Below are 57,671 nucleotides of genomic sequence, written 5' to 3'. Positions count from 1 at the left end.
TATCCTATTATTTCCATAGAAGATGGTTTAGCTGAAGAAGATTGGAATGGCTGGAAATTAATGACTGAAAGATTGGGAGATAAGATTCAAATAGTTGGAGATGACTTATTTGTAACTAATACTGAAAGATTGGAAAAGGGTATTGATTTAGGAGTATCTAATTCAGTACTTGTTAAATTAAATCAAATAGGAACTCTAACTGAAACATTAAATACTATAGAAATGGCAAAAGTTCATGGATATACTGCTGTAGTATCCCATAGGTCTGGAGAAACAGAAGATACAACTATAGCGGATTTAGTTGTAGGAACTAACGCAGGACAAATTAAAACTGGAGCTCCATCAAGAACTGATAGAGTTGCAAAATATAATCAATTATTAAGAATAGAAGATATGCTAAATGGTATTGGTGAATATAGAGGATTAGAAGCTTTCTATAATTTAAAAAAATAAGAAACAATAATAGAATAATTCATAAATAAATAGTAAGGTTAACCTTACTATTTATTTATGAGTGCTAACTCGGTATCTTTTACTATTGATTTTATACAATCCCTATGGTAAAATATTGTTGTTTACCAAGTGTGAAGGCTATGCTTTCAACAGAGGAAACAGGAGGTGGAAGTGTGAAGATTTTGTTTTCCATTACTATTATTGCTTCTAGTTTATTTTTAATAGCTACTATTTTGTTGCAGCCTGGGAAATCTCAAGGTCTTGGAACAATAAGTGGCGGTGCAGAAAGTATCTGGGGTAAGAATAAAGGACAAAGCTTTGAAGATACATTAAGTAAGCTGACTACTATATCAGCCATTTTATTTATAATATCTGCATTAGTACTTGCATCTATACAATAAGAAGGAGGTAAAATTAAATATGGATAAAGCTATTATAATGGCACCTGTTGTAGGTATATTAGCTCTTTTATTTGCTATATATAAAGCAAATACAGTTAATAAAGTAAATCCTGGCAACGATAGGATGAAGGAAATTGCATCCTATATTCAAGAAGGTGCAATGGCATTTTTAAAGAGAGAATATCGTTCTCTAGCAATATTCGTAATTGTACTATTTGTTATTTTAGCAATAATAAATATTAAAACAGCAGTATCTTTTTTATTAGGATCACTATTTTCAATACTTGCAGGTTATTTTGGTATGAGAGTAGCTACAAAAGCCAATGTTAGAACTGCAAATTCTGCTAAAGAAGGTGGCATGAATAAGGCATTAGAAGTTGCATTCTCTGGTGGAGCAGTTATGGGAATGTGTGTAGTAGGACTTGGGATATTTGGTGTAGGACTATTATACATATTATTTGGCGATCCAGATATAATAACAGGTTTTGCTCTAGGAGCTTCATCAATAGCATTATTTGCTCGTGTTGGTGGAGGAATATATACAAAGGCAGCTGATGTTGGAGCAGATTTAGTTGGAAAGGTAGAAGCAGGAATTCCTGAAGATGATCCAAGAAACCCAGCTACAATAGCAGACAATGTTGGAGATAATGTTGGAGATGTTGCTGGTATGGGTGCTGATTTATTTGAATCCTATGTAGGAGCTATAATATCAGCAATAACTCTTGGATTGGCATCCTATGGAGATTCTGGAGTTGAATACGCACTAGCCCTTGCATCTGTTGGGGTAATTGCTTCAATTATAGGAGTATTTTTTGTAAGAGGAGATAAGGATCCACAAAAAGCATTAAATACAGGAACATTAGTAAGTTCAGTTATAACTATAATATTAGCATTTGTATTAAGTAAACCAATATTAGGTTCTAACAGACCTTTCATATCAATAGTTGCAGGTCTTTTGGTAGGACTTATAATTGCAAAAATCACTGAATACTATACATCTGCTGATTATAGCCCAGTAAAAAGAATTGCAAATGAATCAGAAACTGGTTCTTCAACAAATATTATAGGTGGACTTTCAGTAGGTATGGCATCTACAGCAGGACCTATAATAATTATAGCTATAGGTATACTAGTAGCTTTCTATGCTTCAAATGGAGCAAACGACATAGCAGAGGGACTATATGGAATTGCATTAGCAGCAGTAGGAATGCTTTCAACAGCAGGAATGACAATAGCAGTTGATGCTTATGGACCTATAGCAGATAATGCTGGTGGTATAGCAGAAATGTGTGAATTGCCAGAAGAAGTACGTGAGATCACAGATACATTAGATTCAGTAGGAAATACTACTGCAGCAGTAGGAAAGGGATTTGCAATAGGTTCAGCTGCACTTACAGCACTAGCACTATTTGCTTCTTATACTCAAGCAGTTAACTTAGAAGGAATAGATCTAACAAGTCCAACAGTTATAGCAGGACTTTTCATCGGTGGAATGCTTCCATTTTTGTTCTCAGCTATAACTATGGAAGCTGTTGGAAAAGCTGCATTTAGTATGATAGAAGAAGTTAGAAGACAATTTAAAGAAATTCCAGGAATTATGGAAGGAACAGCAACACCAGAATATAGTACTTGCGTAGATATAAGTACTCAAGCAGCATTAAAAGAAATGATTATTCCAGGGTTGCTTGCAGTAGTAGTACCAGTAGTTGTAGGGATTATTTTAGGAACAGAAGCTTTAGGAGGATTACTTGCTGGGGCTTTAGTCACTGGTGTTTTAATGGCTATATTTATGGCCAATGCTGGAGGAGCATGGGATAATGCTAAAAAGCATATAGAAGATGGAAACAATGGTGGAAAGGGAAGTGAAGCACACAAGGCAGCTGTAGTTGGTGACACAGTAGGAGATCCATTTAAAGACACTTCCGGTCCATCAATAAATATATTAATCAAACTTATGACTATAGTATCATTAGTCTTTGCACAACTATTTGTAAATTATGGTGGAGTACTATTTAAATAATATGAGTAAAAAGCCCCTCAATATTGAGGGGCTTTTTATTAGCATTATATGGTATAATAGAAGTACTAATTCATAATTGATTTATGAATATAGAAATAAAAAGTAGATCACTATTATAATAATATAGAATAAGCTAATAGTATTAAAGAGGAAAAATAGTGAGGAAGATAAATATGAAAGTCAAAATAGAAGGTTTAAACATATATTATATTGTGGAAGGCAAAGGGAGAAATGTTTTACTTCTACATGGCTGGGGAGCAAATATTGATACTATGATGCCCATATTTAATTTATTAAAGAATAATTTTAAGGTATATGCTATGGATTTTCCTGGATTTGGCAAAAGTGAAGAGCCAAAAGAAACTTACGGTGTATATGATTATGGAAGAATAACTAAAAAATTTATAGATGAAATGGGGATGGATGAAGTTATTTTAATAGGACATTCTTTTGGTGGAAGAGTTTCCATAGTTCTTAGTAGTCGATATAAGGATTTAGTAAGCAAAATGGTATTAATAGATAGTGCAGGAATTATTCCAAGAAGAAGTTTTAAATATCATTTAAAAGTTTATAGCTTTAAGGTGTTAAAATGTTTATATAAATTTTTCTTTTTCTGGACAGATGAAAAGAAAAAAATGGAAAAGTTTTATAAAAAGTTTGGTTCTGCAGACTATCAAAACGCTTCAGGTATTATGAGAAGAATTTTAGTAAAAGTGGTAAATGAAGACTTAGAACCACATTTAAAAGATATCGAGGCTTCCACATTACTTATCTGGGGAGAAAATGATACAGCAACTCCTGTATATATGGGTGAAATAATGGAGGAAAAAATAAAAGATAGTGGACTTGTAATTCTTAAAGAAGCAGGTCATTATTCTTATCTAGATGACTTTGGAAGATTTTCTATCATACTCAAAACTTTCTTATTAGATAACTAATATCTATGTAGTCCAAAGCTTTTTCTTAGCTAAGTTTTATTTTTTAGGAGGTTTAGGAAATGAGATTAGAGAAAATATTTTATATTTCTATTTTATTTTGGATAGTAACAATTATTTTTAAGTCAAGATTTTTTCTACATATGATTCAATTACAGGGGTATAGGAATGAGGAGTATAGAAAATGGATCAAAACTTCAACAAAAGCTTATCCCAAAAGGATGAAGATTTCTCTTATAGTACTTACTATTATTTTAGTTTTTCAAATGATATATACTGGATATAATAAAAACAATATTGTATTATTTTTATTTAATTTATTGTGGATAGTATCAATTTTTTATACCTTTAATTTTAAAAGAGAAGAGTCTAAAAAAGAATTGGTATTTACACCAAGGGCTAAAAGATTATATGTTTCAAATTTTTTAGTTAATTTTTTAGAATTATTAATATTATTTATGATAGTGAAAAAATTAGCATCAGATATAATAATATATATGCCTGTAATATTGTATGGATTATTTATAATTTATTTTTTACAAAGCGGAAATATAATTTTAGCTAATATTATAGTAACTCCAGTTGAGAGAAGAATAAATGAATACTATTATACAATGGCTCAAGAGAAAATAAAATCTATGGAAGATTTAAATACTGTAGGTATCACTGGCAGTTTTGGAAAAACTAGTACTAAATTTATTGTAGATACTATATTAAAAGAAAAGTATAGAGTGTTAAAGACTCCAGAAAGCTATAATACTCCTATGGGAATTAGCAAAGTAATAAATAGTGAATTAACAAAAGACTATGAAATATTTATAGCAGAAATGGGTGCTAGATATATTGGAGATATAAAAGAACTTTCCAAACTAACCAATCCTAAAATAGGTATTATCACATCTATAGGTCCAACACATTTAGAGACTTTTAAAAATATTGAGAATATAATGAAGACAAAATATGAACTTATAGAAGAATTACCAAGTGATGGAATAGCTATTTTTAACTATGACAATGAATATGTAAAAAAACTTGCTGATAAAACATTTAAAGAAAAAATATTATATGGATTAGAAAATACTGAAAAACTAGATATTTATGCTACAGATATAGAAGTATCGGAACTAGGATCTACTTTTATGTTAAAAGATAAAAGTGGAGAGGAAATAAAATGTACAACTAAACTTTTAGGAAAGCATAATATATATAATATATTAGCTGGAGCTAGTGTAGCAAAAGCATTAGGACTTACATTTAAAGAAATAAAAAGAGGAATATCTAAAGTGGAACCTATACCTCATAGACTAAATATTATTAACCCAGGAACTGGTGTTATAGTAATAGATGATGCCTTTAACTCAAATCCTGATGGAGCAGAAGCAGCTTTGGAAGTGTTGAGTCAGTTTAAAGAAGGTAGAAAGATAATAATTACCCCTGGGATGGTAGAATTAGGAGATAAAGAAGAAGAAGCTAATAGAGAGTTTGGAATTAGTATAGGGAATGTATGCGATTATGTAATATTAGTTGGAGAAAAAAGAACTAGACCTATTTATGATGGGTTAAAAAACTCAGGTTATGATGAGGAAAATATTTTTGTTGTAAAAAATTTAGATGAAGCCACATCTAAACTTCAAGAAATTGTTAAATCTAAGGATATTGTATTATTTGAAAACGACCTACCTGATAATTATGAAGAATAATTTTGAGGAGTGATAGAATGAAAAAGGTTGTTGGAGTAGTATTTGGAGGAAGAAGTGTAGAACACGAAGTTTCAGTAATTACTGGTCTTCAAATAATGGAAAATATAGATAAAAATAAATATGATGTAGTCCCAATATATATCAATAAAGAAGGTAAATGGCTTACTGGAAAAAGTTTATTTGATTTTGAAAATTTTAGAGATAATAAATTAGAAGACACACAGGAAATAATATTTGCACCAACTCACAATGATTTTAATATGTATACTTATCCAAATAGTTTAAGTCTTTTTAGCAAGAAAATTTTAGGGAAAGTAGATATAATTTTCCCAGCTATTCATGGGACAAATGGTGAAGATGGTACTATTCAAGGTTTATTTGAACTTATGAATATTCCATATGTAGGTTCTAATGTATTAGCTTCCAGTGTAGGAATGGATAAGATTTTAATGAAGGATGTTTTTAAGGCTAACAATCTCCCGGTGGTTGACTATACTTGGTTTTATAGATCAAACTGGATAGAAAATAGAGAATATGTTATTAAGAAAGTAGAAAAAGAATTATCATACCCATTATTTATTAAACCAGCTAATTTAGGTTCTAGCGTTGGAATATCTAAGGCTATAGATAGGAATACTTTAATTAGTGGAGTAGAAATTGCTATTAGATATGATAGAAAAATAATTATAGAAAAGGCTGTTGAAAATCCAAGAGAAATAAATTGTGCTGTAATGGGTTTTGATGAAAATTTAGAAACTTCTTTATGTGAAGAACCTTTAGGATGGCAAGAGCTCCTATCTTATGATGATAAATATGTAAAAAGTAATATGAAAAATGGAGGGGAAGAAAGAAGGAGAATACCAGCAGATATAAAAGATGATTTAAGAGAAGAAATTGAAAATATTGCTAAAAAATCTTTTCAAGTAATAGATGGAAGAGGAAACGCTAGAATAGATTTTTTATTAGATGAAGAAAATAAAATTTATGTTAACGAAATAAATACTATGCCAGGGTCTATTGCATACTATCTTTGGGAAGGAAAAGATATTTATTTTAAAGAATTAGTAAATAAAATGATAGATATTGGACTTAGGATTCAAGAAGAAAAAGATAAGAATATGTACTCCTATGATGTGGATTTATTTAATAAAATAGAATTTGGAAGTAAAAACGGAAAAATATAAGGAATATCTTTTAATTTATTTTTGTCAAATAGATTAAAACTAATTTATACGGGTAAAATATTTGAATTAGATGGAAAACTAATATCTCTAATGGAGAGTGAAAATATGAATATAAAAAGAAACATTGTAAATTTTATGGATGAAAAACTGTATAAACCTATGACTAGGGAAGAACTTGCAAAATCATTTGAAATAGGAAAAGGAGAAGAAAAAACCTTCTATAATGTATTAGAAGATATGGAAAAAGAAGGAACTATAATAAAAACTAGAAATGAAAGATATGGTTTGCCTGAAAAGATGAATTTAGTTGTAGGTAAACTTGAAGGAAATGAAAAAGGATATGGCTTTCTTGTACCTGAAAAAAAGGATAGGGAAGATATTTATATATCAGCAGAAAATATAAATGGAGCATTGCATGGAGATAAAGTTGTTGTAAGAGTAATTAAAAAAGGAGAAGAAGGTAGAAGAGAAGAGGGGGAGATTCTTCGCATATTAGATAGGGCCAATAATACTATCGTAGGAACTTTCGAAAGTAGTAAAAATTTTGGGTTTGTTTTACCTGATGATAATAGAATAAGTATGGATATATTTATTCCAAAAGCTCATATGAACAATGCGTTGCCAAATCAAAAAGTTATTGTAGAAATAACTAGATGGCCTGAAAAAAGAAGAAATCCTGAAGGAAAGATAATAGAAGTTTTAGGATATATTGACGAAAAAGGCACTGATATTTTATCAGTAATTAGGCAATTTAATTTGTCTGAAGAATTTCCTAATAAAGTAATAAATCAAGTGAATAGTATTGAACAAAGTGTTTCTCAAGAGGAAATAGGTAGGAGAGTAGATCTAAGGGATTTAAATACTTTTACTATAGATGGAGAAGATGCAAAGGATTTTGATGATGCTGTATCTATAGAAAAACTAGAAAATGGAAACTATAAATTAGGAGTACATATTGCTGATGTGTCTCATTATGTCAAGGAAAATAGCCCTTTAGACAAGGAAGCCCTAAATAGAGGAAATAGTATTTATTTAGTAGATAGAGTTATTCCAATGCTTCCGAAGGAATTATCAAATGGTATTTGTAGCTTGAATCCTAAAGAACCAAGACTTACTCTTTCTGTTTTTATGGAAATAGATAAGAAAGGTAATGTAAAAGAGCATAAAGTAATTGAAACCGTTATAGAAAGCAAAGAAAGACTTATATATGATGATGTATCTGATCTGTTAGAAAAAGATGATGAAGAACTTAAAGATAGATATAGTCATATATATGAAGATCTTGTATATATGAAAGAATTATGTCATATTTTAAATAAAAAAAGACAGAGAAGAGGTAGTTTAGACTTTGATTTTCCTGAAACTGAAATAATTTTAGACAATGAGGGAAACCCAATTGATATAAGAAAAGAAGAAAGACGAATTGCCAATAGGATGATAGAAGAATTTATGCTTGTATGTAATGAAACTATAGCAGAAAATATGTATTGGAGCCAAATGCCGCTTATATACAGGGTTCATGAAGACCCTGATGCAGATGAAATAGAGGAGTTTAATAAATTTATACACAATTTTGGCTATAATTTAAAAGGAACAAAAGAAATCCATCCTAAAGAATTGAAAAATCTTATGGTTGAAGTAAAAGGTAAAAAAGAGGAAGAACTTCTTAATAAGTTATTATTGAGATCACTTAAAAAAGCAAAATATAGTAGTGAAGTAGGCAGCCACTTTGGATTGGCAGCTAAATACTATTGTCACTTTACTTCTCCTATAAGAAGGTATCCAGACTTAGAAATTCATAGGATAATAAAAGAATATATAAATGGAAGACTAAAGCCCAACAAAGTAGAAAATTTAGAATCTAAACTTCCACAAATAGCTGAACAATCTTCTACTATGGAAAGAATAGCAGAAGAAGCTGAAAGAGAAGTAGAAGATTTGAAAAAAGCTCAATATATGAAAGAAAGAATAGGTAATGAATACAAAGGCATAATTTCATCTTTAACCCATTTTGGTATATTTGTTCAACTTGAAAATACTATTGAAGGACTTGTACATTTTAGCAATATGGTAGATGACTATTATTACTATGATGAAGAAAAATATTATATAATAGGAGAATTAACTAAAAAGAAGTTTAGAATAGGAGATGAAGTAAAGATAAAAGTTATAGGTGCAGATGTGCTTAGAGGAAATGTTGATTTTATGTTGGTTGAATAGGCTATTGACATGTCTCTAGAAATTTGGTACACTATTTAATAGACTCTTAAAAATAAATATGGTGATTATAATGGGAAAAAGTGATTTGAAGATTGTAGCAAGAAACAGAAAAGCAAGGCATGACTTTTTTATAGAAGAAGTAATAGAAGCTGGGATAGTCTTAAAGGGAACAGAAGTAAAATCTATAAGACAGGGTAGATGCAACATAAAAGATGCTCATGCAATAATAGAAAATAGTGAAGTGTTTCTTTATAATATGCATATAAGTCCTTATGAACAAGGCAATAGATATAATGAAGATCCTCTTAGAAAAAGAAAACTTCTTTTAAATAGGAGAGAAATTAATAAACTAATAGGATATACAGCTCAAAAGGGATATACACTAGTTCCTATAAATGTATATATAAAAAATGGACTTGTAAAAATAGAATTAGCTATTGCAAAAGGTAAGAAGCTTTATGATAAAAGAGATACTATAGTAAAAAAAGAAGTAGAAAGAAAATTGCAAAGAGAATTCAAAGAAAGATATTAATAATTGGGGGCGAATTAGGTTTCGACGGGGATATGGAGTAAGGAGTAGCGAGCCGTTGTCGCCAAACAACGTAAAAAGTGGCACTTAAATTTAAACGCAGACGATAATTTAGCATTAGCAGCGTAATTTAAACGTTGTCGCTCTACCTAGTAGTCCCACCTATTAGGATAGAGTGTCATTGTAGTGGGGAACTACTATAGGCTTTCTCCAACCTATAGTGGAATATGGAGATAGCTAAGTATAAAGCTTGCTATTGGGCGTTATACAAAGCGAATACTAAATCAGTAGCTGCGCTCGGAGAAGCTCTTTATAAAGTATTTTCGGACGTGGGTTCGATTCGCAAAGGAGTCGCCCTATAGAGCAATCTATAGGTGATAATCTGGCTTAATCGGTGAAAGCTAAGGCTATGAGCTATGCCAATACCGAGGGGTATGAGAAGAAATTCTACAGCTCTGTATCGACTTATAGGCTGCTAAGTTCTATTTTAGAATATGCAGTACTAGGATGGAAAATTTAAATTATATTATATTTCCATAATACGCCAGAGGAGTTAAGGGCAGTTACTTAACTTCAAGATATAGTCAGTGCCATTAGGAAACTATGGATAACATGTCCCACCGCCTCCACCATACATATAAAAACTTGATTAGAAAAATCTAATCAAGTTTTTTTAATGTGAAACTTGTTTTACAGATAGATCTATTAATTCAGACATGGTTACAAATTCATATCCTCTATTTTTTAATTCTGGTATTATATATTCTAATGCTTCTATAGTGTTATTTGTATCATAATAGACATAATCGTGAAATAAAATAATATCACCATTTTCTACTTTGGAAATTGTAGTATCAATAATTTTTTCTACCTCAGGATGGCTCCAATCTTTAGAATCCTGATGAGGAGACCAAAGTACTATGGAACAATTATTTTCATTAGCAATATTTACTACAGTATTGTCATATATACCATAGGGAGGACGAAATACCTTAGGTTTTATCTCTGTTGAAGAATGAATTACTTCTTGAGTCCTATAGAACTCTTCTTTTATTTTTTCTGCAGGCGTTTTTTTTATATTTATATGAGTATAGGTATGATTCCCAATCTCATGACCTTCATTTATTTGTCTTTTCAGTATATCTGGATACATTTCACCATGTTGACCAAGTACAAAAAAAGTTGCTTTAACATTGTACTCCTCTAGTATGTCTAATATTTGAGGGGTAAACTCAGGATGAGGACCATCATCAAATGTTAGAGCTATAACTTTTTCTTCTTTTGAACCATGCTTTATTACTTGAGCATAATTATGTCCAAAAGTATATTTACTTTTACCTTGTATATGTCTTGTAGTTAAAAGACCAAAGATTATAAAGAGCATAATTATTAAGAATATTTTTTTATTCATTCCCTTCCCCTTTCTAAATGTATTTTATTGTTATATAATAGCCTATTATACTAGAATTAAATATATTCAAAATAAAGATATTTGGTTTAGGAGGTCAGAAATGATTTGCTATAAAGAGTTAAATAAAAAAATTAATAGTATAGAAGATTTTATAATATCTGTAAGAAGAGATTTTCACATGTATCCAGAACTAGGTATGGAAGAGTATAGAACTAGGGATAAGATAGTAGAATACTTAGAGGAAATGGGTATTGAATACATGAAGGATATTGCTAATACAGGTGTAGTAGGAATTATTAGAGGAAGAAAAGATGGAAAAACTGTAGGACTTAGGGCAGATATAGATGCTCTTCCTATACAAGATAAAAAAAAGGTAAATTATAAATCCAAAGTAGCAGGACAAATGCACGCCTGCGGTCATGATGCACATACAGCTATACTTCTTGGTACAGCTAAAGTTCTCAACGATTACAAAGACAAATTTAAGGGAAATATAAAACTTATTTTTCAGCCAGCGGAAGAAACTGTAGGTGGTGCAAAACCAATGATAGAAGAAGGTGTTTTAGAAAATCCTAAAGTTGATGGAATATTTGGTCTTCATGTATCAAATGCAATAGAAATAGGGAAGATAGGTATAAGATATGGGAAAATGAATGCTGCTTCTGATATGATTAAAATAATTATTCATGGTCAAAAAAGTCATGGAGCCTACCCTGACTTAGGAATAGATGCTATATCTATTGCTGCACAAGTAATAACTGCTATACAAACTATTGTAAGTAGGAGAGTGGATCCAAGAAGTTCAGCAGTAATAACTATTGGAACTATTCATGGAGGAGATGCTAGAAATGTAATATCAGATAAAGTTGAAATGGAAGGAATAGTGAGAACTTTGGACCCAATTACAAGAGAAGAAGTTATGAAAGAATTAATAGATATAGTTGAAAATATAGCTTCATCAATGGGAGGAAAAGGTGAAGTTTTAAGAGAAAAAAGTTATAATTCCCTTATTAATAATGACAGAATGGTAGATATTGTATATAATAATGGAGAGGAATTACTTGGCACTGAGAATATTATAGATATAAAATATCCTAGTTTTGGAGTAGAAGATTTTTCATATTTTGCAGAGATGGTTCCAGGGGCATTCTTTAATTTAGGTTCAAGAAATGGAGAAAAAGGGATAGTTCATGAGGCACATACTTCTCTATTTGATATTGATGAAAGCTGTCTTAAAACTGGGGTACTTATTCAATGCAAGAATGTATTAAGTTTCTTAGCTAAAGATTAAAGATTTAAGGAGGTATAAAATGGAATATATTAAAAAGTATGAAGGGTGGCTAAATAATCCATATTTCGATGAAGAAACTAAAAATGAGCTCTTATCTATAAAAAATGACCCTAAGGAAATAGAAGATAGGTTTTATACTGATTTATCTTTTGGAACAGCTGGTTTAAGAGGAAAAATTGGAGCAGGAACTAATAGGATGAATAAATATACTGTTTCTCTTGCAACTCAAGGACTTGCTGATACAATTAAATCTTTTGGGCAAGAGGCTATGGATAGAGGAGTAGTTATAGGATATGATGTAAGACATTATTCAAAAGAATTTGCAGAAATAGCTTCATTGGTATTGGCTGCAAACGGTATTAAAGTATATCTATTTGACGACTTAAGACCTACTCCAGAACTTTCTTATGCTACAAGAAGATTAAATACTATTTCTGGAATAGTAATAACTGCTAGCCACAATCCCAAAGATTATAATGGATATAAAGTATATTGGGAAGAAGGTTCTCAAATACTTGATGATATTGCAGAAAAGATTTTAAATAATATTAGAAATATAAAAGGTTATTCAGATATACAAATTATAGAAAGAAAAGAAGCAGAAGATAGTGGGTTATTAAATATAATTGGAAAAGATATAGAGGATGAATATATAGAAAAAGTGAAAGGGCTTTCCTTAAATGATGATATAGATAAAGAAATAAAAATTGTATATACTCCTCTAAATGGAACAGGCAATAAGCCAGTTAGAAGAGTTTTAAAAGAAAGAGGATTTAAAAATATTGCAGTAGTGCCAGAACAAGAAAATCCAGACCCAGATTTTACTACAGTAGGATATCCAAATCCAGAAGATATTAAGGCATTTAAATATGCAGAAGAATTAGGTAAAAATATAGATGCAGATCTTTTAATAGCTACAGATCCAGATTGTGATAGGGTATCTTGCGTTGTAAAAGATAATGAGGGAAAATATATTTCTTTAAATGGAAATCAGATAGGAGCATTATTAGTTGAATACATTCTTATGTCTAGAAATAAAAAGGATGATATACCTGAAAATGGAGTTATAGTTAAATCTATAGTAACTGGAGATTTAAGTAGATCTATTGCTAAAAAATATGGCGTAGAGACTATAGAAACTTTAACAGGATTTAAACATATATGTAATAAAGCTAATGAGTTCGATAAGACTAAAGAACGTACTTTTATTTTTGGATACGAAGAGAGCATTGGCTATGTATATGGTACAATAGTAAGGGATAAAGATGCAGTTATATCTAGTATGCTTATTGCTGAAATGGCTGCTTATTATAAAAAGAGGGGGAAAACTCTTTTAGATGTACTAGAAGGATTATATAAAGAGCATGGTTATTATAAAGAAAAGCTAGTATCCATAGTTTTGGAAGGTGTAGAGGGACAGGAAAGAATAGGTAGAATAATGGATTCATTTAGGAAAGAGTCTATTAAAAGTATAGGAGAAAGTAAACTTGTAAAGACTATAGACTATTTAAAGGGGGATACAGATACCCCACCTTCAAATGTACTTAAATATATATTTGATACTGAATCTTGGTATGCTATAAGGCCATCAGGAACAGAGCCAAAGATTAAAATTTATATTTATTCTAAGGCAGATGATGAAAAGGACTCTTTAGAGCAAATAAAAGATATTGAAGAAACTGTTATTGGAAGAATAGATTCTATAAAATAGAATTTTAAATTATAAAAAGCCAAAGTTTTAGACTAGAAATAGTTGAAAACTTTGGCTTTTTATTTTTAATAAAGTTTAAAGATATTTATTTTTAATCCTGAAACTCTCACGACTAAAATTAGGTCATTCATTCCGCAACTAGGACAATGGGATTTTTGTTTTTTTTCATAAAAAAACTAGGGTTTTATGAATATATTTCCTTCTTATATCAAAGAATAAATAAATGACAAAAGAAATTAAGGAGTGATTAAAATTAAGGCAGTAATAATGTCTGGAGGACAAGGAAGTAGATTGAGACCTCTTACTTGTCATATTCCAAAGCCAATGGTACCTATATTAAATAAACCAGTTATGGAATATACGGTAGAGCTTTTAAAATATCACAATATAAAAGACATAGCTGTAACCTTACACTATCTTCCAACAATGATAACAGAATACTTTGGTAACGGAGAAGATTTTGGTGTAGATATGGATTATTATATAGAAGAAACTCCATTAGGCACTGGAGGAAGTGTTAAAAATGCAGAAGACTTCCTTGATAGTACTTTTATTGTTGTAAGTGGAGATGCTTTTACTAATATAGATTTAAATAAAGCTTTAGATTTTCATAGAAATAAAAATTCTAAGGCAACTCTTATATTGAAAAAGGAGCCTATACCATTAGAATACGGAGTTGTAATAACAGATGAAGATGGGAGAATAACCAGATTTTTAGAGAAACCGAGTTGGGGTGAAGTTTTTAGCGATACTATAAATACTGGAATATATATATTAGAACCAGAGGTATTAAATTATTATAAAAAAGGAGAAAAATTCGATTTTAGCAAAGATTTATTTCCAAGACTTTTAGGAGATGATATACCTATATACGGTTATATAACCGATGAATACTGGTGTGATATAGGAGATTTAAATTCATATATAAAAACCCATGAAGACTTGTTAAATAAAGAAATAAATATGAAATTTAAATCAAGGGAAATAAAGGATGGAATATGGATTGGAGAAGGCACTTCTATAGGAAGTGGAGTGAATCTAATTCCACCAATATATATTGGTGAAAATTCTATTGTAGAAGAAAATACTACTATAGAGCCTTATAGCGTTATTGGCGATAACTGTCATATAGGAAAAAATTCATCTATAAAAAGGAGTATTTTATGGAATAAGGTTTTTGTATCAGCTAATAGTCAGATTAGAAAAGGAGTTATATGTGACTCTGTAAAAATAAAAGATGGAGTAAAAGTTTATGAAGAAGCAGTAATAGGCACTAATTCAAAGGTTTCATCAAGAGCTACTATAAACCCTAATGTAAAAATATGGCCTCATAAAATAATAGAACAAGGATCCATAGTTAAAGAGAACTTGGTATGGGGTTCAAAAGTATCGAAAAATATATTTGGATATAGAGATATATCAGGAGATGCTAATATAGATATTACACCTGAATTTTCATCTAGGTTGGGAACAGCTTTTGCTTCAGTAGTTAAAGAAGATGGGTTATTTATAATAAGTTCTGATGAACATAATTCTTCTAGTTTAATTAAAAATTGTTTAATTTCTGGGATACTTTCTACAGGTTCCAAGATAATAGATATAGATAAAGCTTCATTACCTATGTGTAGATTTGCAGTAAAACATTTTCAAGCAAATGGAGGTATTCAAGTTAGAGTGGATTCTTTAGATGAAAATAAGATTCATATAGAGTTACTTAATAGCAATGGAGGGAATATAAGTAGGAATCTGGAAAGAAAAATTGAAAATGCTTTTACAATTGAAGATTTCAAAAGGTGTAGTGGTGAAAGGGTTAAAGATATAGTTAAAATATATAACTTTTCTTCTATATATATAGAAGAAGGCAGAAAGATATTGAAAAATATTTCTAAAATAAAAAGAAAATCCCCTAATATTTTAATTAGCTCAAAATCAGATAATGTAAAATATTTAGCAAAAGAATTTTTAGAAAGCATTGGTTGTAGTGTAGAAATGAAAGACTACTCTTATGTAAAAGACTTAATAAAAATCATGTCTAAAGAAGTAAAAAAAGAAAAGTTTGATTTGGGAATAATAATCAGTGAAGACGGGGAAAATTTAGTTTTAATAGATAGTAGTGGAAAAGTTCTAAGGGAAGAGGAATTTTCACTATTAAGCTTTCTAATAGGATTTAAATCCAAAGAGATTGAGGAAGTTGTTATACCTTATAATTTTCCAAGAGTTATAGAAGATATGGCAGAAAAATTTAATGGAAAAGTTCATATGACAAAGACAAATATTTCAGATATGATGGCTGAAATAATAAATAGAGATTGCCTATATCAATATATATTAAATTTTGATGGAATATGGGCAATTGGTAAAATATTAGATTTTTTAATTGGCGAGAATATTTCTTTAAATAATTTAATAGAAGAATTGCCTAAATACTATTATTTAGAAAAACAGATTCCCTGTAGATGGGAAGATAAGGGAGAAGTACTTAGAAAACTTATTGAAGAAAATAGTGAAAGTATAGAAACATTTGAAGGGGCAAGGATTATAGATGACAGAGGATGGGTTTTAGTTCTACCAGATAATGAAAAACCAATTTTTAATTTATATGTAGAAGGTTTTTCAGAAGAATATGCAGAAGAGTTATCCAATTTTTATAATGAGAAGATACAAAAAATATTGGAACATTCTACATAGATTAGTAGCTGAAAGGAATGAGTAATATGTGGTTAATATTTATCTCTATTCTATTAGTTTCTATATTATTGATTATATATATTTCTATGTATATAAAGGAAGAGAAAATTAGAGATATAGAAATTGAAGATATATTGTTGTCAAGAGAAATGTTAATACAACATGGGGAAGAACTAGGGAGAACTTTTAAGATAGGGAAAAAGATAGATGTTAAGAATTTTCTTTTACTTAATCTAGATAAAAATTTTAAACAGATAGAAAAAATATATCTAGATCTAAATAGAGTAGCAAATAGAGATTTACCTAAAGCTTCTGAATGGTTATTGGATAATTTCTATATAATAGAACTCCAATATAAAGAAATAAGGGAGAATTTAGAAAAAGAAAAAGAATTAAATTTAAACACATTAGAAAGTGGACTATTGAAAGGATATCCAAGAGTATATATATTAGCAATAGAGCTTATATCTCATACAGAAGGAGTTTTAAATGAAGAAACATTAGTAGATTTTATAAAAGCCTATCAGAAAGAATCAATACTCTCTATTAAAGAGATTTCCATATTGCCATTGATGCTAACACTAGCTTTAATGGAGTATATTAAAAATATTTGTGTAGAAATTAAAGCTACTAATCAACAATGGAAAAAAGCTGATGAAATAGATCTATCTCAGGTTGAAGATATAGAAAGGTATATTGAAGAAATAGATGATATAGATTCATCATATTTAGCTAGATTAGTTCTGAGAATGAAAAAGAGTGATATAGAAACAAGCATATTTTCTCTTGAAAAAAGACTTAATTATCTTGGAACTAGTATTGAAAGTACAATAGAAAAAGAGCATATAAATCAAGCTAATATGAAGGTTAAAATGGGCAATTGTATAATTAGTTTGAAGAATATTTCTGATTTTAAATGGGTTAGTATATTTGATAAATTATGTATTGTAGAGATGATATTGAAAAAAGATCCTTTGAAAGTATATGAAAACATGGACTTAGAGTCAAAAAATTATTATAGATATCATGTGCAAAAACTAGCTAAAAATTTAAATGTTAAAGAAATATTTATAGCTAAAAAAGCATTAGAACTAGCTAAATATGAATATGATAAGGGAGATAAAGGAAAGAAAAGCCATATCGGATATTATATTATAGATAGTGGAAGAGAAGAAATATTTAGTAGTTTAAGCAGAACAGATGGAATGAAAGGACTATATTTAAATACAGAGAAATATTATACTTTTCCTATAACTTTATTAACATTATCTATTGCGTTTTTACTTGCAAGATATGCTTATATAAGGAGTAATGTAGTTATAGGATTATTAGTTGGTTTTGTAACTTTTATACCTATCTCTAATATAATCATTGCAATATTTAATACAATTTTTTCTAAAAGATTTATACCTACACATCTACCAAAATTAGAATTAAAAGATGAGATACCAGATGTATTTAAGACCTTTGTAGTTATTCCCACTCTTTTGACAGATGAAAAAAGAGTTAAAGAATTAGTAGAGCAATTAGAAATTCATTATTTATCTAATAGGGAAAAAAATATATATTTTGGTTTAATTGGAGATTTTAAAGATGGTAAATTTGAAAAAGAAGAAAATGATGAAAAGATAATTAAAAAAGCTTTGAAGTGTATTAATAGGCTAAATGAAAAATATAGTGAAGATGAAAATATTTTTTATTATTTTCATAGAGATAGAGTATATTCTCAGAGTGAAGAGAAATGGATGGGCTGGGAAAAGAAAAGAGGTGCTTTAGTAGAGTTTAATGAATTAATACTAGGCAGTAAAGATACCACTTATTCAGTAGTATCTAGCAATATCTCTTCATTGCAAAACAAAATTAAATATATAATTACATTAGATGCAGATACAAAAATGCCGTTAGAATCAGCAAGAAAACTTATAGGAACAATTGGTCATCCTTTAAATGCTGCAGTAGTTGACAGAGAAAGAAATATTGTAATAGAAGGATACGGAATAATCCAACCTAGGATAGATGTAGATATTGAAAGTTCAAATAAGTCTATATTTACTAGAATATATGCAGGACAAGGTGGAATAGACCCTTATACTACAGCAGTATCTGACATATATCAAGACTTATTTGGAGAAGGGATATTTACAGGTAAAGGAATATACGATTTGGAAGTTTTTCAAATATGTTTAAAAGATGCTATACCAGAAAATACAGTATTAAGTCATGATCTTTTAGAAAGTTGTTATATTAGAGCTGGCTTGGCAACAGATATACAATTAATAGATGGATATCCAGAAAAATATAACTCATATATAATGAGGCTCCATAGGTGGACACGAGGAGATTGGCAATTAATTAGATGGCTAAAAAATCATAAAAAAAATCCTATATCATCTCTTTCTAAATGGAAGATAAGGGATAATATGAGAAGAAGTCTGATACCTGTAAGTATATTATTTACAATAGTACTTGGATTAACTATTTTCCCAGGAAATATATATTTATGGTTAGGTATAAGTTTATTAGCTATATTTACACCTTTTATACTCACACTAGTTGAAAATATCTTATATAGAAATAAAAGTATAAATAAAATAAAATTGAATGGAAATTTAATTACAGGTGTGAAAGGTAGTTTCTATCAAGGAATTCTTTCTTTCATATTTCTACCATATGAAGCTTATATGATGATGGATGCTATTTTAAGAACTATTTATAGGGTGATATTTTCAAATAAAAACTTGCTTCAATGGACTACTGCTTTTGATATGGAAAAGAAATTAAAAAATGATTCTAGAAGTTTCTTTTTAAGGATGAGAAGTAGTGTCTTAATAGGTATTGGTGCTATTGTATTAACCTATTTAATAAATATTGAGAAGATATATATTTCAATATTTATTAGTACACTTTGGATTATATCTCCTATAATAGCTTATATCATTAGTAAAGAAGATATAGAGGAAAAGGTTGAAGTAGATAGTACGTATCTAAGGGAAATAGCAAGAAAAACTTGGGACTATTATGAAACATTTACAAATAAAGAAAACAACTTTCTACCTCCAGATAATTATCAAGAATATCCCTATAATGGAGTGGCTTATAGAACATCTCCAACGAATATAGGATTTTTATGGGTATCAATTCTATCTGCTAGGGATTTAGGCTATATAACTACTTCGAAAATGGTAAATTTACTTGATAAAGCTATTTCTTCAGTAGAGAAGATGGAAAAATGGGAAGGTCATTTATATAATTGGTACAGTACAACAAATTTAGAACCTTTGCGTCCTTATTTTGTTTCCACAGTAGATAGTGGAAATTTCATTTCCTATCTTTATGTATTGAGAGAAGGGCTTAAAGAATATCTAAGAAAGCCAATAATGGATAAGGAATATTTACAAGGTTTAAAAGATACTATAGGATTAGTAGAAGATGAAGATATAAGTAAAGAAGTCCTTCATAGACTTGAAAAAATAGAGAATGAAGAAATTGACCAATTGAAGGAATTGAAAAACTATTTACATGGTATAGATTACAAGAAAGACAAATGGATATATAATAGTTTTAAAATGATAGAGGCTTTAATAAAAGAATACGAACACTATATATTAGATAAAAACAGTAGATATTCTCTTTTAGATTTAAAACAATACTATGAGAAAACATTAGACAATAGAAAAGATAAAAAAATAGAAGCATTATATGAAAATGTAAAAAATATTATATTTAATATTGAAAATCTGATAGACAGAATAGAAAATTTAATTGATAAAGCAGATTTTAGACCTTTGTATAATTATGATAAAGATTTATTTTCTATAGGTTATATTGTTGATGAAAAAGAACTATTAGATTCTTATTATGATCTATTAGCTTCAGAAGCAAGAACTACTAGCTATATTGCCATATGTAGAGGTGAAGTTCCTAAGAAACATTGGTTTAAATTAGGTAGATCTTTAATTTCTAAAAATGGATATAGAAGTTTAGCTTCTTGGACTGGAACTATGTTTGAATATTTAATGCCCACATTAATTATGAAAAACTATAGAAACACTCTATTAGATGAAACTTATAATACGGCTATAAATATTCAAAAAGATTATTGTACCAATAAAAATATACCTTGGGGAATTTCTGAGTCAGGATTTTTTGCGTTTGATGTAAATCTAAATTATCAGTACAGAGCTTTTGGAGTTCCAATATTAGGTTTTAAAAGAGGATTGGAAGAAGATTTGGTAGTATCTCCTTATTCATCTATACTTGCTTTAAATTTTAAACCTAGAGAAGTTATAACAAATATAAATAATTTATTTAGAGAAAAAATGGTTGGAAAATACGGTTTTTATGAAGCTATAGATTTTACTACCAGAAGACTTCCAGCAAACATGAATAGTGGAATTGTAAAAAGTTATATGACTCATCATCAAGGGATGATACTTCTATCTATAAATAATTATTTGAATGGAAGAATTTTAATAGAAAGATTTCACAGAAATGTAGAGATGAAAACTGGTGAAATATTGCTTCAGGAAAAAATCCCCATGGAATTAATAGTAGCTAAAGAAAGAGAAAATTTAATAGATTTAGAATATGAAGAAGAAAGAAATGATTTAATTTTAGCAAGAACTTATGATAAAAATAGTTTGCAGGATATAGAGTGTCATATACTATCTTCTGGAGACTACTCTATGTTAATTACTAATATGGGATTAGGTTATTCAAAGAAGAATGATATATTTATAAATAGATGGAGAAAAGATAGAATAGCAAATCAATATGGAAGTTTTATTTATATAAATAATTTAACTGAAAACAAATATTGGTCTACAACTTATGAGCCTACTAAAGTTGAACCAGATGAATATAAAGTTCAATTTTCCAATGATAAAGTAAGTTTTTACAGAAAAGATGGTGATATAGACACTAAAATGGATATTGTGTTGCTTTCAGAAGAAGATGGAGAAATTAGGAAAGTAACACTAACAAATAATGGAGATGAAGATGTTCTAATAGAAGTATGTAGTTATTTTGAATTAGTTGGAGATTTTTTAGAATCTGATATATCCCATCCTGTATTCAATAATTTGTTCATAAGAACAAAGGAAGTAAAAGAATATGAGGGACTTATAACTAATAGGAGAAAGAGGGGAGAAGAACAGGATTCAGTATATATAGTTCATAGTATAAAAAGTGAAGATAAAGATGAAATATCATTTGAATATGAAACAAATAGACTTAAGTTTATTGGTAGAGGAAATAAACTTTCGAATCCTCAAGGATTATTCAAAGGGCTTTCTAATACAGTAGGTGCCGTTTTAGATCCAATAATGAGTCTTAAAAAAAGAATTAAAATTAATAGTGGAGAAAGTAAGGAAGTTTATTTTATAACAGGAATAGGAAATACTGAAGAAGAGGCTTTTAATATTTTAGAAAAATATAATGATGAAATTAGTTTTTCTAAGGCTTTTGAATTAGCCTATACTAGAAGTCAAACGGAAATTGGATACTTAAACTATAAAGAGGAAGATATAAGATTATATGATAGATTAGTTTCAGATATAATATTTTTAGATTATAGAGTTGATGATAGATATAAAGATATTATAAAAGAAAGTATTAAAGGACAAGAAGGTTTATGGGCCTATGGAATTTCTGGAGATATACCTATCTTACTTGTAACAATAAAATCTGTAGAAAATCTGGAAAATTTAAAAGAGATACTTAAAGCTTATGGCTATTGGTCTTTCAAAGGTCTAGCAGTTGATTTAATTATACTGTGTGAAGATGAAAGTTCCTACTACGAGCCGTTATATGAAAGTATTCAAGAAGCAGTATTTGAATGTAGTGGAAATGTAGTAGGTGCTAGTGGCAGTATTTATATTAGGAAAGCTAATAATATGCCTTATGAAGATAGGGCGTTGTTATTTAAATGGGCTTCTTTAGTAATTGATGCTGAAGAAGGATTTATAAAGAAAGAAGAAAGCAAAGATTATATACCCAATAAAATTTTTAATGAGGTAAAAAAAGATTATCCTGCTGTTCAAAAGGATTTAGACCTTGAATATTTTAATGGTTATGGAGGATTTTCAAAAGATGGAAATGAATATATTATAAAACTTGAAAACAGACTTAATACACCTCTTCCTTGGATAAATATTATAGCCAATAGAAATTTTGGATTTACAGTATCTGAAATTGGTGCAGGTTTTAGTTGGTCACATAATAGTAGAGAAAATAAATTAACTCCTTGGTATAATGATTCTTTGATAAATTCACCAGGGGAAATTATATATTTAAGAGATGACGATACAGGTAATATATGGAATATAACGCCATCTCCTATTAGGGAAGAAGAAGAATATATTATCACTCATGGTCAAGGATATTCAAATTTTAATCACTATAGTCAGGGAATTGAACAAGATTTAACAATGTATGTAGCACTAAATCATAATATTAAGATGAATTTAATTAAACTAAAAAATAAATCTGCTTTTGAGAGAAAAATTACCTTAGTATACTTTATGAGACCTGTATTAGGTGTTACAGATGAAGTTACGGATAAATTTATTGAAACTTATATGGATGAAAAAGAGGGAATATTTTTAGCAAAGAATTCAACAAATGTAGATTTCAAAAATAGCACTATGTTTATTGGATGCTCAGAGAAGGTAAGAAGCTATACAGGAAATAGAAGGGAATTTATAGGTTCTCTAGGTTCATTAGAAGAACCTGAAGCATTAGAAAAGGAAAGACTTTCCAATACAGTAGGTATAGGATATGATCCTTGCTGTGCTATTGAAATGGAAATTAGTATTCCAAGTGGAAGTGAAAAAGAATTAGTTATAGTATTGGCTGAAAGTGATGATATAGAAAATGGATACTCCATTGTAAATAAATATAGTCAGTTAAATGGTGCTAAAGAGGAGTTAGATAATGTCAAAAAATATTGGGAAGAAAAGCTAAAAAAGATTCAAATTAATACTCCAGAACCTTCTATGAATTTAATGATGAATAGTTGGTTAATGTATCAAACAATAGTTTCAAGACTTTGGGCTAGAACAGGATTTTATCAAGTAGGAGGAGCCTTTGGTGGAAGGGATCAAATTCAAGATGCAATGAACTCGCTATATATTGCATCAGAAGAATGTAAAAAACAAATTTTAAATAATTGCAGTCATCAATTTGTAGAGGGAGATATCCAGCATTGGTGGCATCCTAATCCAAAAAAAAATGTGCATAAAGGAATTAGGAGTAAATATTCAGACGATTTATTGTGGTTGCCTTTAGCTGTAGCAAAATATTTAATGGTTACTGAAGATTATTCTATATTGGAAGTAGAAGTTCCCTATATTGAAAGTGTAGTGCTCAGCGATGAAGAACAAGAAAGATATGAGGTGCCTAATATTTCTGAAAAAACTGGTACAGTATATGAACATTGTATAAAAGCTATTGAAAAATCACTTAAATTTGGAGAAAGAGGTATTCCTCTTATGGGTTCAGGAGATTGGAATGATGGGATGAATAAAGTAGGATATAAAGGAAAAGGTGAAAGTATATGGCTTGGGTGGTTCTTAGGAACTGTATTGAAAAACTTTCTGCCTATATGTAAAAAAATTGGAGATTTTAATAGAGCCGAAAGGTATGAGAAAATAATAGAAAATATAAAAGAGGCTATAGAGAAAAATGGATGGGATGGAGATTGGTATCTAAGGGCTTATTTTGATGATGGAAGAGTTCTAGGTTCTAAAGAAAATGAAGAATGTCGGATAGATTCTATTGCTCAATCTTGGGGAGTGTTATCTGGTCTTGGTAATAAGGAAAGAACTAAAAAAGCTATGGAAGCAGTAGACAGATATCTTATAAATGAAGAAGAAGGAATGATACTCCTCTTAAGTCCACCTTTTGATAAGGGAGATCTAGATCCAGGATATATAAAAAGCTATGTTCCTGGGGTAAGAGAAAATGGAGGACAATATACTCATGCAGCAGCTTGGGTTATAGGAGCCTTTGCACTTATGGGAGATGGAGAAAAGGCGTTAAATCTTTTCAATATTATAAATCCTATTAACCATACAAGAACATTAATTGAATGTGAGAAATATAAGACTGAACCCTATGTAATGGCTGCTGATATATATGGAATAGATCCTCATATGGGAAGAGGAGGCTGGACCTGGTATACTGGTTCTTCTGGATGGATTTATAAGGTAGGATTAGAGTATATATTAGGATTTAGAGTAGAAGGAGAAAAATTATATATAAATCCTTGTATTCCTAAAGAGTGGAGTAGATATAGCATTGAGTATAAATATCTTCAAACTACCTACAGTATTGAAGTAAGAAATCCCTGCAAATTGAACAATGGAGTAAAATATATAAAATTAGATGGAAAATTAGTAAATGAAGAATATATAAAATTGATAAATGATAATAAAAATCATTATGTGGAAGTAGTTCTTAATAATTAAAAGATAGAGTCAAGTATCTGACTCTATCTTTTCTTAACTAAAATTGTTATAATATAGATAGATGGAGTAATAGTCAAGGAGGATATGAAGAAGTGGAATTATTAAAAGAAAAAATATTAAAAGAAGGAAGAGTAGAAGAAGGAAATATATTAAAGGTAGATAGTTTCTTAAATCATCAATTAGATATTGAATTATTAAATGAAATTGGAAAGGAATTTAAAAAAAGATTTAAAAATGAAAATATAACTAAAATATTAACTATTGAAACATCTGGAATAGCAATTGGTGCAATTACTGCTCAATATTTTAATGTACCTGTTTTATTTGCTAGAAAAACAGAATCAAAAAATTTAGATAATGAAACTTATGAAAGCAATGTATATTCCTATACAAAGGAAAAGAACTATAAAATAAGAGTAGCAGAAAGATATTTAAATGAAAACGATAGAGTTCTTTTAATAGATGATTTTTTAGCTAATGGAAAGGCTTTATTAGGTTTAATAGATATAACTAAACAGGCGAAAGCTACTCTTGTAGGTGCAGGAATAGTTATAGAAAAGGGATTTCAACATGGAGGAGATAATTTAAGAAATAATGGGATTAGAGTAGATTCATTAGCAATAATAGACAGTTTAGAAGATGGAAAAATAGTATTTAGATAAATTGTAGAAGAAATATTAGTAAATAAATATTAAAAAGTTTGAATAGTAAAATGTATTGTGATATTATTAACATATGAGATTTAAACGTTAGAATGGAAAAGGTTTTCCTTATTTTATTCTTCATATAGTCAACTTGAATTAAATATTATGATATTGTTATTCTACCTTTTCATTATATAGTTGTTTAAAAATTATTAGGAGTGTATAATGTATAATTAGAATGACAATTTCAATGAGGGAGGAATTGCAATTGTTCAAAATTGTAGAAAAGAAAAATCTAGCTCCAAATATCTTTTCCATGGATATTTTGGCTCCAAGAGTAGCTGAATCAGCTATGCCAGGGCAATTTGTAATAGTAATAGCTGATGAGGAAGGAGAGAGAGTTCCTTTAACTATATGTGATTATGACAAAGAAAAAGGAACAGTTACTATAGTGGTTCAATCTATGGGCTGCTCTACAAAGAAAATGGCTAAATTTAATGAGGGGGATTATTTTAAGGACTTTGTAGGTCCTCTTGGACAACCATCTGAATATGTGAATGAAGATATTGATAAATTAAGGAATGAGAAATATTTATTTGTAGCTGGAGGAGTAGGTGCAGCACCTGTATTTCCTCAAGTCAGATGGTTCCATGAGAATGGCATTGATGTAGATGTAATAGTTGGTGCAAAAAATAAAGAAATGATAATTCTAGAAGATAAAATAAAGGGAGTATCAGGAAACCTTTATATTGCAACTGATGATGGAAGTTATGGATTTAATGGCATGGTAACTGGTCTAATTGAAGAACTAGTAAAAAAAGAAGGAAAACATTATGATAAGGTAGTAGCTATTGGGCCTATGATAATGATGAAGTTTGTATCTAAACTTACAGAAGAACTTGGTATAGATACAATTGTCAGTCTTAACCCTATAATGGTAGATGGTACAGGCATGTGTGGTGCATGTAGAGTAACAGTAGGAGATGAAACAAAATTTGCCTGTGTAGATGGACCAGAGTTTGATGGACATTTAGTAGATTTTGATGAAGCATTGAAAAGACAAGCTCAATATAAGAATGAAGAATGTAAAAAAAATGAAGATTATGAATGTAAGTGTAAACAGAGAAAAGGAGGTGTTAACTAATGGATAGATTTACGAGGGTGCCAATTTCAGTGCAACCTCCTGAAGAGAGAATTAAAAACTTTGATGAAGTATGTCTTGGATATACAGAAGAAGAAGCAATGAAAGAAGCAAAGAGATGTTTAAACTGTAAAAAACCTGCTTGTAGAGTAAATTGTCCAGTATCTATAGATATACCAGCTTTTATTAAAGAAATTGCAGAAGGTAATTTTGAAAAGGCAGCTCATATTCTTGCTAAATATAGTGCTCTTCCTGCAGTATGCGGAAGAGTTTGTCCACAGGAAGAACAATGTGAAAAGACTTGCGTTCTTGGACATAAAGGAGATCCAGTATCTATTGGAAAATTAGAAAGGTTTGCTGCAGACTGGGCAAGGGAACATGGTATTGAAGTAGGAGAAGTTAAAGAGAAAAATGGACATAAGGTAGCAGTTATCGGATCTGGACCAGCTGGAGTAACTTGTGCAGGAGATTTAGTTAAGGAAGGATATGATGTAACTATATTTGAATCCCTCCATGAAACTGGTGGAGTATTAGTATACGGTATACCTGAATTTAGACTTCCAAAAGAAAGAGTTGTTAAAAAAGAAATAGAAAACTTAAAGAAACTTGGAGTAAAAATAGAGACTAATGTTGTTGTAGGTAGAACCGTAACTATAGCTGAACTTATGGAAAAAGAAGGATTTGATGCAGTATTTGTAGGTTCAGGTGCAGGGTTACCTAAATTTATGGGTATACCTGGTGAAAATCTTAATGGAGTATTTTCAGCAAATGAATTTTTAACAAGAAATAATCTTATGAAGGCTTTTAGAAAAAATTATGATACACCTATAAAAGTAGGAGATAAGGTAGCAGTAGTAGGTGGAGGAAATGTTGCAATGGATGCAGCTAGAACTGCTAAAAGATTAGGTGCAGAAGTTTGGATAGTTTATAGAAGATCTGAAGATGAACTTCCTGCAAGGGTAGAAGAAGTTCATCATGCTAAAGAAGAAGGTATAAATTTTGAACTTTTAACTAATCCTATAGAAATACTTGGAAATGAAAATGGATGGGTAAAAGGTATTAAATGTATAAGAATGGAACTTGGAGAACCAGATGAATCAGGAAGAAGAAGGCCAAGACCTATTGAAGGTACAGAATTTGAATTTGAAGTAGATACTGTGATTATGTCCCTTGGAACATCACCAAATCCACTTATTCCATCAACTACAAAGGGACTTGAAGTTGATAAAAGAAGATGTATAGTAACTGATGAAAATGGACAAACCTCTAGAGAAGGTGTATTTGCAGGCGGAGATGCAGTAACAGGTTCTGCTACAGTCATACTTGCTATGGGAGCAGGTAAAAAGGCAGCAGCTTCAATAGATAAATATATAAAAGAAAAATATAATAAATAAATAAAGCCCTCCAATTTTGGAGGGTTTTATTTATGAATGTATTTATAAAACTTTATTTTTTAAGCATTCTCCTGTTGGTGTTGCTGCCAAGCCTCCCAATGCTGTTTCCTTTAAAGAATCAGGCAAAGATTTTCCTACTTTGTACATAGCTTCAATTACCTCATCAAAAGGAATTAAACTTTCTATACCAGCAAGGGCTAAATCCGCAGATGTTAGGGCATTTATAACACCAGAAGCATTTCTTAATGCACAAGGAAACTCAACTAATCCTGCTATAGGATCACATACAAGCCCCAATATATTTATTATGGCAATACTAGAAGCATGTAGACAAGTTTCAGGACTGCCTCCAAGCATTTCTACAATAGCTGCTGAAGCCATGGCAGCCCCTACTCCACATTCAGCTTGACATCCCCCATAAGCTCCAGAAACAGTTGCATTTTTAGCTACAATTTCTCCAATTCCAGCAGCTGTGAATAAGCCATTTATTATTTCTTCTTCATCTAAATTAAATTTTTCTGCTGTTGTAAGTATTGCACTAGGCAAAATTCCAGAGGCACCAGCTGTAGGAGCAGCTACTATTTTCCCCATAGAAGCATTTACTTCAGAAGTTGATAAGGCTCTTGCCATAGCAGTATTTATTATATCTCCACATAAGGTCTTATTATTTTGGCTATATTTTTTCACCTTATTTGCTTCTCCACCAATTAAACCACTTACTGAATTTATTTTTTTATTAAGGGCATAGTTAGAGGATTCAACCATTGTCTTCAAATTTTCCCTCATCAATTTTCGTATATCTTCTATAGATCTACCGGTTGCTTTTTTTTCTTTTTCAAGAACTACTTCATGAATTTTTTTGTTTTCACTATTACATATTTCTAATAATTCTTTACCATTATTAAACAAAGTTATCACCCCTTATTCTATAGGATTTACAGCTTTTGTATAGAAGACATGTTCAATACTTGAAATTTCCTTTAAAACATTTTCATCTATTTCGCTATCAGCTTCCAGAACCATTGTAGCAATTTGACCTTCTCTTGAAACCTTCATTGTAGCAATATTTATATCATTTGATGAAAGTATAGTGCCTATTTTACTAATACTTCCCTTTTTATCATTGTATTTTAGTATTAATGTTGGTAAGTTCCCATTAAATTCAACCTTAGTTCCATCAATATTTGTAATTAAAATACTTCCGCCGCCTATGGAAGACCCAATTATATAAAAATTCTCTTTATTTTTATTTTCAAATATTATTTTAACAGTATTTGGATGTTCATATCCTAAATCTGTTTCAATAAAATTTATTTCAATTTTTTTCTCTTTAGCAATTTCTAGGGAATTTCTAATTCTTTCATCTGAGGGATCCATTCCTAATATTCCAGCAACTAAAGCTCTGTCAGTGCCATGACCTTTATAGGTTTTAGCAAAGGAGCCATGTAGTAAAAAAGTTACTTTCTTAAAATTTTCTCCAACAATTTGTCTTGCAATTTTTCCTAAGCGTGTAGCACCAGCAGTGTGAGAGCTAGAAGGACCAATCATTATAGGACCTAAAATATCAAAAACACCATATTCTTTCAAAAAATCACCTCCGCTATTGTGTCTTAATTTTAGCATCTTTTAAAAAATAAGGCAATAAAAAAAGAGGGTATCTACCCTCCTAATGTGATATCTTGCCTATCATACCACTCTAATGCATTATAAAAATGTTCTTTTTTAAAATCTGGCCAATAATCATTAATTACATAAAAATCTGAATATACAGATTGCAAAGGTAAAAAACCACTAAGCCTTCTCCTACCTCCCCATCTAATAATTAAATCTACTCTGGAAATATCCCTTGAATAAATTAAATCTAAAGGGTTTTGTTTTTTATTTTCATCTAGGAAATAATTTTTTAAATCCCATTGCCAACCATAATTGACTAAGAAATTTACTTTAATTCCTCCATCTCCAAAAGATTGGCGTCTTATGGCATAGGGCATAAGTTCTATTGGGAACATTGGAGATTCAGTGTTTCCAACTACTAAGAGAGATGCATTTTCTTTAGAAAGCATCTTAACTGCATCTATACATGCTTCACTAAAAGCAAGTCTTTGAAATCTAGGTCTTTTAGTATTGTCAACAGTGAATCCATAATAAGTAATTTCCTCAATACCCGCTTTTTCGCAAAGTTTAAAAAGTTCAAGTCCAGGGTCCAATCCTTTCTCATATCCCTTTTCCTTAGTAAGACCATTTTCTACAGCCCATCTTCTATTTCCATCTGGAATAACACCTATATGTTTTGGAATTCTCAAATCTATCACCTCTACATTCTTTTATAATATTATTTCCAATATACTACTAAAAAATCCATAAATAAGATTTATTTAGAATATATAATATAATAAAAAGTCTTGATTTTTTAAATATGATTAAATCAAGACTTTTTATCTAATTTTCCTTTTTTTGACTATAAATAACATATATTCCGGCAATTATTAATAATACAGGCCAATATTTAGCTATTCTTAAACTTTTTATACTAAACCAAGGATTAAGTTTTCTTATTAAAAGGCTAGCACCAATTAAAATTAATGCTATACCTGCAAATAAAGCACTATTTTTATAGCTTTTGCCATTATTTTCATTTTCATCATAATAAATAACATCACTATCTTTTTCAGGAATTACAATAAGGCAAATAATATAAGCAAGCATACCAGAACCACTACCTGATATAGAGAAAAGCAGCCAGAAAATTCTAATTATAGAAGGGTCAATATTAAAATATTCACCTAATCCTCCACAGACTCCGCCAATGATTTTATTAGTAGAAGAGCGATAGATTTTTTTCGACATATATATACCTCCTTAAACAAATCATTTATAGATTAATACTACCAGATTGGTAAGTAAAAATAAACATATTTAAATTTTAAAATATGTTTATTCACAATCACTAATTAATATGATAACATTATTTTAAAAGAGAATAATAAATTAATAGGTTGGAGGTTGAAAATGTTTAATATATTATCGGTGGCATTTAAATATGTTTTTATACTTATTATCTATTTATTTATGCTTAGTATTATAAGATTGATTTATTTAGATATAAAAGGAATGGGACTTACGACATTAAATAAAAATACTTATTTAAAATTAGTAAATCAAAAGGATACTCTTCCATTTAAAGTAAAAGAAGTTTATCCAATAGATAAAGATATGGCTATTGGTAGAGGCAATCAAAATAATATAATAATAAAAGACCCTCATATATCTAAGAGACATTTAAAACTAGTAAAGGATGAAGGTAACTATTATCTAGAAGACTTAGATAGTTCAAATGGTACTTTTGTAAATGGAGATAAAATAATGGATGTAGTAAAATTAAGAAATGGAGATAGGATTCGACTAGGACAGGTAGAGTTTCTATTTGTAAATAGGAAATAAGGGGTTGAAAAAATGTTTAAGAAATTAATTAGCTATAGAGTACCTAGAAATCTTTTAGTACTCATTGATTTAATGGCTTTATTATTATTGTTTGTCTATAGTAATGGCGAAATTGACAAATTTACTTTAATTACTGGTGTTGTTTTAATATTTATAATATATATATCCAACTTTATTCTACTAAAAATATCGTCTGGAGATCATTATATATTTTTAATAGTTACTATGCTTTTAAAACTAGGCATTATAATGATATATCGTTTGGATCCAAAATTGGGGGCTAAACAAGTAGTATGGGTAAGTGCTGGAATATTAATATTTTTTATTTCCTATGCTATTGTAAAGAAAATTAAAATATGGAATAAGCTAACTTTATTCTATGGTTTAGGTTCAATATTTCTATTTATGTTCACATTAGTATTTGGAAAGACTATTGGAGGAGCTAGAAATTGGATTAAATTTGGTAGATTTAGTTTTCAACCCTCTGAAATTATAAAAATAGCTTTTATATTTTTTATAGCTTCTTTTTATACTAATGAAAAAAAGTTTAATAAAAATGGAAAATCAGGATATAGATTGTTAATATTTGCATATATCTTTATTGGTTTTTTATTTTTACAGAAAGATTTAGGTAGTGCATTATTATTTTATTTAATTTTCCTAGTTATTCAATATGTATATGAAAAGGATAGAAAACTTATATTATATAATATATTATTGGCTACCACAGGAGCAATAGTTAGTTATTTTTTATTTGATCATGTAAAAATAAGAGTAGAGACTTGGTTAGATCCCTGGAGATTCATAGACAATAAGGGATACCAAATAACACAATCATTATTTGCTATTGCTAATGGAGGATTTTTTGGTACTGGTATAGGTTTAGGCCATCCAGATTTTATACCTGAAGTTCATACAGACTTTATATTTCCGGCTATTTGCGAAGAAATGGGAATATTTACTGGCATTGCTATAATGATGCTGTTTCTAATACTAGTATATAGAGGATTTAAAATTGCTTTTAGCCAAAGCGATAAGTTTTTTAGAATAGTTGCCTTTGGCATTAGTGCTATGTTTGGTTTTCAAACTTTTATAATTTTTGGAGGAGTTATAAAAATGATACCTCTTACAGGTATTACAGTACCCTTCATAAGCTATGGAGGTAGTTCTATGATTTCTAGTTTTATTGCATTAGGAATTTTGCAAGTAGCTTCTGAAGAGTTAGCTATGGAAGAGGTGGAGAAAAATGAATAAAGAAGTTAAGAGGATGGCAAGGGTACTCACTGTTATGTGTCTACTTTTTGTAAGCCTGATAGTGTATTTAAGTCATTTTCAAATATTCAAAGCTCAGGAGATAAAAGATAATAGTTTCAATAAAAGACTATGGATAGATGAAGAAAATATTTTAAGGGGAATGATATTAGATAGGAATGGAAAAACTTTAGCATATAGTGAAAGAACAGAAGATTCAACTATAAGACATTATAACTATGGGAATCTCTATAGCCATATTATAGGGTATAGTTATAGAGAATATGGAAAATCGGGCTTAGAATTGACTTATAATAATGAATTGCTTAATTTAAAGGACAGTACAACTTTTAAAGAAATTAAAAAGATTATAGATCCTGATGGTGAAGGAAATAATCTTAAATTAACATTGGATCATGAGTTGCAGGAAATTGCAAACAACTCTCTCCAAGGAAAGAAAGGATCTATAGTAGCAATGAATCCTAAAAATGGTGAAATATATGCTATGGTAAGTCAACCAGATTTTAATGCTAATGAATTAAGAAAAAATTGGCAGGATATAATGGAAAATACAGATAGCCCTTTTTTAAATAGGGCAACAAATGGACTTTATGCTCCAGGTTCAGTTTTTAAAGTTATAACTGCTGTGGCAGGTTTAGAAAGTCCAAATGTCAATAAATCATATGATTGTAAAGGTTCAATTACGGTAGAAGGATATACATTAAAAGATTATGGTGGAAAAGCTCATGGCAAACTTGGAATAGAAGATGCTTTAGTTAAATCTTGCAATTCATATTTTGCCCAATTGGGTCTAGGAGTAGGTAAGGAAAAACTGGGAAATGTATCTGAAAAATTTATGATGAACAAAGATATACCTTTTGATTTACCAGTTAAATCTTCTAAATTTGATTATGGTGAAAAAATAGGTAAGACAGATATTGCTGCTTCTAGTATTGGGCAAGGAAAGACTCTAGTTACTCCTTTAAATATGGCTATGGTAACTTCTGCTATAGCTAATGAAGGCAATATGGTGAAACCTATTTTAGTAAAGGAAATTAGATCACCTAAGGGAAATCTATTAGAGGTAAAGGATACAGAAACTATATCTCAAGTAACAGATCCTCTTATTGCTAATCAAGTTAAAAATATGATGGTTGAAGTAGTGAGAAGAGGGACTGGTGCTAATGCAAATATTCAAAATATAAAAGTAGCAGGGAAAACAGGAACAGCAGAAAATCCAACAGGTAAAACCCATTCTTGGTTCATAGGATTTGCTCCAGCAGATGATCCAAAAGTTGCTGTTAGTGTAGTTTTAGAAAGTGATGGCACTACTGGAGGAAGTGGTGCTGCTCCTATAGCTAGACAGATTATGATTGAAGCATTGAATAGGATTAAAGAATAAATTTAAATTATATATAAAAGAAAGGGGAATTTTATATGAAGAATGAAAAAAATACTATAATGGATAGAAGTGATATTCTAGAAGAGTATAAATGGGATTTAGAGTCAATGTATGTAGATGATGAAGCTTGGGAAAAAGATTTTGAAAATGTAAAAAAATTAGTGGAGGAGATATCTAAATATAAAGGGAAAACTGTAGAAAGTAGTAATACCTTATTAGAAGTTTTAAAATTAAGGGACAATTTATATAGAACAATTTCTAATGTATTAGTATATGCTAGGATGAGATTAGATGAGGATAGCAGAAATGGAACTTATCAAGCCTTAACTGACAGGGCTACAAATTTATATGTATTAGTAAACGGGGAAACTTCTTTTATAGTACCAGAAATATTGTCATTAGAGGAAAAAGATTTAGAGAGCTTTTTAGGCAAAGAAGAGGGTTTAAGAGTATATACACATTATTTAGAAGATGTATTAAGAGGCAAAAAACATATATTGTCTAAATCAGAAGAAGCTCTACTTGCTCAAATAGGTGAAATGTCTAATACTCCTGATACTGTATTTTCTATGTTAAGTAATGCAGATATGAAATTTCCTTTTATTAAAGATGAAGAGGGAAATAATGTAGAAATAACCCATGGAAATTTTATTCCCTTTATGGAAAGCAATGATAGAAGAGTTAGAAAAGAAGCTTTTGAAGCAGTTTACAGTACTTATGAGAAATTTAAAAATACATTTGCTTCTACATTAAATGGTTGTGTAAAGAAAAATATGTTTTATTCAAAGGCTAGGAAATATAATTCTAGTTTAGAGGCAGCTCTTGATGAAAATAATATACCTACTTCTGTATATGACAATTTAATTAATTCTGTCCATAAAAATTTAGATTCGATGTATAAATATATGGATATAAGAAAGAGAGCTTTAAAATTAGATGAACTTCATATGTATGATTTATATACACCTATAGTTAAAGATGTGGATATTAAAGTATCCTATGATGAAGCACAAAAAATTATTAGAAAAGGACTTGAACCTTTAGGAGAAGGCTATATTGGTATACTTGATGAAGGTTTTAATTCAAGGTGGATAGATGTATATGAAAATAGAGGAAAGAGAAGCGGAGCTTATTCTTCAGGAACCTATGATTCTAAGCCTTTTGTATTATTAAATTATCATGAGACATTAGACAATGTATTTACAATTGCTCATGAAATGGGTCATTCTATTCATAGTTATTATACTAAGAAAACCCAACCTTATGTTTATGGAAGCTATAGTATATTTTTAGCAGAAATTGCTTCTACAACAAATGAATCATTACTTATAGATTATATGCTTAAAAATGTAAAAAATGAAAATGAGAAGTTATATCTTCTAAACCATTATTTAGAACAATTTAGAACTACTGTATATAGACAGACTATGTTTGCTGAATTTGAAAAGATTATTCATGAATATGCAGAAAATGGAGGAGCATTAACAGCAGATTATTTATCTAGCACTTATAAGAAATTAAATGAAAAATATTATGGATCAAATATGGTTATAGATGATGAAATAGCTTTTGAATGGGCAAGGATACCACATTTCTATTATAATTTCTATGTATTCCAATATGCTACAGGATTTTCCTCTGCAGCTTCCTTATCTCAACAAATACTTAAAGAAGGAAAGGAAGCTGTAGATAGATATATAGGCTTTTTAAAGAGTGGAGATTCAGACTATCCAATTAATGTCCTTAAAAAAGCTGGTGTAGATATGACAGTATCTCAGCCAATAGATAAAGCATTAGAATTATTTAGTCAATTAGTAGATGAAATGGATAAATTAATTTAGTATAAAAGAGAGGCAATTGCCTCTCTTTTATATAATTTATAAGAATTTGCTTTTTAAATTATTCCAGTACATATCTTTATCAAATATTAATCTAAATATAGTCATATTAGAAATAGTGAAAAGTACTTCTAATATATTATCATATTTATATTGCACACCATCATTTACTATCAATATAGAATTTTCATATAAATATTCTGGCTTTATCTTTACAGTCATATCTCCTGGAATAATGATGCTATTTGGAAGAGAACGATAGGCCTTAGAGCTAATAGGAGATAGTGGTGTTAACTGGAGAGTTTTAAGAGAGGGATATACAATACTTCCTCCACTAGAAAAATTATAAGCAGTACTACCTGCAGGAGTAGATACAATTATTCCATCTCCACTAAATTTTTCTAGATGATTGTCATTAATAAATATTTCTAAATGTACTACTTTAGAATCAATTCCTTTAAGAGCAATTTCATTAACACCAGTAAGTTTGATACAGTCTTTTTTAGTGCAAACTAGAGTTTCTACAAGGAGTATTTCTTCTAAAAAATATCTTTTATTAGTATAATTATCAATAAATCTATCTAAATCCTCAGGTAGTATTTCTTGGAAAAAACCTAGATGTCCTGTATTTACTCCTACGAAAGGAATTTTTGGAAAGTTATATTTATGTATAGCTCTTAAAAAAGCTCCATCTCCGCCAATGCAAATATTTAATTCTGCTTTGTCATTATAGTTTTTTGGAACCATAAATCCGTTACTATTTAATTTTTTTGTTAATATTTCACAAGTTTTTTTGGAATCTCTATTTTTGTTTGAAATTATATTTATCATGTGATTCTTATTTAATCCCATATACTTCAACCCCCTAGTTAATCTCTTATTTTGAAACATAAAAACTAATCCTATGATTATATTATACAATAGATGAAAAATAATTGGAGGATAAATATGGGAGAAGAAAAAAAGACTCAATGATTATCTATTTTTTGAGTCTCTTTTCTTTTTTTTCAGAAGGTTCTAATGTCATCATTATTTCAGCCATTTTAAGCATTTCTTTCATTTTTTTCTTTTCTTTTTCATCCTTCCCCTCCATCATAGGTTCTATCAAGGATATGAGTCCTTCTGGATTCTCTAGTTTTTCAGGATTAGAAGCTATGGAAGATAATAAATTATACATGTATTTATATTTTTCATAATTTATAATTAGATTAAAAGGATAGCTCATATCATTTATTTTTTCCTCGGGTATTTCTCTTTTTAAAGTTGAGATTATGTAGTTAAATCTCTCTCTATTGTTTTTAACTTTAGTTGGGCTTATTTCTTTAAAGGATTCATTAGTTTTTATAAAGTTCATGGTTTCCTGAGTTTTTATTATTTTCTCTGCCATTAATAAGGATTTATTTAGTATAGGAACTAATTCTTCTGGAAAATAAGTTCCAACTGCCCTTAAAACATTAATTCTTTCAACTGCATATTTAGTGTTTAAACTATTTATATCTAGTTGAAGGGCATTTTTAATATTTGTTTCTTTAAAATTGTTATTTCTCAATGCATAGAAAATAAAAATAGTAAATAGTCTGTTATCCAAGATAAATTCCTCCCATTTAAAAAAAGTACTTATATATTATATGAATTAATATTAGAAATGTTCCATGAAATGTAATATATTTTTAAAATACTACATAAATTAGAATATAAAGTTTAAGGGGGGCGTTTTAATGGATAATAATGATGAACTTAGAAAAGCATTGGAGAAGTTAGGAAATATAAATCCTACAGAAGAGGAAATGGAAAATATGAAAAGAATAGCAGAGGACTATTCAGGTAGATCAGAAGAAGATATTTTTTTTGAAATAATAAAATTAAATGAAAAAATGGAAGAAAATATGAATCCAGAAGAATATGAAGAGTTGTTAAGAAAGCTTGAAGATGTAAGACCTTTGCTTGATGAGGAACAACTTGAAAAACTTGACAAGATATTGGAGGTACTTAAAGATAAATAAATAGTAGAGCCGACAGAGGTCGGTTCTACATATTTTTTGTCATATTACTAAATGTAGGAAATAGACATGGAAGTAAATTAATGTTATAATATCTAATATATTATGTAAACTAGGAGGAAAAGAATATGAGAATAGATGGAAAAATAAAAGTACTTCTATTCCTAATAATTTCGATAGCTTTATTGTCTAGCATATATTTATATGTGAATAGTAGCAAGGATTATATGGATGTTTCATATAAAGATTTTTTGGAGAAGGTAGAACAAGGACAAGTTGAAGAAATAGAGCTAAATGATGAACCACAAATTACTGGAAGATTTAAAGATGGAAAATATTTTATAACAGATAATCCAAGAACGGAAAATTTTAAAGAAGGATTATTAAAAAACAATATAAAAGTTATAGAGTCTAATAAGAATTCCTCATTGTTGCAAGGATTAACTTTTATTTTATTTTTATTGGGAATAGGAGCAATTAGTTATTTTTTAAATAACAATATGACAAGACAGGCACAGAAAGAAATGGCTATTATGTCAAATCTAGATGAAGAAGATTCTAATGGAAAGGGCATATCATTTGAAGATGTAGCTGGAAATGAGGAAGCTAAAGATTCTTTGAAAGAATTAGTAGATTTTATTCAAAAACCTGAAAAGTATAATAAATACGGTGCTAGAATACCTAGAGGTGTGTTATTATATGGTCCTCCTGGAACTGGGAAGACTCTTCTTGCAAAGGCTTTAGCTGGTGAAGCAAAAGTACCTTTTTATTCTGTATCAGGTTCTGATTTTATCCAGGTTTATGCAGGACTTGGGGCAAGCAGAATAAGGTCTCTTTTCAAGAAGGCAAAGGAAAAAGGCAAAAGTGTTATATTTATTGATGAAATAGATGCATTAGGTAAGAAGAGAAAAGGTAGTTTTTCAAATGGTGGAAGTGATGAAAGTGATAGAACATTAAATGCACTTTTAACTGAAATGTCAGGATTTAAAGAAAATGAAGGTATAATAGTTGTAGCAGCTACAAATAGGGCTGATACTTTAGATGAAGCTTTGCTTAGACCAGGTAGATTTGACAGACAGATAGAAGTAGGGCTTCCAGATGTAAATGCAAGATTTAAGATATTAAACCTTCATAGCAAGAATAAGCCTCTATCTGAAAATGTGAATTTAAAAAAGGTTGCTCATGAGACAGTGTATTTTAGTGGAGCTATGTTGGAAAATTTGATGAATGAATCTGCAATGTTAGCGGCAAGAGATAGCGAACCATTTATAAATATGAAACATATAGACAAAGCTTTTTATACAGTACTTGTAGGAGAAGAGAAGAAAGATAGAAGCTCAATACCTTTTGAGGATAAAAAAATCACTGCATATCATGAAGCAGGACATGCATTAGTTACAAAAAGGGTTTCAAAAGAAAATAGAGTGACAAAAGTAAGCATCATACCTAGTACTAATGGTATGGGGGGGTTTAGTATGAATATTCCTCCAGATAAAATGTATCAAACTAAAAATGATATAAAAAATAATATAATGATAGCTCTAGGTGGAAGAGCAGCTGAAGAAATAATATTTGGAGAAGAGAATATTACTACTGGAGCTTCTAGTGATTTAAAGAAAGCTACTGAAATGTCTATGTCCATGGTAGGTATATATGGTATGGATAATGAACTAGGTCTTGTAAATTACGAATCAATACTAGGAGAAAATATAGGAGGAAATAAAATGCTAATGGATAGAGTTAAAGAAATGTTAGATAATCTCTATTCTGAAACTAAAAACATTATTATGGACAATATTGAATATCTAGATAAGATAGCTTCTCTTCTCCTGGAAAAAGAGGTATTAGATGAGGAAGATGTAAATAAATTAGTATCATCATTTTCTTGAAATAATAGAAAAAATTAGTTTAATTTGAAACAATACTTGAAGTAAGACTAGATAGAGGTTATAATATAACTAGAAAAGTTTCTACGATGTTCGCTATCCTAGATAATTCAACCGACATAGTATTCAACGGGAGTCTGTTGTTCAATAGCGTATGACATGCCTTTTTAAAAGGAAGTCAAAAGTTATTGACAGGACACCCACCTTGTAAGAGGCGGGTGTGAATTAAATAGGAAGACGGCATTGTGGGAATACAAAAACCCTTAGATGAGTCTAAGGGTTTTTGTATTTGTATATTTTTAAAAAAAATACAGATACTATTCTTAAGATAAAAATATCTGAAAGAAGGTAAAATATGAATCAAGTCTGTCCTCTGTGTAATGGAATATATGAAATAAAAGTTAGTTGTCCCATATGTTATACAACAATGAAGGATAAGGGAGCTTTAGTCAATTATTTAGATGACTACAGTCCTTATTTATTAGATGATATAACTCATAAGGTTGATGGAGTACCTAGTTACAAATGTACCCATTTATATAAATGTCCATCTTGCAATAGTGATAAGAGAATAGATGTAAATAGAATATATATTTAAGCTATCTGGATTGGGAATTTTTTTCTATCTCTAAATATAAATATATATTTATATCCTAAGTCTCTTAATAGTCTTTCTGCCTTTTTATAATCATAACCAACGAACTTTGGCTCATGTGCATCAGAACCTATAGTTATAATTTCTCCTCCAAGTTTTTTATACAATTTTAAGAGTTCAATCTTTGGATGATAATATTTTAATCCATATCTTACACCAGAAGTATTTAATTCAATTCCCTTTCCAGATGAAATAATTATTTCAAATATATCCTCTACAATTTTTATATATTCTTTTGTTTCAGGTATAAGAGAAAAATCTTTAAAATACCTATCGATTAAATCTATATGACCTAATATATCATAATTTTGAAAGTTTTTTACAGAATTTAAGACGTTTTCATAATATTTCATAGTAGCTTCAATAGGTTTTTTATTGTTTAGAAAACTACCCGAAGCAATATCTTTACCTTCATCAGAGTGAATAGACATGATAACAAAGTCAAAGGGTTCCTTAGTTAAAAAGGAATCATACCTTTTATTTAAATGAGGTTGCATACCTATTTCAACTCCAGATAAAATTTCAATATCTTTGAAATATTTATATTTCATCTGATTAGTTTTCCTAAAATAATCTTTTGTACGAAAAGCCATGTCTATTTTTTTTTCTGTAACTTCAAATTCAATATGGTCAGTAAAACATAAAGTCCTCATATTTTTTCTTATTCCCTCTAATACCATATCTTCCATAGAGTATTTACAATCCATAGAAAAATCACTGTGAATATGATAATCGTACATTTTATACACTCCTATTAAAAAAATTATACTCAGACTATTTTACTTTAAAAATCAATATAAGTAAAGGACTAAATATTTTAAAACTCAAACTATATATTTTATTATAATAAAATATATAGTTTGAAGGTTAAATACATAAAAAAAGATTTAATAAGAAAAGATATTAGTAAGAATTATTGGAGGTGGTTTTTTTGGAAATGAATAAAAAGGAAATTATTAAGAAGAAGATATTAGATACTCAAGAGATGGTAAGAGATTTTGAAATGTATTCTAAACAAATTGATGATGTTGAAGTAGCTAAGGCATTTAAAGATTTTGCAGAAGAATCTGGTTATCAAGCAAGTAAACTTCAAGATATGTTAAAGAATATAGATAGTGATAAATAGGGAGTTATCTCCCTATTTCTTTAATTTTTGCTTGTATTAAATATAAAAAGTGTATAATAGATGTAAATGTAAATTGTTTTGGGGGGGAGATTTAATTGGTTAGACCTTTAGTTTTTGCTCATAGAGGAGCATCGCATTATGCACCAGAAAATACTTTTGCATCTTATAAAATGGCCGTAGATATGAATGCCGATGGAATTGAAATAGATGTTCATAAATCTAAGGATGGACATCTAATAGTATGTCATGATGAAAAGGTAGATAGGACTACTAATGGAACTGGTTATATCAAGGATTTAAATTTAAAAGAAATTAAATCACTTGATGCAGGAAGCTGGTTTGATAAAAAATTTGCAAAAGAAAATATTCCAACTTTAAATGAAGTATTAAAATTTGTAAAAAGGGAAAACATCTTATTAAATATAGAATTGAAAAATGGGCCTATATTTTATCCTAACATAGAGGAAGATATAGTTGAACTTATAAAATATTATGGTTTAGAATCTTATGTTATTATTTCATCATTTAATCACTATAGTCTATTGAAAATTAAAAAAATTGAGCCAAAGATTAAAACGGGTATACTATATATAGCTGGAATGGTATCTCCATGGAAATATGCTAAGAGCATAGGGGCAGATGCTATTCATCCACTTTTTATTACTATAAATGAACAAGTAGTTAAAGAATGTTTATTTAATAAAGTTATGGTCAATCCCTTTACAGTAAATAATGAAGATGAAATTATATTAATGAAAATGCTTAATGTTACTAGTATAATAACTGATCGTCCTGATATTGGTATAAAGGTAGTTAGTTCAATTTAATTGATTAATAAGAAAGGCTGATACTTATGAAGAAAGTTAAAATAATATGTAATCCTTCTTCAGGAAGACAAATAATACAAAGAAGGATTGACTCTATATGCAAATTACTAATTGATGATGGATATACAGTAAGTAAATTTTCAACGGAAAAGAAAGATGATGCTATGTGGGAAACTATTAGATCTTGTAAAGAAGATTGGGATATGATTATAGCATGTGGAGGAGATGGAACAGTAAATGAAGTAGCTAAAGGAATAATAAAGGGAGGAAGGAAAATACCAGTTGCTATTTTAGCAGCAGGAACTGTTAATGATTTTGCTAATTATATGGAGTTGCCTAGAGGTAGTAGGGAGTTTTATGAAATGATAAAAAATGAAAAAACTATAGATGTTGATTTAGGAAAAGTAAATGATGACTATTTTATAAATGTAGCAGCTAGTGGACTTCTTACTAATGTAGGATATCAGGTTCAACCTGAAATTAAAGCTATATTGGGAAGAATGGCTTATTATTTAGAAGGCTTAAAGGAAATACCAAAACAAAAATTTGAACCTATAAGAGTAAGGTTTGAAAGTGAAGAATATATTAAAGAAGAAGATATATTATTGTTTTTATTATCTAATAGTTCTTCTATAGGAGGTTTCAAAAAATTAGCACCAGAAGCTAATGTATCAGATGGATATTTAGATAGTATTATAATTAAAAAATCAGAGGTTCAAGATTTAGTGTCCATTTTTGTTAATATTCTTAGAGGAGAACATATAAATCATCCAAATGTAGAGTATTTTAAAACTAAAAAAATATCTATATATACTGATGAAAATGTACCTATAGATATTGATGGAGAATATGGTGGAAAGTTGCCTGCAACTTTTGAAGCAATTCCTAATAGTTTTAGGATTTTTATAAAATAGTAAAAAAGCAGACTAGTTTGCTTTTTTACTATTTATATTTATTGTTTTTTAAAAAGAATTGTTTCATAAAAATTATTAGACTAGTTTGATTTTTTAAAGTTTGATTATAGTTAAAATGGTGTATAATATGATAAATACAAGAATATTGGAGGAGATTTTTTGAGTCAAGAGAATGTATCTGAAAATGTAGTTGAAATTGAAAAATATTTAAGAAAAGTAGATTATATAATAAGAAAAAAAGGGAGGGAAATTTTAAATGATTTTGATATTACAGTGCCTCAATTTACTGCATTGCAAATTTTAATAGGTAAGGGAGACTTAACTGTTGGAGAATTGAGCCAAGAGATGGCCTTAGCAAGTAGTACAATAACAGATTTAGTAGATAGGATGGAAAGAAGTAGATTAGTTATAAGAAGGAAAGATATGGAGGATAAGAGGGTAGTAAGAGTTGAGGTTCAACCTATAGGATATGACTTAGTAGAGAAAGTTTTAAAGAAAAGAAGGGAGTATCTCAATGGAAAATTAAAAAGTGTAAAAGAAGAGGAAAAAAAATTTTTAAAAGAGGCCTTAGAATCTCTTTACATGGTTATGAAAAATGATCGAATATAATATAGATTTAGTGGCATAAACTAATATTGTATGAAAAAAATCATAGTAAGCTAAAGGGTTAGAAATAGCAATAATTCGTAATTTTATGATTAGTCAACAGGTTTTATTATACATATTGTTAAGATTATGATATAATATAAAAAATAATTGTAACTTTTTTTCATGAGGAGGATAAAAATGTCAGCAACTATTAAGGATGTTGCAAAATTAGCTGGAGTATCTATATCAACAGTATCAAGAGTAATAAATGATTCTAAACCTGTAAGTTCAGAAGTTAAGAAGAAGGTTTTAGATGCAATAGAGGAGTTAGGATATAGACCAAATGAAGTAGCAAGAACACTGGTTACTAAAAAATCTTTCTTAATAGGGGTTATAGTGACGGATATAGGGAACTCTTATGTTGCACAAATGGTTAGAGGTATAGAAGAAGTAGGTAAAATGTATAATTATGATATATTACTTTGCAGTAGTTATGGCGATAAAGAAACAGAATTAAGATTTATACAGTTGCTAAATAGGAAACAAGTAGAAGGAATAGTATTATTATCTGAAATAGTGAATGAAGAAGTAAAAGAACAGATGAATTTATTGAATATTCCATTTGTATATTTAAATAGATATTTTTATATAGAGGATTTCCCTACTGTATCAATAGATAATCATGATGCAGCTTATGAAATGACCAATTATCTTTTGAAATTAGGTCATGAAAATATAGCTTATGTTACTACTGATGAAGAGTTAGAGTATTCTTTAGAAAAATTAAAAATAGCTGGCTATAGAAAAGCTATTGAAGAATATGGAAAATATAGTGAAGTACTTTGCTATACAAAAGGATACAATATTGAAGATGGATATGAAATAGGAAAAGATATTCTAAATCTTAAACATACTCATAATATAACTGCTGTATTCTGTAGTCATGATGAATTAGCTATTGGGCTTATGAACTATCTATATGACAATGATATAAAAGTTCCAGAAGATATATCTATTGCAGGCTATGGAGATATAAAGATTGCTTCTACCTATAGGCCTAGACTTACAAGTATAAAGGAACCATATTATGATATTGGTGCTGTTGCTATAAGATGGATAATTAAAGAACTAAAAGGTGAAGAATTAGAAAAAAACCATATAAAATTACCATTTCAAATATTGAAAAGGGAAAGTTGTGCTAAACTTGAAGAATAAAAGCTTAAAGCCATATATAAATTTATTTTTAATAAGTATTTCATTAGTATTAATTTTATCTATGGTTACAGGCAAAAAATATAGACTTTTGCATAAACTAATTAACAATTTCTTTATTGTAGGAGTAGTTTTTTTAAGCGTAGGAGTAATATTCCAAATACTTACCTGGTCTACTCATAAAAAATCTATAATGAATAAACCTATGGACTTAGAAGAGATGAAAACATTGAAAAATAGTCATAAAGATGCATATGTTGTTTCAAAGACTAAAAGGCTGGATGATTTTAGAAAAAGAAAAGAAATATTTGATTTATTGTGGAAGATGTTTATATATGTAGGGGCTATTGATTTTATATTGTCCATAGTAATACTAATTTTTTGGTGATATAGAATGAGAAGTTTTATTGCATTAGAATTTGATAATGATTTAAAAAGAAAATTATATAGTATTCAGGAGAATTTAAAAAAAGAAATAATTAAAGGATCTTGGGTGTCTTATGACAATTTTCATTTAACTTTAAAATTTTTAGGAAATATAGATAGAGAAACTGTAGTTGATATAGATAAAGTGCTTAAAAACATTTCTGAAAATTATAATGGTATTCGATTGTCATTATATAAACTTGGCTATTTTAAAGGCAATAAAAATATAAGGGTATTGTGGGTAGGTACAAAAGGTGATATTAAATTATTAGATTCCCTAAATAAGGATTTGGAAAATCAAATGGAAAGTTTAAACTTTAAAAAAGAAACAAGGCCATTTAAACCACATATTACAATAGCTAGACGAGTAGTTTTTAAGGAGAATTTTCATCATATTAAAGAAGAGATAGATTATGATTTTGTTTTAAATAAAATAACTTTAATGAAGAGTGAGGATATTATGGGAAAAAGAATTTACACTCCATTAAAATCATATAATTTACAAAAAATAACCACAGAATGAATCTGTGGTATTTTTATACACTTTATTAAGATAATGTAACAGATAATTAAAATGAAAAGGGCTTAAAGTTCATAGGTAAAATTAAGTATGGAAAATAATGAAGGAGATGATAGTGTGAATAAAGTTGTCATTGATGGGAATAACCTTACAATTGAAGACTTTGTAAATGTTGCTAGAAAAGGATATAAGGTAGAATTGTCTAAAAAAGCTATTGAAAATGTTGAAAAATCAAGAAATACAGTAGATAAGTTTGTAGATGAAGAAAAAGTTGTATATGGTATTACAACTGGATTTGGTATGTTCAGCAATGTGGTTATTTCTAAAGATGAGACAAAAATGTTACAAAAGAATCTTATAGTAAGTCATTCTTGTGGAGTGGGGAAAGCTTTAGATGAGGAAATAATAAGAGGAGTTATGCTATTAAGGGCAAATGCATTATCCAAGGGATTTTCTGGTATAAGACTTTCAACATTAAATACATTGATAGAGATGTTAAATAAAAAGGTACATCCTATAATACCTGAAAAAGGTTCATTAGGAGCTAGTGGAGATTTAGCACCGTTGTCTCATATGGTACTAGTGATGCTGGGAGAAGGAGAGGCTTATTATAAAGGAGAAATAATTGAAGGTAGAAAGGCTATGGAATTAGCTGGAATACCAACAGTAGAACTTACATCTAAAGAAGGTCTTGCTTTAATTAATGGAACTCAAGTAATGACTTCCATTGGCACATTAGTATTATATGATAGTATAAATCTAAGCAAGATGGCAGATATAGCTTCATCTTTAACTATTGAAGCATTAAATGGTATAGTAACAGCTTATGATGAGAAGGTTCATAAAGTGAGACCTCATAGTGGACAGATTAATACAGCTAAAAACTTATTACAGCTTCTCAAGGGAAGTAATATGACTACTACTCAAGGTGAAATTAGGGTTCAAGATGCCTATTCATTAAGATGTATTCCACAAATTCATGGAGCTTCTAAGGATGCTATAGAATATGTAAAAGAAAAAGTAGGAATAGAAATTAATTCTGCTACAGACAATCCTCTCATATTTAGTGAAATGGAAGAAGTAATATCAGGAGGAAATTTCCATGGTCAACCTATGGCATTAAGTTTTGATTTCTTAGGAATAGCTTTAGCAGAATTGGCTAATGTATCTGAAAGGAGAATAGAAAGATTGGTAAATCCTGCTTTAAGTGATCTACCAGCATTTTTAGTTGAAAAAGGAGGATTGAACTCTGGTTTTATGATAGTTCAGTATTCTGCAGCGTCCTTAGTTTCAGAAAACAAAGTATTAGCTCATCCAGCTAGTGTAGATTCAATACCCTCTTCTGCTAATCAAGAAGATCACGTATCTATGGGAACCATAGCTGCAAGAAAGGCTAGAACTATTTTAGATAACACAAGAAAAGTTATTGCTATGGAAATTTTAACTGCATGTCAAGCTATTGATTTAAGAGGAAATAGTGGATTAGGAATAGGGAGCAATATTGTTTATAATATAGTGAGAGAGAATACTTCGAAAATAATAGATGATATAATAATGTACAAGGAAATAAATAAGTGTGAAGAGTTAATAAAATCAAATATAATTTTGGATAAAATAGAAGAAAAATTAGGTGAATTAAATTAAAAGGGGGACTTTAAATGATTAATAACTTTGATGTTTTAAAAGCTATGACAATCAAGCTAGACAATGAATTGCCTCCAATGCCTGAATTTGTTGAGGGAACTAGGAGGGCACCAAAGAGAGAATTTAATCTAACAAAAAAAGAAACAGAAATAGCCCTTAAAAATGCATTAAGGTATGTACCTGAACAACTTCATGAAGAACTAGCTCCTGAATTTTTAGAAGAATTGTTTACAAGAGGAAGAATATATGGATATCGATTTAGGCCAGAAGGCAATATTAAAGGGAAATCAATTGATGAGTACAAAGGTAAATGTATAGAAGGTAAAGCTTTTCAAGTAATGATTGATAACAATTTAGATTTTGATGTAGCACTATATCCTTATGAATTAGTAACTTATGGAGAAACAGGCCAGGTATGTCAAAATTGGATGCAATATAGACTTCTTAAAAAGTATCTTGAAGAGCTTACAGAAGAACAAACTCTTGTAGTTGCATCAGGCCATCCAGTAGGGCTTTTTAAATCTTTCCCTCATAGCCCTAGAGTTATTATAACTAATGCATTAATGGTTGGTATGTTTGATGATCAAGAGCATTGGATTAAAGCTCAAGCTATGGGAGTGGCTAACTATGGACAGATGACTGCAGGAGGCTGGATGTATATTGGACCTCAGGGAATAGTTCATGGAACTTATAATACTATATTAAATGCAGGTAGATTAAAGCTGGGTATACCAGAAGATAAAGATTTAAGAGGGCATATATTTGTAACTTCTGGACTTGGTGGAATGAGTGGTGCTCAAGGAAAGGCTATAGAAATTGCTAATGGAGTAGGAATTATTGCAGAGGTTGATTATTCAAGAATAGAAACTAGATTAAAACAAGGTTGGGTAGATAAGGTTTCAGATAATTTAGATGAAATTTTTGAAATAGCCAATGAATATTTAGATAAAAAAGAGCCTATAGCTATTGCTTATCATGGGAATATAGTGGATTTACTTGAATATGTAGTTGAAAAAGAAATAAATATAGATTTATTATCTGATCAGACATCTTGTCATGTCCCTTATGATGGAGGATATTGTCCACAAGGGCTTACATTTGAAGAGAGGACAGATTTATTACGTTCAGATAAGAAAACATTTATTCAACTTGTAGAAAAATCATTAACACGTCATTATGAGCTTATAAAGATACTAGTAGATAGGGGAACATACTTCTTTGATTATGGAAATAGTTTTATGAAAGCTGTATATGATGCAGGAGTAAAAGAAATTGCTAAAAATGGAGTGGATGAAAGTGAAGGATTTATATTTCCATCCTATGTAGAAGATATTATGGGACCTATGCTTTTTGATTATGGATATGGACCTTTTAGATGGGTATGTTTAAGTGGAAAACATGAGGATCTTATAAAGACAGATAGAGCTGCCATGAAATGTATTGATCCAAATAGGAGAGGACAGGATAGAGATAATTATATCTGGATAAGAGATGCAGAAGAGCATAGGTTAGTAGTAGGTACTCAAGCAAGAATATTATATCAAGATGCATTGGGAAGGAGAGATATTGCTCTTAAATTTAATGAGATGGTAAGGAACGGGGAAATTGGTCCTGTAATGTTGGGAAGAGACCATCATGATACAGGAGGGACAGATTCACCATTTAGAGAAACAGCAAATATTAAAGATGGTAGCAATGTAATGGCAGATATGGCAACTCACTGTTATGCTGGAAATTCAGCAAGAGGTATGAGTTTAATAGCTCTTCATAATGGCGGAGGTGTAGGAATTGGAAAAGCTATAAATGGTGGTTTTGGATTAGTATTAGATGGAAGTAAAAAAACAGATGATATAATAAATTCAGCTATACCTTGGGATGTTATGGGAGGAGTAGCTAGAAGATCTTGGGCAAGAAATGAAAACTCTATAAAAACATGTATAGAATATAATAAAAACCATAATGATACTGATCATATAACTATACCTTATATAGCAGATAAGAATTTAGTGGAAAAACTTGTTGAAGATAATTATGATAAATACAATAAATAAAATATAGGAGGCGAGAAAATGGCTAGGCTTGTACAATGTGTACCAAATTTTAGTGAAGGAAGAGATAAAGAGGTAATTGAAAAAATAGTAGATGAAGTAAGAAGGGTAGATGAAGTGAAATTACTTGATTATTCTCCAGATAAAGATCATAATCGCACAGTAGTTACGTTCATTGGAGAACCAGAAAAGGTATTGGAAGCAGCATTTAATACATGTAAGAAAGCTTCAGAACTTATTGATATGACTCAGCATACTGGAGAGCATCCAAGAATGGGTGCAACAGATGTAATACCTTTAATTCCTATATCAGATATTACTGAAGAAGAAGCTATTGAAATGTCCAAAAAATTGGGCAAGAGAATAGGAGAAGAATTAAATATTTCTGTATATTTATATGAAAAGTCTGCATCTGCACCTCATAGAGAAAATTTAGCTAAAGTTAGAAAGGGACAATATGAGGGAATGGCAGAAAAATTAAAAGAAGAAGAGTGGGCACCAGATTTTGGACCAAATGAATTAAATATTAAAGCTGGAGTTACAGCAGTTGGTGCAAGGATGCCATTAGTTGCATTTAATGTAAATTTAGATACTGATGATTTATCTATTGCTAAAAAAATAGGAAAGGCTGTTAGAGGAAGTAGCGGAGGATTTGCCTATTGTAAGGCATTAGGTATTGAAATAAAGGAAAGAAACATAGTACAAGTCAGTATGAATATGGTAGACTATACAAAGACACCATTATATAGAGTATTTGATATGATTGAAAGAGAAGCTAATAGATATGGAGTAAATGTAATAGGAAGTGAAATAATTGGCTTAGTTCCAGTGAATGCATTAGTCAATTGCGCTAATTATTATTTAAAAGTAGAGAATTTTGATGAGAGTCAAATACTTGAAAAAAGAATTTTTGAATAGGGTGATAAAATGAAAGCTACTTTAGTTATAGAGAATATTTCTAACTTAATAACTTTAAAAGGTGAAAATAAGCCTAGAACAGGCTTAGATATGAAAGATATTGGATTGATTAAAAATGGAATTGTTGCAGTTGATGGAGATAAAATTATCTATGTGGGGGAAGGAAGCCTTCCTTCCCACATAGAAATAAATGAAAAAACTGTATTTGTAGATGGGAAAGATAAGACTGTGACTCCAGGGCTTATAGATTCTCACACTCATTTGGTTCATGGAGGGTCAAGAGAAAATGAACTGGCTATGAAACTAGAAGGTGTAGAATATTTAGATATACTAAAAAAAGGTGGAGGAATACATAGTACAGTTAAATCAACAAAAGAAGCAGGATTTGAAGAATTATATGAAAAGGCTAAGAAAAGTTTAGATACAATGATTTCATATGGGGTTACAACAGTAGAAGCTAAAAGTGGTTATGGAATTGATGATTTTGATGTAGAGATAAAACAAATGGATGTAGCTAAAAAATTAAATGAAAATCATCCTGTAGATATAGTATCTACTTTTATGGGGGCTCATGCTATACCAGAAAAATACGGAGATAATCCTGATAGATTTGTAGATATTATCGTAGAAAAAATGGTTCCAGAAGTAAGTAAAAGAAAATTGGCAAAGTTTTGCGATGTATTTTGTGAAGAAGGAGTATTTACTATAGAACAATCTAGAAAAATATTAGAAGCAGGAAGGAAATATGGGCTAATTCCCAAAATACATGCTGATGAAATTAAACCTTTAGGAGGAGCAGAGTTGGCAGCTGAAATAAATTGCATAACTGCAGATCATTTAGTTGCAGCTAGCAATGAAGGTATAAAGAAGATGGCTGAGAAAAAAGTTATAGCTAATTTACTTCCAGGCACTTCTTTTAATCTTCAAACTGGTAAATTTGCTAGGGCTAGAGAAATGATAGAAGCAGGTGTGCCTATATCTTTGTCAACAGATTATAACCCAGGTAGTTGTCCTACTGAAAATTTACAATTAATAATGAGTTTTGCTTCTCTTATTATGAAAATGACTCCTGAGGAAGTAATTACGGCAGTAACAATAAATGGAGCATGTGCATTGAAATTGGAAGAAGAAAAAGGGAGCTTAGAAAAAGGTAAAAAAGCCGATTTAGTTATATTTGATGTACCAAATTTAAATTATATAATATACCACTTTGGTATTAATCATGTTGAAAAAGTTATAAAAGATGGTATAGTTATAAATTAAGAAGCGCACTAAATAGTGTGCTTCTTAATTTTATGATTTTTTTATAAATTTCAAGGGTCCTAGATAATAAGACCTAGAACTTAAATAATTGTAAGGATAAATATTTTATTATAATTGTATTACTTATAAAAAAATAGAGGACTTACGACAAATATGTAGAAATATATGTTAAAATATTTTATTAGGGGGAGATAATATGTCAGAAAAACAATATGTGGTTTTCAAACTAGGTAAAGAGGACTATGGTATAGATATTATGAATGTAAAAGAAATAGGACCTTATCAAAAATCTGTTAAATTACCTAATACTCCTGATTTTATTGAAGGAATAATTAATTTTAGAGACAGAGTGATTCCAATAATAAATCTTAAAGAGAGATTTAAACTACAAGATGATGGAATTACTAATGATACTAGAATAATAATTATTAATTTAAAGGAGAAACAGGTAGGTTTTGTAGTAGATGAAGCTTCGCAGACAGTTAGGCTAGATGACGAGAATATTGATCCAGCACCAGATGTTATTTCTAATATACATAGAAGATATATTACTGGTGTTGGCAAATTAGATGAAAATAGACTCTTAATACTTATAGATCTCGAAAAAGTATTAAGTGAAGAGGAGAAGGAACAAATAGGGAAAATTGAATTGGAAAAATAGAGGTGTGCTATAATGAGTGATTCTTTCATGGGGTTTAAAAAAATAAATGATATATTAGTTGAAACTATCTCTGCTATTGAAAAGAGCAGAGGTCAGCTATTTGATATTGTAGAACATGCTAGAAATGAATGTGAAAATATTAAATATGAGCTAAAAAAAATCAGGGAAAAAGTCGATACTACTATAGAGGAAGTAGACCGCTTGGACAGGGAAGAGAAAAGAAGTAGGGTTTTACTAGCAAATGTAAGTAAAAATTTTCATATCTATGATGAAGATGATATAAAAGAGGCCTATGAAAAGGCAAACGATCTAAGAGTTAGTCTTACTTTAAAACGGGAAGAAGAAAGAACACTCATAGAAAAAAGAGGAGAACTTGAAATAAGACTTAAAGAGACAATAAAGGTTTTAAAAAAAGCAGAAGATGTAAGTAAACAAATAGGTGTTGCTACTGGATATTTAAAAGGGAATGCAGATGATATTTTAGCTACAGTAGGTGATTTGAGTAAAAAACAGTATTTAGGGATTAAAATTATTGAGGCCCAGGAAGAAGAAAGGCAGAGACTTGCAAGAGATATACATGATGGACCAGCCCAATCTATGGCTAATATTTTAGTCAAAGCTCAACTATGTGAAAGGCTTATAGATTCTGATATTGAAAGGACAAAAAAAGAGTTAGAAAGCTTAAAAGATATAACAAGGAGCAATTTAAAAGATGTAAGAAAAATTATATATGATTTAAGACCTATGACATTAGATGACTTAGGGTTAATACCTACTTTAGAAAGATATATTTATAATTTTATGAAAGAAAGCAGTATTCTAGTGGAATTAAAGATATTAGGTGATGTTAGTAGTTTTGAATCAGCAATGGAAATTGCTGTATTTAGAATAATTCAAGAAGCTTTGAACAATGTTCAAAAACATTCTCATGCTAGAAAAGTAGATATCACAGTTGAAAAAACGTCTGTTAGATTCAGTGTTTTAATATCTGATGATGGAGTAGGATTTAATAAGGAAGAGGATGCTATAGATAAAGATATACGTTCTGGGGGGTTTGGACTGATGAGTATGAAAGAAAGAGCTGAATTGTTAAATGGTAAATTAAAAGTTAAATCATCTCCAGGTATGGGAACCAAGATATATTTTTCTATACCACTAAATGAGGAGGAAGATATTTATGAAAGATAATAATATAACAGTGATGATAGTAGATGACCACGTGCTTTTAAGAGAAGGATTAAAACAGATTTTAGATCTTGAAAAAGATATTGATGTTATTGAGCAAGCTGGAGATGGGGAAGAAGCCGTTGAAAAAGCATTAGAGTATAGCCCTGATGTAATATTATTAGATATAAATATGCCTAAGATGAATGGAATAGAAGTCTTAAGAAGATTTAAAGATTTAGGAATTTTATCAAAGGTTATTATGCTAACAATACATGATGATAGGGAATATCTATTTGAAACTATAAAAATTGGAGCAAATGGCTATATATTAAAAGATTCAGATGCTGATAGTTTGATAAAAGCTATTAGAGATGTAAATAATGGAAAGACTTACATACAACCAAGTGTAGCTTCTATGCTTATAGAAGAGATAAATTCTAAAGAAAAGGAAGTTAACGGAGACTTATTAAAGATTGAAGCTTTGACAAAAAGGGAATATGAAGTCTTAACTTTAGTAGCAGAAGGTCTTAACAATAGGGAAATTGCTGAAAGGTTATTTATTAGTGAAAAAACTGTAAAGAATCATGTTTCTAATATATTTAAAAAAATAGATGTAAATGATAGAATTCAAGCAGCTATATTTGCATATAAAAATAATATAAAAAAGATATAATGGGAATTGAGGGTTGATAATATGAATGGAAAGGAATTAAAAGAAAAATTAACTTTTAAATTTAAAAATGTATGGCAAAATGTTAATGAAGAGGAAAAAGAAGAATTATTTAATTTAAATGAAGACTATAAAAGGTTTTTAGATACAAGTAAAACAGAGAGAGAGGCAACAAAGGAAATTATAAAAAGAGTTAAGAACAATGGATTTAAATCAATAAACAGTATAATAAAATCTGGAGAAAAACTTAAACCAGGTATGAAAATTTATGCAAATAATAAAGACAAAGCTGTGGCCTTATTTGTTATAGGAGAAGAAAGCATAGAGAAGGGAATGAATATAATAGGTTCTCATATTGATTCTCCAAGATTAGATATAAAATCTTATCCTCTATATGAGGATGCTCAATTGGCATTACTTAAAACCCATTATTATGGAGGTATTAAAAAGTATCAATGGGTTTCTCAACCTCTATCTTTACATGGAGTAATAATTAAAAACAATGGAGAGAAAGTAAATATTGTAATAGGAGAAGAAGATGATGATCCAGTGTTTTTCATATCTGATCTTTTACCTCACTTATCTAAAGAACAGGAAAAGAAGACTTTAGAAGAGGGGATTGAAGGAGAAGGTTTGAATATAACTATTGGAAGTATACCATATAATGAAAAAGATTTAGATGAGAAAATTAAGATAAATATATTGAAAATATTAAATGAAAAATATGGTATAACAGAAGAAGATTTTACTACAGCAGAAATTTCAGCTGTACCAGCAGGAAAAGCAAGGGACTTGGGAATTGATAGAAGTTTAATTCTTTCTTATGGTCATGATGATAGGGTATGTGCTTACACATCCTTAAGTTCTATATTAGAAGTAGAGCATCCAAAAAGAACTTCTGTAGCATTATTTGTAGATAAAGAAGAAATTGGAAGTGTAGGAAATACAGGTATGCATTCTAAATTTTTTGAGAATACTGTTGCTGAATTAGTATTATTAGAAGGATCAGATATAATAAGTACTAGGAGAGCTTTGGCTAATTCAAAAGTTTTATCTGCAGATGTAGCAGCTGCATTTGATCCTAACTATCCAGAAGTATTTGATAAGTTAAATACTGCTTATTTAGGTAAAGGTATTGCTTTAATAAAGTATACTGGTTCTGGTGGAAAGGGAGGAAGTAGTGATGCTAACTCTGAATATATAAATTATATTAGAAGAATATTCAATGAAAATAATATTATTTGGCAAACAGGTGAATTAGGAAAAGTAGACCAAGGAGGAGGCGGCACTATAGCTTATATACTAGCTAATTATGGCATGGAGGTAGTTGATTGTGGCATACCAGTTCTAAGCATGCATGCTCCTTATGAAGCTGTAAGTAAAGCAGATGTCTATATGACTTATAAAGGATATAAAGCTTTTTATTTAGCATAATATGTAGTAATAAGAGTGTAAAAAATCAAGCTATATTTATACAGCTTGATTTTTTATGTATTCTAATATGAAATTTTTAAAAGTTTCACTTAGAGGAGATAGTTGTCTATTTTTATGATAAGTAAAATAAAATTTCCTATTAAGATTGAAATCTTTAATATTGAAGACTTTAAATTTTTCAGTATTTAATTCTTCTAAAATAGCCCTTTGAGAGAGAAAACTAATTCCAACTTTAAGGAATATTAGTTTTTTAATAGTTTCAGTATCTTCAATATATGCTACTATATTTAAAAGTTCTTTATTTATATTATTTTTTTCTAATTCTCTTTCTAGAAGTTTTCTTGTTCCTGAACCATCCTCTCTAAAAATTATCTTTTCTTTTAATATTACATCCTTATCTAAATAAGAATAATTTTTTTGGGGAAACTTAGAGTTATTAGGTGTTGTTAAAAGAAGCTTGTCCTCAATTATTTCAATATAATTTAAATTTTTTGATGGATACTTTGCTCCAACTATGCCAAAGTCACTATCACCATTTAAAATACTTTTTACAACTCCCTTAGAATCCTTATTGATTAGTGAAAAGGTTACATTAGGATATTTTAAAGTAAATTCTTTTAGAATATTAGGTAGTATATATTTTCTTGGAATTGAACTAGAAGATATATTGAGATGGCCCTGGACTTCTCCTTTATAAGAAGCAAGCTGAAATTTAGCCATTTCACATGTGTTAATAATATTAATTGCATATTTGTAGAGAAGATCTCCTGCTTCAGTAAGAGTCATATTTTTTCCTGAACGATTTATAAGGATTGTTCCAAGTTCTTTTTCAAGATTTTGAACATGGCTTGTAACTGTAGGTTGTGCAATATATAATTTTTTTGCAGCTTTAGAAAAACTTTTTAGATTTGAGACTTCTACAAAGGTTTCTAATTGACGAAGGTCCAATTTAATCACCACTTTCAGAAAAAGTTTATATTGTAATTATTTTTTAAAATGAAATATTAAGAAATTATTAGAGCTAAACCTACTGTATATATGATACCAGATTTATGTATAAATTTGATATCATATAATATATAAAAGTAAAAAATAATATTTTTTAAAAAAACTGTTGACAAAACAAGAAAAACCTGATATATTTTTAAGAGTTGTCGCTGATATAGCAGATTAAAAACAAGATAAAAATTATAAAAAAATAAATTAAAAAAACTTGACAAGATAAGAAATATATGCTATATTAAATAAGTCAGCAAAAAAAGAACCTAGAAAATTGAACAGTGTAAAAAGTCCTTAAGTTAATAACTTTAATTAAAACTTAAGTTCATATGAAAATATGAAAGTAAGTAATTCTGAGATTAAACTTTTATTATGAGAGTTTGATCCTGGCTCAGGATGAACGCTGGCGGCGTGCCTAACACATGCAAGTCGAGCGAAGGATATATAAAGAAATCTTCGGATGGATTTATATAAACTTAGCGGCGGATGGGTGAGTAACGCGTGAGAAATCTACCATGCACTAGGGGATAGCCTCGGGAAACTGGGAATAATACCCTATGACACTTACATTTCACATGAAAAGTAAGTTAA

Annotated in this window: 46 protein-coding genes, 1 rRNA gene and 2 other RNA genes (1 of these 49 running past the window's edge); 40 read left to right on the top strand and 9 right to left on the bottom strand. The window is 29.4% G+C overall.

The features are described from left to right. The 9 genes from eno to ssrA form a co-directional block, all read left to right on the top strand. Positions 1–453, top strand: the final stretch of a protein-coding gene (gene eno, locus NSA23_RS03170) for a phosphopyruvate hydratase (protein WP_257490117.1). 840 nt of this gene lie to the left of the window's left edge; the window shows 453 of its 1,293 coding nt (coding positions 841–1,293); its start codon lies off the left edge, out of view; the stop codon is at positions 451–453. A 173-nt stretch (positions 454–626) separates the two neighbouring features. Continuing rightward, positions 627–854, top strand: coding sequence for a preprotein translocase subunit SecG (gene secG, locus NSA23_RS03165; RefSeq protein WP_222704748.1), 228 nt, complete (start codon positions 627–629; stop codon positions 852–854). Positions 855–873: 19 nt separating this feature from the next. Further along, positions 874–2,874: a sodium-translocating pyrophosphatase gene (locus NSA23_RS03160; protein WP_257490116.1), complete on the top strand. Its 2,001-nt coding sequence runs from the start codon at positions 874–876 to the stop codon at positions 2,872–2,874. 173 nt (positions 2,875–3,047) lie between these two features. Then, positions 3,048–3,812 (top strand): alpha/beta fold hydrolase, encoded by a 765-nt coding sequence (locus tag NSA23_RS03155; protein WP_042680221.1) that lies wholly within the window; start codon positions 3,048–3,050, stop codon positions 3,810–3,812. A gap of 59 nt (positions 3,813–3,871) precedes the next feature. Further along, entirely contained in the window at positions 3,872–5,509 is a 1,638-nt protein-coding gene (locus tag NSA23_RS03150) for a UDP-N-acetylmuramoyl-tripeptide--D-alanyl-D-alanine ligase (protein WP_042680219.1), read from the top strand. Between the two features lie 17 nt (positions 5,510–5,526). After that, complete coding sequence (locus NSA23_RS03145; RefSeq protein WP_257490115.1) at positions 5,527–6,693, top strand: D-alanine--D-alanine ligase family protein; 1,167 nt, start codon at positions 5,527–5,529, stop codon at positions 6,691–6,693. A 21-nt stretch (positions 6,694–6,714) separates the two neighbouring features. Then, positions 6,715–8,913, top strand: coding sequence for a ribonuclease R (rnr, locus tag NSA23_RS03140; RefSeq protein ID WP_257490114.1), 2,199 nt, complete (start codon positions 6,715–6,717; stop codon positions 8,911–8,913). A gap of 58 nt (positions 8,914–8,971) precedes the next feature. Then, positions 8,972–9,445, top strand: a complete 474-nt coding sequence (gene smpB, locus NSA23_RS03135; RefSeq protein ID WP_276537016.1) for an SsrA-binding protein SmpB — start codon at positions 8,972–8,974, stop codon at positions 9,443–9,445. A gap of 5 nt (positions 9,446–9,450) precedes the next feature. Then, positions 9,451–9,787, top strand: a transfer-messenger RNA (tmRNA) gene (gene ssrA / locus NSA23_RS03130). A 328-nt stretch (positions 9,788–10,115) separates the two neighbouring features. Here the strand turns inward: ssrA and NSA23_RS03125 are convergent. Continuing rightward, positions 10,116–10,853, bottom strand: coding sequence for a polysaccharide deacetylase family protein (locus NSA23_RS03125; protein ID WP_050069743.1), 738 nt, complete (start codon positions 10,851–10,853; stop codon positions 10,116–10,118). Positions 10,854–10,953: 100 nt separating this feature from the next. On the opposite strand from NSA23_RS03125, the gene NSA23_RS03120 reads away from it, so the two are divergent. From NSA23_RS03120 to gltA, 7 genes are all read left to right on the top strand, one after another. After that, positions 10,954–12,144 carry a M20 metallopeptidase family protein gene (locus tag NSA23_RS03120; protein ID WP_042680211.1) on the top strand — a complete coding sequence of 397 codons (1,191 nt, stop codon included), beginning with the start codon at positions 10,954–10,956 and terminating at the stop codon, positions 12,142–12,144. A gap of 19 nt (positions 12,145–12,163) precedes the next feature. Beyond that, positions 12,164–13,855 (top strand): phospho-sugar mutase, encoded by a 1,692-nt coding sequence (locus NSA23_RS03115; protein ID WP_257490113.1) that lies wholly within the window; start codon positions 12,164–12,166, stop codon positions 13,853–13,855. Between the two features lie 243 nt (positions 13,856–14,098). Then, entirely contained in the window at positions 14,099–16,543 is a 2,445-nt protein-coding gene (locus NSA23_RS03110; protein ID WP_257490112.1) for a sugar phosphate nucleotidyltransferase, read from the top strand. A gap of 17 nt (positions 16,544–16,560) precedes the next feature. Then, on the top strand, positions 16,561–25,011 hold the full coding sequence (locus NSA23_RS03105; RefSeq protein ID WP_257490111.1) for a glycoside hydrolase family 94 protein: 8,451 nt from the start codon (positions 16,561–16,563) through the stop codon (positions 25,009–25,011). Between the two features lie 92 nt (positions 25,012–25,103). Then, on the top strand, positions 25,104–25,673 hold the full coding sequence (locus NSA23_RS03100; protein WP_042680205.1) for a xanthine phosphoribosyltransferase: 570 nt from the start codon (positions 25,104–25,106) through the stop codon (positions 25,671–25,673). Positions 25,674–25,923: 250 nt separating this feature from the next. After that, positions 25,924–26,799 carry a sulfide/dihydroorotate dehydrogenase-like FAD/NAD-binding protein gene (locus NSA23_RS16590; RefSeq protein ID WP_042680204.1) on the top strand — a complete coding sequence of 292 codons (876 nt, stop codon included), beginning with the start codon at positions 25,924–25,926 and terminating at the stop codon, positions 26,797–26,799. Next, a complete protein-coding gene (gene gltA / locus NSA23_RS16585; RefSeq protein ID WP_042680203.1) occupies positions 26,799–28,190 on the top strand; it encodes an NADPH-dependent glutamate synthase in 1,392 nt (463 codons plus the stop codon). The genes NSA23_RS16590 and gltA overlap by 1 nt, the downstream gene beginning before the upstream one ends. A 42-nt stretch (positions 28,191–28,232) precedes the next feature. Here the strand turns inward: gltA and sdaAA are convergent, their stop codons facing one another. The 4 genes from sdaAA to NSA23_RS03075 form a co-directional block, all read right to left on the bottom strand. After that, positions 28,233–29,099 carry an L-serine ammonia-lyase, iron-sulfur-dependent, subunit alpha gene (sdaAA, locus tag NSA23_RS03090; RefSeq protein WP_042680201.1) on the bottom strand — a complete coding sequence of 289 codons (867 nt, stop codon included), beginning with the start codon at positions 29,097–29,099 and terminating at the stop codon, positions 28,233–28,235. A gap of 12 nt (positions 29,100–29,111) precedes the next feature. Continuing rightward, complete coding sequence (gene sdaAB, locus NSA23_RS03085; RefSeq protein ID WP_097668021.1) at positions 29,112–29,777, bottom strand: L-serine ammonia-lyase, iron-sulfur-dependent subunit beta; 666 nt, start codon at positions 29,775–29,777, stop codon at positions 29,112–29,114. Between the two features lie 71 nt (positions 29,778–29,848). Then, on the bottom strand, positions 29,849–30,502 hold the full coding sequence (locus tag NSA23_RS03080; protein ID WP_246119180.1) for an undecaprenyl diphosphate synthase family protein: 654 nt from the start codon (positions 30,500–30,502) through the stop codon (positions 29,849–29,851). A gap of 127 nt (positions 30,503–30,629) precedes the next feature. Beyond that, positions 30,630–31,037 (bottom strand): PspC domain-containing protein, encoded by a 408-nt coding sequence (locus tag NSA23_RS03075; RefSeq protein ID WP_042680195.1) that lies wholly within the window; start codon positions 31,035–31,037, stop codon positions 30,630–30,632. A 162-nt stretch (positions 31,038–31,199) separates the two neighbouring features. Between NSA23_RS03075 and NSA23_RS03070 the strand changes: the two genes are divergently transcribed. The 4 genes from NSA23_RS03070 to pepF are packed head-to-tail and all read left to right on the top strand — an operon-like array spanning position 31,200 to position 36,125. Then, a complete protein-coding gene (locus NSA23_RS03070) occupies positions 31,200–31,631 on the top strand; it encodes an FHA domain-containing protein (RefSeq protein ID WP_042680193.1) in 432 nt (143 codons plus the stop codon). 12 nt (positions 31,632–31,643) lie between these two features. Beyond that, positions 31,644–32,885 carry an FtsW/RodA/SpoVE family cell cycle protein gene (locus NSA23_RS03065; RefSeq protein ID WP_042680191.1) on the top strand — a complete coding sequence of 414 codons (1,242 nt, stop codon included), beginning with the start codon at positions 31,644–31,646 and terminating at the stop codon, positions 32,883–32,885. Next, positions 32,878–34,284, top strand: coding sequence for a peptidoglycan D,D-transpeptidase FtsI family protein (locus NSA23_RS03060; protein ID WP_042680189.1), 1,407 nt, complete (start codon positions 32,878–32,880; stop codon positions 34,282–34,284). Before NSA23_RS03065 ends, NSA23_RS03060 begins: the two co-directional genes overlap by 8 nt. Before the next feature lie 35 nt (positions 34,285–34,319). Beyond that, positions 34,320–36,125 carry an oligoendopeptidase F gene (gene pepF, locus NSA23_RS03055; protein ID WP_042680187.1) on the top strand — a complete coding sequence of 602 codons (1,806 nt, stop codon included), beginning with the start codon at positions 34,320–34,322 and terminating at the stop codon, positions 36,123–36,125. A 36-nt stretch (positions 36,126–36,161) separates the two neighbouring features. Here the strand turns inward: pepF and NSA23_RS03050 are convergent, their stop codons facing one another. Then, positions 36,162–36,974, bottom strand: a complete 813-nt coding sequence (locus tag NSA23_RS03050) for an NAD(+)/NADH kinase (RefSeq protein ID WP_042680185.1) — start codon at positions 36,972–36,974, stop codon at positions 36,162–36,164. 127 nt (positions 36,975–37,101) lie between these two features. Next, on the bottom strand, positions 37,102–37,710 hold the full coding sequence (locus NSA23_RS03045; protein ID WP_042680183.1) for a hypothetical protein: 609 nt from the start codon (positions 37,708–37,710) through the stop codon (positions 37,102–37,104). A 130-nt stretch (positions 37,711–37,840) separates the two neighbouring features. Between NSA23_RS03045 and NSA23_RS03040 the strand changes: the two genes are divergently transcribed. The 4 genes from NSA23_RS03040 to NSA23_RS03025 all read left to right on the top strand — a co-directional run bounded on the left by NSA23_RS03040 (position 37,841) and on the right by NSA23_RS03025 (position 40,606). After that, a complete protein-coding gene (locus NSA23_RS03040; RefSeq protein ID WP_042680180.1) occupies positions 37,841–38,125 on the top strand; it encodes a hypothetical protein in 285 nt (94 codons plus the stop codon). A 125-nt stretch (positions 38,126–38,250) separates the two neighbouring features. Beyond that, entirely contained in the window at positions 38,251–40,011 is a 1,761-nt protein-coding gene (ftsH, locus tag NSA23_RS03035; RefSeq protein WP_042680178.1) for an ATP-dependent zinc metalloprotease FtsH, read from the top strand. 75 nt (positions 40,012–40,086) lie between these two features. Next, positions 40,087–40,264: non-coding RNA, 6S RNA (ssrS, locus tag NSA23_RS03030), on the top strand. 99 nt (positions 40,265–40,363) lie between these two features. After that, a complete protein-coding gene (locus NSA23_RS03025) occupies positions 40,364–40,606 on the top strand; it encodes a hypothetical protein (protein WP_042680176.1) in 243 nt (80 codons plus the stop codon). Here NSA23_RS03025 and NSA23_RS03020 read toward each other — a convergent pair. Continuing rightward, positions 40,603–41,403 (bottom strand): histidinol-phosphatase HisJ family protein, encoded by an 801-nt coding sequence (locus tag NSA23_RS03020; RefSeq protein WP_042680174.1) that lies wholly within the window; start codon positions 41,401–41,403, stop codon positions 40,603–40,605. The genes NSA23_RS03025 and NSA23_RS03020 overlap by 4 nt on opposite strands. A gap of 197 nt (positions 41,404–41,600) precedes the next feature. Between NSA23_RS03020 and NSA23_RS03015 the strand changes: the two genes are divergently transcribed. From NSA23_RS03015 to NSA23_RS02945, 15 genes are all read left to right on the top strand, one after another. Further along, positions 41,601–41,789: a hypothetical protein gene (locus tag NSA23_RS03015; RefSeq protein WP_246119182.1), complete on the top strand. Its 189-nt coding sequence runs from the start codon at positions 41,601–41,603 to the stop codon at positions 41,787–41,789. A 95-nt stretch (positions 41,790–41,884) separates the two neighbouring features. Beyond that, positions 41,885–42,616 (top strand): glycerophosphodiester phosphodiesterase, encoded by a 732-nt coding sequence (locus tag NSA23_RS03010; protein WP_042680170.1) that lies wholly within the window; start codon positions 41,885–41,887, stop codon positions 42,614–42,616. 26 nt (positions 42,617–42,642) lie between these two features. Further along, entirely contained in the window at positions 42,643–43,530 is an 888-nt protein-coding gene (locus NSA23_RS03005; RefSeq protein ID WP_042680168.1) for a diacylglycerol/lipid kinase family protein, read from the top strand. Between the two features lie 159 nt (positions 43,531–43,689). Beyond that, on the top strand, positions 43,690–44,139 hold the full coding sequence (locus NSA23_RS03000; protein WP_042680167.1) for a MarR family winged helix-turn-helix transcriptional regulator: 450 nt from the start codon (positions 43,690–43,692) through the stop codon (positions 44,137–44,139). Positions 44,140–44,316: 177 nt separating this feature from the next. Continuing rightward, positions 44,317–45,333, top strand: coding sequence for a LacI family DNA-binding transcriptional regulator (locus tag NSA23_RS02995; protein ID WP_042680164.1), 1,017 nt, complete (start codon positions 44,317–44,319; stop codon positions 45,331–45,333). Further along, on the top strand, positions 45,323–45,718 hold the full coding sequence (locus NSA23_RS02990) for a hypothetical protein (protein WP_042680162.1): 396 nt from the start codon (positions 45,323–45,325) through the stop codon (positions 45,716–45,718). Before NSA23_RS02995 ends, NSA23_RS02990 begins: the two co-directional genes overlap by 11 nt. Before the next feature lie 6 nt (positions 45,719–45,724). Beyond that, positions 45,725–46,279 (top strand): RNA 2',3'-cyclic phosphodiesterase, encoded by a 555-nt coding sequence (gene thpR / locus NSA23_RS02985; protein ID WP_042680160.1) that lies wholly within the window; start codon positions 45,725–45,727, stop codon positions 46,277–46,279. Between the two features lie 87 nt (positions 46,280–46,366). Continuing rightward, positions 46,367–47,920, top strand: a complete 1,554-nt coding sequence (gene hutH, locus NSA23_RS02980) for a histidine ammonia-lyase (RefSeq protein WP_257490109.1) — start codon at positions 46,367–46,369, stop codon at positions 47,918–47,920. 14 nt (positions 47,921–47,934) lie between these two features. After that, positions 47,935–49,971 carry a urocanate hydratase gene (locus NSA23_RS02975; protein ID WP_042680158.1) on the top strand — a complete coding sequence of 679 codons (2,037 nt, stop codon included), beginning with the start codon at positions 47,935–47,937 and terminating at the stop codon, positions 49,969–49,971. Between the two features lie 18 nt (positions 49,972–49,989). Then, the gene (gene ftcD / locus NSA23_RS02970; protein WP_042680156.1) at positions 49,990–50,886 is read left to right on the top strand and encodes a glutamate formimidoyltransferase; all 897 of its coding nucleotides are present in this window, start codon (positions 49,990–49,992) and stop codon (positions 50,884–50,886) included. Between the two features lie 9 nt (positions 50,887–50,895). Then, entirely contained in the window at positions 50,896–52,149 is a 1,254-nt protein-coding gene (gene hutI / locus NSA23_RS02965) for an imidazolonepropionase (protein WP_042680154.1), read from the top strand. Between the two features lie 196 nt (positions 52,150–52,345). Next, positions 52,346–52,810, top strand: a complete 465-nt coding sequence (locus NSA23_RS02960; protein ID WP_042680152.1) for a chemotaxis protein CheW — start codon at positions 52,346–52,348, stop codon at positions 52,808–52,810. 12 nt (positions 52,811–52,822) lie between these two features. Then, positions 52,823–53,998 carry a sensor histidine kinase gene (locus tag NSA23_RS02955; RefSeq protein WP_042680150.1) on the top strand — a complete coding sequence of 392 codons (1,176 nt, stop codon included), beginning with the start codon at positions 52,823–52,825 and terminating at the stop codon, positions 53,996–53,998. Next, on the top strand, positions 53,988–54,650 hold the full coding sequence (locus NSA23_RS02950) for a response regulator (protein WP_042680148.1): 663 nt from the start codon (positions 53,988–53,990) through the stop codon (positions 54,648–54,650). Before NSA23_RS02955 ends, NSA23_RS02950 begins: the two co-directional genes overlap by 11 nt. A 21-nt stretch (positions 54,651–54,671) precedes the next feature. After that, a complete protein-coding gene (locus NSA23_RS02945) occupies positions 54,672–56,081 on the top strand; it encodes an aminopeptidase (RefSeq protein ID WP_042680146.1) in 1,410 nt (469 codons plus the stop codon). A 36-nt stretch (positions 56,082–56,117) separates the two neighbouring features. Here the strand turns inward: NSA23_RS02945 and NSA23_RS02940 are convergent, their stop codons facing one another. Next, complete coding sequence (locus NSA23_RS02940) at positions 56,118–57,041, bottom strand: selenium metabolism-associated LysR family transcriptional regulator (RefSeq protein ID WP_257490108.1); 924 nt, start codon at positions 57,039–57,041, stop codon at positions 56,118–56,120. Between the two features lie 407 nt (positions 57,042–57,448). On the opposite strand from NSA23_RS02940, the gene NSA23_RS02935 reads away from it, so the two are divergent. After that, positions 57,449–57,671 (top strand): 16S ribosomal RNA (locus NSA23_RS02935); the annotation flags it as partial.

The organism is Anaerosalibacter massiliensis, assembly GCF_024623155.1.
Lineage (GTDB): Bacteria > Bacillota > Clostridia > Tissierellales > Sporanaerobacteraceae > Anaerosalibacter > Anaerosalibacter massiliensis.
Note: the sequence above shows the minus strand (reverse complement) of the source record. Positions and strands in the feature narration are given on the sequence as shown.

Bases quoted from the DNA above. Each gene is read 5' to 3' on its own strand.
- NSA23_RS03160 (WP_257490116.1), top strand. From the start codon at position 874: ATGGATAAAGCTATTATAATGGCACCTGTTGTAGGTATATTAGCTCTT.
- NSA23_RS03155 (WP_042680221.1), top strand. From the start codon at position 3,048: ATGAAAGTCAAAATAGAAGGTTTAAACATATATTATATTGTGGAAGGC.
- NSA23_RS03150 (WP_042680219.1), top strand. From the start codon at position 3,872: ATGAGATTAGAGAAAATATTTTATATTTCTATTTTATTTTGGATAGTA.
- NSA23_RS03145 (WP_257490115.1), top strand. From the start codon at position 5,527: ATGAAAAAGGTTGTTGGAGTAGTATTTGGAGGAAGAAGTGTAGAACAC.
- smpB (WP_276537016.1), top strand. From the start codon at position 8,972: ATGGTGATTATAATGGGAAAAAGTGATTTGAAGATTGTAGCAAGAAAC.
- NSA23_RS03125 (WP_050069743.1), bottom strand. From the start codon at position 10,853: ATGAATAAAAAAATATTCTTAATAATTATGCTCTTTATAATCTTTGGT.
- NSA23_RS03120 (WP_042680211.1), top strand. From the start codon at position 10,954: ATGATTTGCTATAAAGAGTTAAATAAAAAAATTAATAGTATAGAAGAT.
- NSA23_RS03115 (WP_257490113.1), top strand. From the start codon at position 12,164: ATGGAATATATTAAAAAGTATGAAGGGTGGCTAAATAATCCATATTTC.
- NSA23_RS03105 (WP_257490111.1), top strand. From the start codon at position 16,561: ATGAGTAATATGTGGTTAATATTTATCTCTATTCTATTAGTTTCTATA.
- gltA (WP_042680203.1), top strand. From the start codon at position 26,799: ATGGATAGATTTACGAGGGTGCCAATTTCAGTGCAACCTCCTGAAGAG.
- NSA23_RS03075 (WP_042680195.1), bottom strand. From the start codon at position 31,037: ATGTCGAAAAAAATCTATCGCTCTTCTACTAATAAAATCATTGGCGGA.
- NSA23_RS03070 (WP_042680193.1), top strand. From the start codon at position 31,200: ATGTTTAATATATTATCGGTGGCATTTAAATATGTTTTTATACTTATT.
- NSA23_RS03065 (WP_042680191.1), top strand. From the start codon at position 31,644: ATGTTTAAGAAATTAATTAGCTATAGAGTACCTAGAAATCTTTTAGTA.
- NSA23_RS03060 (WP_042680189.1), top strand. From the start codon at position 32,878: ATGAATAAAGAAGTTAAGAGGATGGCAAGGGTACTCACTGTTATGTGT.
- pepF (WP_042680187.1), top strand. From the start codon at position 34,320: ATGAAGAATGAAAAAAATACTATAATGGATAGAAGTGATATTCTAGAA.
- NSA23_RS03050 (WP_042680185.1), bottom strand. From the start codon at position 36,974: ATGGGATTAAATAAGAATCACATGATAAATATAATTTCAAACAAAAAT.
- NSA23_RS03040 (WP_042680180.1), top strand. From the start codon at position 37,841: ATGGATAATAATGATGAACTTAGAAAAGCATTGGAGAAGTTAGGAAAT.
- ftsH (WP_042680178.1), top strand. From the start codon at position 38,251: ATGAGAATAGATGGAAAAATAAAAGTACTTCTATTCCTAATAATTTCG.
- NSA23_RS03025 (WP_042680176.1), top strand. From the start codon at position 40,364: ATGAATCAAGTCTGTCCTCTGTGTAATGGAATATATGAAATAAAAGTT.
- NSA23_RS03020 (WP_042680174.1), bottom strand. From the start codon at position 41,403: ATGTACGATTATCATATTCACAGTGATTTTTCTATGGATTGTAAATAC.
- NSA23_RS03015 (WP_246119182.1), top strand. From the start codon at position 41,601: ATGAATAAAAAGGAAATTATTAAGAAGAAGATATTAGATACTCAAGAG.
- NSA23_RS03005 (WP_042680168.1), top strand. From the start codon at position 42,643: ATGAAGAAAGTTAAAATAATATGTAATCCTTCTTCAGGAAGACAAATA.
- NSA23_RS02995 (WP_042680164.1), top strand. From the start codon at position 44,317: ATGTCAGCAACTATTAAGGATGTTGCAAAATTAGCTGGAGTATCTATA.
- thpR (WP_042680160.1), top strand. From the start codon at position 45,725: ATGAGAAGTTTTATTGCATTAGAATTTGATAATGATTTAAAAAGAAAA.
- hutH (WP_257490109.1), top strand. From the start codon at position 46,367: ATGGAAAATAATGAAGGAGATGATAGTGTGAATAAAGTTGTCATTGAT.
- NSA23_RS02975 (WP_042680158.1), top strand. From the start codon at position 47,935: ATGATTAATAACTTTGATGTTTTAAAAGCTATGACAATCAAGCTAGAC.
- ftcD (WP_042680156.1), top strand. From the start codon at position 49,990: ATGGCTAGGCTTGTACAATGTGTACCAAATTTTAGTGAAGGAAGAGAT.
- hutI (WP_042680154.1), top strand. From the start codon at position 50,896: ATGAAAGCTACTTTAGTTATAGAGAATATTTCTAACTTAATAACTTTA.
- NSA23_RS02960 (WP_042680152.1), top strand. From the start codon at position 52,346: ATGTCAGAAAAACAATATGTGGTTTTCAAACTAGGTAAAGAGGACTAT.
- NSA23_RS02955 (WP_042680150.1), top strand. From the start codon at position 52,823: ATGAGTGATTCTTTCATGGGGTTTAAAAAAATAAATGATATATTAGTT.
- NSA23_RS02950 (WP_042680148.1), top strand. From the start codon at position 53,988: ATGAAAGATAATAATATAACAGTGATGATAGTAGATGACCACGTGCTT.
- NSA23_RS02945 (WP_042680146.1), top strand. From the start codon at position 54,672: ATGAATGGAAAGGAATTAAAAGAAAAATTAACTTTTAAATTTAAAAAT.